Below are 55905 nucleotides of genomic sequence, written 5' to 3' on the forward strand. Positions count from 1 at the left end.
CAAACAAGGTGGTTTCGGCCTGCTTGCAGAGCTCCACACGGGGTATATCGCCGCACTGAACGGCGACTTTGAAACAGTCGACGCGGCTTTCAAAGCGGCGCTGAAAGGGATGGACCGTCCGCCGGCGCGCCTCCGGATAGGCGCAGCATTGCATTACGCTAAACTCGGCCGCATCGACATAGCACAGGAAATTCTTGCCGCTGGCGATCTCTCTGACCAGAACACGACCGCCCTGTCGGCGTCCCTGTTAGCCGCGGAAACAGGACAGGAGGCCAAGGGTCTTGTCTCAAATGTCAGCGATGGTGCCGCGGAAGCACTCTTCGATATTGCCAGCGCCCTGCAACGGGACCGTGGTAGCGAGATCGCGCTGATTTATGCCCGGCTCGCGCTCTATATGCGCCCTGACTTCCCACTGGCCCGGCTGCTTGTCGGAGAAATTCTCGATGATCGCGGCCGTCACAGCGATGCCTTGAAGATCTATGCGACTATCGGCGAGGATTCCATTTATCACATGATGGCCCGTCTTCGGTCGGCCTCCGCATACGACGCCGAGAGCGACCGGGACAGCGCCCTTTCTGTGCTCCAGGAGCTGGCAAAAACCTATCCGGACAACGGGACAGTCCTTGTCCGCCTGGCCGATACATTGCGGGCGGGAGAAAACTGGGAAGCGGCAATCAAAGCCTACGACGAGGCCTTCGACAAACTTGGAGGAGCCGCGACGGAAGACTGGACGCTCTATTACACACGGGGCATTGCGCTCGAGCGGGCAAAAAAATGGGAGCGCGCCGAATCTGATTTTCTGGCCGCCCTGGACCTCGCGCCAGAGCAGCCCTATGTCATGAATTACCTTGGCTATTCATGGGTAGAGCAGGGCCTCAACCTCAAAGAAGCGCAGACCTTGATCGAGCGGGCCGTCCAGCAGCGTCCTGATGACGGCTATATCGTGGACAGTCTCGGCTGGGTCCTCTACCGCACCGGCCAACACAAGGAAGCGGTCCCACATCTTGAACGCGCCGTTCAGCTCCGGCCGGGCGATGCGGTGATAAACGATCATCTCGGCGATGCCTATTGGAAGGTCGGTCGCCAGCGCGAAGCAGTTTATCAATGGCGCCGTTCTCTGGAAATGGGCCCGGATCCCGCATTGGCCGCAGAACTCGAGCGGAAACTCCGGGACGGCATGGTTTTGGAAACAGGCGAGCATTCGTCAGGCAATGGCTGAGGCAGGCTTTTCCGCCACCCTGATCGCGCCCGCCAAGCTCAATCTCAGCCTTACCGTTCTGGGCAAGCGCCGGGACGGCCTTCACGATCTGGTCAGTCTGGTCGCCTTCGCGGACCTTCATGACGTGCTGTCGGTCACCCTATCGGATACCACGACAGACCAGCTCACCTTAGCCGGTCCCTTTGCCGGGAGCCTTGACCGGGACAATCTCGTCCTGAAAGCGATCTCGACTTTCCGCAACGCCATCGGGCCGATTCCACCGCTTTCGATCACGCTGGAAAAGAAAATCCCCGTTGCCGCCGGGCTGGGCGGGGGTTCAGCAGACGCGGCAGCCATCCTGCGCCTACTGGCCCGGCAATATGGCCTGGCCGCCATGGATCCATCTGTTCAGGCGATTGCCGCCGGGCTCGGCGCGGATATACCCGTCTGTCTTGATTCCCGATGTCGATATATGCGTGGCACCGGAACGACCCTTGATCCGGAGGAAAGCGGGTTTGCCTACCATCCGGCTTTGCTGGTCAACCCAGGGATTGCGGTGCCCACCGGCTCCGTATTCAGCGCTCTGGCCGCTGAACAGAAAATAGTGACGGCTGCGTCGGGCCGACACAGCCTTGCAAACGGTATCGTGGATGGCAGGAACGATCTCGAAACTCCCGCCATCGCAGTGGCTCCAGAGATAGGCCCGGTATTGAGCGCATTGTCGGATCTGCCGGGCGCTCTCGGTGCACGCCTTTCCGGCAGTGGTGCTACCTGCTTCGCGCTTTTTGATAGCGATATGGAGCTGGACAAAGCGGCAGAACAGTTTCGGCAAATCTATCCTGCATATTGGATACATGCTGGGACACTCAGGAACTGGGACAAAGACTCTCTGTTTCCAAAGATACCAATGTGTTAACCGGCTTTTCCCGACTAGGGCTTGGCCGCTCTTAGCTTCTCGAGAAGAGCTTCCGTCGCCTCGCCGCTTTCATCCAATCCGACAGATTGCTCAAAACTCCGGATAGCCGCCCGGGTCTTCGGCCCCATCAGTCCATCAACGCTGCTTGAATAGAGTCCAATACGGGCGAGCTCGCGCTGAACATTGGCGACAATGGCAGCCGGCACATCGGTTGTCGAACGCACACCGTCCGCACTGTTCAAAGGAGACGCGCCTTGGCCAGCGGTCTCGCCGCTGCCCGAGAGCATTTCGATGGCCCGCTGGTCGCCAGCATCCGCAGCGGCGCTGAACAACGCGAGCGCTTTTTTCTTATCCTGCACCACGCCGAGACCCTCGTCAGTCATCACGGCAAGATTATAGAGTGCCCGCGCCATGCCCTGCTTGGCGGCGGCCTGAAACCAGCGGGCAGCTTCTCCGAAGTTCAAGGGGATGCCCCGGCCCTCGGCATACATCACACCAAGATTGTACTGGGCGTTCGGATGCCCCTGTTCGGCGGCGCTGTGATACCAGAGCAGTGCCCGGACATCGTCCTGCCGGACGCCCTGTCCAGTTTCATACAGCACGGCCAGATTATACTGCGCGCCCGGTAAACCTTGGATCGCGGCTTCCCGCAGAAGCTCCGCAGCCCGTTCCGGGCTTTCCGTACCGACTGCGCCAGTAAGATAGGCTAGGGCGAGATCATGCTGAGCCTTGGCGTCTCCGGCATCGGCACGCTGCTCAAGTGATTGCCGATCACTTTCCAGCAGCCCGCTTTCAGGCGAAGGGGACGTCTCCGTATCGACCTGTTCTTTCGCGCTTGGTGCTGGCAATGCTGGAGCAGGCGGCGGCAGTGCTTCCGAAACCTTGGGTGCAGGTGCTGCGTTCGGAACCGGTACCGGCGGATCGCTTGGCGCTGGAGCCGGAGCGATCTCGCCTACGGAGACAGGTGAGGTTTCTTCAACCGGTTCCTGTACCGCCGTATTTGGCTCCACCGGCGCGGGCTCTCCAGGCTCTATTGATGCCCGTTCCTCGATCCTTGGCGCATTTCCATCGTCGCCATACGGCACGGGGCTGCCGGGTTGATCAGGTTGCGGGCGCGGAGGCGCCTCCACCCGGTCGTCCATCGCTTTTTCAGGTGCATTTTCAGGCGAGAGAATCTCGGGGTTTTCTGCACCAGCCAATGCTGTCCTGGCCTGTTCGATCATCGGAACGACACGAACCGCCGCATTTTCCCAGAGGTGAGCCGCTCCTTTAACGATGTTATGTGCAACCGGCTTCAGACGGCTGTCCAGGTCCTGCCGCAGCGTTCCAAGCCCTAGCTGACCGGCAAAAACATAAAGCCCGACAGCCAGAGCAGTGGTGAGAACTGTTGTTCCCAGGAGAATTTTTCGAAGCCCGCGCTTGCGTTGACGTCGCCTGTCTCTTGCAACGTCATTGGCCGCTGCGTCGGGAGCAGATTCGAAAGCGCTCTGCTGTACACCTCGGAACGCCATCGGAAGCTCGAGAGGCGGCAACGGCTCGCTTTCCGGTGGTGGCGCGTCGATGATAAGTTCTGCCGGACCGAGATCCCCTGTCGGCGGCGACGGGTCTCCGTCGACGGCATTGGCGGCATTGACCTCTCCTGCAAGTGCCCTCAGACGGCGATCGATCTCCCGGGCACGATCCGTCTCCTCGACGGGAAGCATCGGCGCATCAAGACTGTCGATGTCAGGAGCCAGATCGTAAGACGGTGGCGGCGGCGCCTGCTCAAGGTCCAGCGCCACAACCGGCGCCGCACTGGCAGCCGGAGTATCGTACAATTCCGGTTCCAGCTCATCGGCAGGCTCGTCAAATGTCTCCAGCGGAAGTTCCGGGCCGAAATCATCGTCAACGGCTTCATCCGGCCCAACCATCCCGATTCGCGCCTGGCCGGACCGATCCTGGCCCAACCGGTCTTGTTCGACGGAAACCATCCGCTCCGCCAGATCGAGCAAAGCGAGACCCATGGGACGCAACGCGCGATCCAGCCGGTTTGTCGAGGCATCCAGTTCCCGGTCAATGATATCGAGCAGGGCCTGATCCGTCAGACCGGGCGCAGCCACTTTCTGCTTCTCCGTATCGGTCGGTGCCGGTACGGGCGCCTCTTTACCAGGATCATCATTCCCCGCATCGCGTGGACGCTGGCCGCCATGGACACGGATCGCGTGATCTATCCAGGAGCCGATGGTCTGTTCATCCCGTTCTGCCGCAGCACGAGCGATATCACGGACATCTTCCTCGATACCCTTGACACTCCATGTCGTCGGCTTTCGGGCCACCGGCACTCCTCACGATGCAGGTTGCGCGGGTTTACGGGAACAGTCGGAGTAGTGGTCCTTCCAAGCCCGCCTAACCTGTCGCTTTTGTTCAATTTATACAGTTCTGGAAAGTAGCGCTACCCACGACGAAAGAGGCGGGAGAAGAAACCGCGACCGCGCCTGGAACCAGGCTGAACAGTCTGTTCTACCCTGCCCAGCCGCTCGGAAAGACGCATCACCGCGCGCTCTATTGGTGCTGTCGAGAAAGAGGCATCGCCTTCAGCAATCAACGCAGGCTTGGAATCAACCCGGTCAATCTCAGCGGTGAGGCTCTCGATCTTGGCAAGAATGGGCTCAAAACGGGCAAGCGTCTTGTCTTCTAACGTGTTTATCCGCTGTTGCATGTCACGGAGCCGACCCTCAAGGGAGTTAACACGCTTTTCGATTTCGTCCGCTTCCTCGCGAGACAAGCCGGGCGGCTGAGGCGCGGGCACTGGCATATGTTGTGGCTGTGGTTGCTGCATCGGCGGCGGGTAGCCGACATTTGCAGGCACTGGCGCCGAGATTGAGGGTGCGGGTGCGGCTATTGCCGGGGATGGATGCTGGACGTTGCGGAACTGCCACGGATAAGCAGCGGACGCATTTCCGACCATCCCCTTGTCAACGGCCTCTTCAGCGACGCTCCATTGCCCGCGACCAAACGCAAATCGGGGATCAACCTGGCCGCTGCGCTGACGCTGCTGTGGTGGGTGCTCACGCAGACCCGGTTCTGGCGGATGTCGATGATCTTCCTCATCAGACATGTGGGGCCGTTCCACAACAGGCGATTCAGGTGGCGTCGGTTCTTCGGAGGCCTGGCGGATCTGTTCGCTCAGCCAGACACCAATCGGCACGCCCGCTTTACGGGCCGCAATCTTAGCGACCTCTCGGTCTTCTGCCGAGATGCCTTTTACACTCCAGGGGGATTTACCTGACAACCGACACCCTGCCTTTATGTTGTTTCGGAGGCCGGGCCACCGAATGGTCACCAAACGATCAGAAAAATACCAAAGGTTACCCGGTAAGGCAAGGTTTTCTCTACACTACACGCAAATCGAATGCCCAAATATGACCGGCCTTCCGGCCTGCCTATGACCCTACGGAGATGAGAGCTACCAGCCATCCAGACGGCGCGGATCGGCATCATCGTCGACGCGCTGTTCCGGCCACTCCTCTACCCTTTGATCCATCTCCTCGATCCGGGTCATCCGACGAGAAAGCCTTTCGATGATTTCCTGCAACGGGCCGACCATATGCGCAACACGCTCTTCAGACTCATAGATCCGGGTCCGGACAGCTTCACGCACCGTTTCTGCATCTGTCCCGGCGCCGCCGGACAGAAGAGCTTCGCCCTGCACCGGAACATTCCCGGTCGCAGCGGCCGGTGCCTCATCGGGGCCAACATCCCGGATTGCCCGGCTGACCCATTCTCCGATGGTCATGCCTTGCTGGGCCGCCGCCTTTTTCGCAATTTCCCGCGCTTCGGGCGACACGCCCTTCAGGCTCCATGGCAAGACAGGTTTGGACACGATGATCCTCATCCCCAAAAAGCAAAATAATCAGAGGAGTCTAGCTCTTCCGGATCACCTTGTTAAGGGAGCAGAGCCGAAGCAGTTGCATGGAATTGGGTTTCTGATTATGTTCGCGGCCGATTGGGGCGTAGCCAAGCGGTAAGGCAGCGGTTTTTGGTATCGCCATGCGCAGGTTCGAATCCTGCCGCCCCAGCCATCCTGCAAAACCATCTGCCTGACAGCAACTCGCGGCGTGACTAGAGCTTTTCGAGCCAAAGGCTTGTCTCAAGAGCGCCCTGCTGCAGAGGAAGCCAGTCGAGCGCAGGGACGCCGTCACGGCCGAGCAAGCGCGTGCGGGCAAAGTGGCTCGAGAAAACCGGCCGGAACCCGCCACCGCTCAGCAGAGCCGCCACCAGCAATTGTTCGTTATAGGTCCGCCAGGCCCAGGAATCCGGATAGGGGTCCGGCAAGACAATGTCATGGATGTGAACCAGCAAGCCTGCGGGCAGGGTCGGCAAAAGGTGGTTCAATACCAAGTCAACATCGGAGCCCGGCAGAGCCAGATGACTTGAATCCAAAAACAGCACGTCACCGGGACCAAGCTTCGGCAGGCTTTCTCGCGGAAGATCCTGGATCGTATGTTCGAGGAAGCGCACGCCGGTCCCGGCAAGACTGGCACGTGGTGCTGGATCGACACAGGTGATTTCGGTTTCGAGGCTGGCATCGCGGACAGCACGGGTTAGGAAGCGGGTGCTGTGACCCGAGCCGATTTCCAGAATGCGTGCCGGGCGATATTCCCGCACGAGAGTGTAAGCAGCAGCTCCATCAAGACCCGGAAACCAGTCCTGGCTCCAGCGTGGCTCCGGTGGCTCTTGGCCTCCTATCTCTTGTAGCGCGTCCCGGTAGCGGTCAATGTCGAAAAGGATCGCGCTAAATGCCGGTAGCGCATCCGAGGCAAAGCGCTCCTCGATCCAGTCATACCGACTACCTTGTGCTGGGACCTGTGACGCATACCGGTATGGAACAAAGTAACCCATTGGTTTTAAGCCAAGAATCGTACTTAGTCCGAGACGGAGCCGACGCCATGAATGGCCTCGGTTTGTCGAATTTGAGCTGGTCATATCAGGGGATAATCTTCATGCCTTCATAGGCAGCAACGGTGCCGGGACGACGTTCGGCGGCCTGGTCTTGGATCTCGTCCATTCTCTCGTCCGTGTGGCTCGGATCGTGGTGGAAAAGGACAAGCTGCTTGACCCTTGCCGCATCGGCAAGGCGGACTCCTTCCTGCCATGTTGAATGACCCCAGCCGACGAACTTGGGAAACTCCTCATCCGTGTAGCAAGCATCGTAGATCATCACATCGGCATCCCGCACCAGCTCCAGAATATTCTGGTCCGGCTCGCCAGGACGATGCTCTGTGTCAGTGATGTAGCAAATCGACTTATCGCCATAATCGAAGCGATATCCGACAGCTCCCTGCGGATGATTAAGTGGCGTCGTCCGTACGGAAACGTCCGGCCCGAAAGTCAACGTGTCGCCCGAGACGAAATCGTTGAATGCGAGCGCCGACTGAAAAACCTCCAGCGGTACCGGAAACAGTGGGGAAGACATCAGCCGCGCAATCACGTCGCGCATGCTTGCCCGACCGCCCAGATGCCCAGACCAGATTCGAAAGACATTGCCCTTCTTGAAAGCAGAAGTGAAGAAAGGCAAACCGCCCAGATGATCGAGATGAGAATGGGTGAAGAGGATATCCGCGTCGACCGGGCCGGACTTGTCCAGCATCAAGCCGAGATTGCGGAGGCCCGTGCCGGCATCGAGAATAAAGACCCGCCCCCCACAACGAATTTCAAGACAGGCGGTGTTTCCACCATAGCGCACGAATTCAGGCCCCGGGCATGCAATGCTTCCGCGGGCGCCCCAGATCCGGACAAAGAATTCGGCTCCCGGCGACACAACAACTCCCAACCCACAATCCACAGCCGGCTATTTTGGAGCGCCAAGTCTGCATGAGCCGGGCCAACGTGAAAAGATTAATTCAGGACAAGACTCTATTTGGCCCCGAGCGCAATCAGGGAACCAGTCTGTAACCGCCCGGATCCGTCACCAGAATTTGCGCATTGGACGGATCGATCTCGATCTTTTGCCGCAGTCGGTAAACGTGGGTTTCCAGCGTATGCGTGGTAACGCCCGCATTGTATCCCCAGACCTCGTTCAGCAGGGTCTCACGCTTCACCATGCGTCCGCCGGTCCGGTAGAGATACTTGAGGATCGCGGTTTCCTTTTCCGTCAGCCGGACCTTCTTGTTTCGGGCCTCGTCGAGCAGCAGCTTGGCGCTGGGACGAAAACTGTAGGGGCCAATCGTGAAAAGCGCGTCGTCACTCTGCTCGTGCTGCCGCAGATGCGCCCGCATGCGGGCCAGCAGCACGGCGATCTTGAAGGGCTTGGTGACATAGTCGTTGGCCCCGGCGTCGAGGCCGAGAATTGTGTCCGCGTCGCCGTCCTGAGCGGTCAGCATGACGACCGGCGATTTCACGCCGTTACGGCGGATCAGCCGGCAAACATCACGCCCGTCCATATCCGGCAGGCCGACATCAAGCAAGATCAGGTCAAAATGCGCCGACTTAACCGCTTCCAGTGCCGCGGCACCGTTTTCGACCGCGCTGACCACGAATTCCTCGTGCAGTTCCAGTTGCTCGCTGAGCGTCACCCGAAGAGCTTCGTCATCCTCGACCAGCAGGACTTTTTTACCGTTCACCATCACCAGCCACGACCCGTTGCGTATGTACCTGTCCACACTTAAGGAGAAAGAGAGCCGAATACCAGAGGCTTAAGCCGGGCTCGTCTCAACCTCTTTCCAGAAACTGACAAAGCCGACAATGCGCTTTGCCTTGCGGCCTGGCTGCGGATAGGACCAGGCCGCATCCGCGGAAATGCGCGTTCCGTCTACAACATCATAGTAGATTGCTTCCCCACGCCAAGGACACCTGGTCCGGGTTGCTGTTTCCCGCAGAAGCTCGAAACGCACGGAATCCAGCGGAAAATAGACACTTCCCTCAAGCGTCACAGTTTCTTGTTCCGGCGCCCGGGCTATTTCGGTATCGCCGAGACGAGCCACCAGAACCTGATCGAACATCGCCATCCACCCTTCAAAAAGACGGCGCCAGAATGAGCCGGAGCATGGCCAAGCATAGCGGATGATGCGGATCACCAAAGGCTTCAAGTGCAGTAAAATGATCGCGATCTGGCAAATCAATACATTCAACCGGCTGCCGTTTCTGCCTCAAAGCGCCACCGAGCTCATCCCGCTGGCGTAGATATTCCGGCCCTTCAAGACTGCCAACAGTGAGCAGATGGGGCGGCAATTGCAGCCCGGCAGCATCAACCTCGCGCACCAGCCGGATCGGAGACAATGCGCTCACATCGCTTTCCGTGAGGGACAACACGTCATTCAGATAACAGAGTCTGATCGGCTCCAGATCATGCAGACCGCTGACCGAGCAGATGCCCTTCAATGTTCCCGCCGGAACCCCGGCCGGGCCGCCCATCAAAGCCGAGAGATGGCCGCCTGCCGAGTGGCCCGCCAGGTAAAGGCGTCCCGGATTACCTCCAAAGCGGCTGGCATTCTCCTTGACCCAGGCAATCGCCGCCCGGATGTCATTTGCAATGTCCGCCACCGTAACCTCCCGGCAAAGCCGGTAGCCAACCGAGACGAAATTGATATCTGCAGCGACAAAAGTCGGCGCCAGAAAGTGCGCAATCGACTTGTCGCGCATGTGCCAATAGCCGCCGTGAATGAAAATCAGCACCGGCGCGTCCCGTTTCCCAGCAGGAAAAACATCGACGCGCTGGCGTGGATGATCTCCGTAAGGCTGGTCGAGGTCAGCCGAGAACTGTTTACGTACATCGGCGCCCGCCGCTTCCCAACGTGCTGAAGTTTCGGCGCTATTGGCAACTTTCGATCGATTGTCGTACTCGCGGTCGAGCCCTGCGCGATCATAGGAATTGAAAAGCATCGTGTCCCAGTCCATCTGTGCAAATCTCTGCTAACAGTGCGGGAGGCACAAAGCCGGTTCAAGGTGCTTGACCTCGGGCGCGGTCGGAAGATGATGCGATCCATGACAGATGCACTCCCAATTCAGGGTACCGGCGCGCCCACAGCCTCACCGACCCAGACCCATGTTGACAGGGCAATCTCCGAGCTGCGTCGTGGCGGGCTGATCCTGCTACACGGTTCAGCCGAGGAAAGCGTGTTGCTGGTGCTCGCGGCCGAAATGGCGAACGAGAGCGGTCTCGGCGCCATGATCCGGCTCGCCGGGAGCCTGCCCTCGGTCATTGTGCCAAAAAACCGGGCCCGCGATATAACCGGAAACCCCGAGCTGCCGCCCTATTCAAGCATGGCCCTCCCCAGAGGAGCAGATGCAGCCCTGATCCGGCAGATCGCCGATCCACTTTTCGAGCCAGAAAAACTCGGCGTGCTCGGGCGCGGCCTCACAGTGGTTCCGGTGCGCGCAGGCCGGCTTGGGCCCGCGGCGGTCCAGCTCTCCAAATGGGCGCGGTTGCTACCGTCTGTCGTTGTGTCCCGGCTGACAGATGTGAAAGTTGCCGACGCCGAATCCTGGGCACATGGACAGGGCCTCCTTTCGGTCAGCGTTTCGGATACCGAAGATTACGTCGAGGAAAGTGCGCGGCGCCTCACCCGGGTTGCATCCGCCCGCGTACCACTGGCGGATGCCGAAACATCCCGCATTGTTGCCTTTCGCCCGGCGGATGGCGGGGAGGAGCATCTGGCCATTGTTGTCGGCGAGCCGGATGTTAGTCAGCCGGTTCTGGTACGCTTGCATTCCGAATGCCTGACCGGCGACCTGCTTGGCAGCCTACGCTGCGACTGCGGTGACCAGCTGCGGGGGGCACTTCGGGAGATTGGGAAACACGGGTCTGGAATTTTGCTCTACCTGGCACAAGAAGGCCGGGATATAGGCCTGATCAACAAACTCCGCGCCTACCAGCTGCAGGATCTTGGCAGCGATACTGTCGACGCCAATGAGCAACTCGGGTTCGAAGCGGACGAGCGGGTCTATATGACCGCCGCGGAAATGCTGCATCAACTCGGCGTCAAAGCCGCCAGGCTGATGACGAACAATCCGGAAAAGATTGCCCAGCTTCGGAGTTCCGGGGTCAATGTCGTCGAACGGGTGGCTCATATTTTCCCGTCGAACACCCATAACGAAGGTTACCTCCGGACCAAAGCGACCCGCACAGGCCATCTTTTCTAGGAAAACCGGGTTTTTGCAGCGCCACCCGTCAGTGGTACGCGGCTTGCATCAAAGCGGGGCAAAGGAGCCTTCGCAATGGATGTCAGTCAAACGGCAGCACAACCAGCCTGGTGGTCACAATCCTCCCCGAGCGGAGAATTGGACGTCAAAGAGGATATGTACAAACCGTCTCAGGCCACGTCCGAAGCGGATGAAGGCGGCTGGGGTCCTGACGGTTTCGGTTTCGACGATTTCGTAGATATCGTAAATCCGCTGCAGCACTTACCATTTGTTTCCACCCTCTATCGGGAATTCACCGGCGATACGATTGCGCCGGCGGCCCGTGCGGCTGGAAGCGCACTTTATGGCGGTCCCGCAGGCCTGGTGGCTGGCGTCGCAAACGTGATGTTTGAGGCGGAGAGCGGCTCCGATATCGGCGCAACGATGATCGCAGAGTTTACGGGAAACGGAACGACACCAGCGAATTCCAATACCCTCCAGGCGGCAGAGGCCTTGCTGGCTGAAGCGCCACAAACTTCAGCGCCAAATCCCGCTGCCGCTCCAAACAATGGCACGATCACACAAGCTGCCGATCAGCGCAGTTTCGCTGTTGCAGGCGTGCAGACCGTGAGTACGGATGCCGCCATGACGCCCGAGGCAATGGCGGCCTATGCCCGGGCAAGCGCGCTCACAGCTCCGACGCCAGGCAACGGCTCCGTGGACTGGGCTGGCGGCGTGATCACGCAACCCGCCGCGAAATCCGGCACCGGCATTCAATCCGTTTCCGGAGGGGGGCTCGATGAACTCATCCGCAGCAGCCAGGCAAAGACAGCAACGCGGCGGCGTGGTCCGGCATTGCCGTCCCTGGTAGAACCTGGTCTGAAAACCCGAGGCGCCAAGGCACCTGCAAGCGAACCCGCTCTGCCGATCGACCCCTCTCAGCGGGCCGGGTTGGCGGATTGGATGATGAAGGCGCTCGATAAATATGGAACCATGAAGGTCAGCGGTAGCGGCGTCGGGTAAAACCAACCAAACGCTTCTTTCCGGCGTCTGGTCAGGAGTGCCTCTTGTACCATCCCTCTTTGGATCTCATTCTCCGCCGTGAGCAAAACGGCACCCATAGCATCGTTCTCGATGGACAAGCCGTGACCTGCGCTATTGGCAAAGGCGGCATCCGAAAAGACAAGCGCGAGGGCGATGGTGCAACGCCGATCGGACACTTTCCCTTTCGCCGGATTTTCTACAGGGCGGATCGTTTGGAACCTATTTCAGGGTGCCCGGACGCGATCCCGATTGAAGCGGATCATGGCTGGAGCGACGACCCGACCGATCCGGAGCATTACAATCAATTGGTCAAACTGCCCTATCCGCACTCTCACGAATGTCTGAAGCGCGAGGACACGGTCTATGATGTGGTCGTAGAGCTGGGATACAACGATTCGCCGCCGATTCCAGGCCACGGAAGTGCGATTTTCTTGCATGTAGCCCGGCCGGACTATTCCGGAACGGAAGGCTGCATCGCTTTGGCCCTTAGCGATTTGCTAAGGGTCCTGGAGCGGTCCGGGGGCTACGGCACCATTATTGTACCGCCTGAGCTTGAGAATAAGAGCGAGCCGTCTTAACCGGCGGGTTTTAGCCTGTCACCGAAGATCGCCGTGCCGACGCGGACATGGGTCGCACCGAACTCAATCGCGACCTCATAATCGCCGCTCATACCCATGCTGAGCTTTTCCAGCCCATGGCGCAGGGCAATTTCCCGCAGCAAGGCGAAATGAAGCGCCGGCTCGTCATCTGCCGGGGGAATACACATCAGGCCGACAACGTTCAGGCCATGCTCATCCCGGCAGGCCTCGATGAACGCATCCGCGTCACCCGGCAGAACGCCTGCTTTCTGGTCCTCTTCACCGGTATTGACCTGCACGAAACACTCCAGCACCCGGCCCTGCTTTTTCATCTCCACCGCCAGAACCCGTGCCAGCTTCGGCCGGTCGACCGTCTCGATCACATCAAAGAGCGCAACGGCATCTACCACCTTGTTGGTTTGCAACGGGCCGATCAGATGCAATGTCACATCGGGATAGCGAGCCTTAAGCTCCGGCCATTTTCCCTGCGCCTCCTGCACCCGGTTCTCGCCGAACACACGCTGCCCTTCCGCAAGAGCCGCTTCGACTTTCTCCACCGGCTGCACCTTGCCGACAGCGACCAGCGTGACGTCACCCGATACACGACCGGCCGTCTTCTCCGCGGCGACGATCTGTGCCTTCACAGCCCGGAGGTTAGCTCCGACATCAACGGTCGCACCCGCTTCAGGCATCTGCTGTTCCATTGCTATCGTCCTCATATCCAAACGCTTTGATCTCTGGCCCGAGCTCTCTTGCTGCCGCCTCCATTACGTGGCCGTAACGTTTCCACCGCGCGACGGCATGTCCATAGAGTGGCTGCGTCACCTGCGCATAACTAGGCGTCGAGATATTGCCACGCTGGCGCGCGTGCTCATGGAATTGCATCACCCGCTCATCCCAATCAAGGCCGAGAAAATCGAGAACCGGCTCCGCCGCCCCGCGTAGATCGCGTGTCATATCCTCGTATTTCACCGTAACGAAGGCGGGATTCAAGTGAGTCACATATCGTTGCCAGAGCGCGAAAACTTGACGATAAAAGCGGATCGTATCGGACAGCGAACAAAAAACCGACATGGAATGATTCAGACTGAAATTCTGCATCAGGCAACTGAGGCAGACATCACACGGGTGCCGCAGGGCCAGGATAAACCGGGCCTTCGGAAATATTCTCATAATCAGGCCTGCATGAACGATGTTCAGGGGCATCTTGTCGACATAAATCGCCCCGTCAGACGGCACAAGAAAGCGGTTCCGCTCCGAAAAATAGTCGGCACGCATTTCCGTCCGTAGCGCTTCCGGGACATCCTCCAGCACACTCGGATAACCAGCCAACCTTCCGAGCTGCGCCACCAGACTACTAATCAGCGGACGCTCTTCCAGCACCTCTACAGCGGGATGAGCATCCAGGACCTGATCGAGCAAGGTCGTTCCCGAGCGCGGGAATCCGATCAGGAATACGGGGTCAGCTTCACTGTTCTCCGGTTCCGGCGCGGGAGCAGCCCAGGCCGGAGTACGGTCGAAGGCGGTGCTGAGAGCAGCGACCTCGGCAAAGGCCCGCTTCGGATCGACAAGTCCCCCTCGGAACTCTGCGATCTGACTCCTGTTTGCGCTCTCGAACCATGTGAATGCATCAGCGTAGTACCCTTGAGAATCAAGGGTCTGTGCAAGCTCGAAACTGAGACGATGCGTATCCGGACCCTGCACAGCCCCCTCCAGGGCCTCACGCAGACAGGAAATTGCTTCATCAAAGCGCTTGAGACGCCGCAGCGCCCTTCCCTCAAGCGCCACGAGAAATTGTTTCCCCGGTTCCAGCCGCAATCCCCAACGGGCAACCGACAGCCCGTCTTCCATTGCCGACGTCCGGTCCAGATGCTCCGCCAGCATTGTATAAGACGCAACTTGAGACGGATCGAGGATCAGGGCACGTGTCGCCAGCCGGACTCCTCGGACCGCATGCCCCATATCGCGAGAAAAGACTGCGAGTGCCCGCAAGGCACGCGGGTCCAAAGCACCGCTCTCCGCCAGCTGGTCATACAGTGCTTGGGCCTCGTCAAAACGCCCGGTCACGACATAAATGCCAGCCAGGTTACCTTGAATCTCGATGCTGTCATCACCCCGCGCCGCCCGTTCCAAGGCAGCCGCCGCCCGATGTAAATCGCCCTGGCCGCGATAGATCAGGGCAAGATTGTTCAACACCGCTGGATCTTCCCCTTGACGGAGCGCGAACTCCAGAGCTGGAGCCGCTTCATCATGCAACCCCATCTCCAGCAAGGCGGTGCCATAAAGCTTCTGGACGGCAGGATTATCCGCGAAACGGCCCGCAAAAGGACCAAGCAATTCGAGCGCTTCCGCAGGCAATCCGCGATGAAGCTGAACCTGAGCAAGGTTGATGATTATCTGAGGCTCCGCCGGTGCTGCCGCTCGGGCTTTCTCCAGTGCCATGGCCGCCCGGTCGAAATCACCGCCAGAAGCCTCGATCATACCGGCCATATAATATGGCCGCCAATCGCTGCCGGCCTTTCGGAGAATCCTGGCATAACGCTCCCGCGCCTCGCGCCAGCGCCCGGCGGCCGCGAGCTTTCGAACCGGCTCGAAATCAGGTAATGAGGCAGACATGGGATTCAGGACCGCTAGGTTCAGACACGGGGCACTCCGGATTTGGTGATGTAGCCGAGCTCCAGGAGCAGATGATAGTGGCGTTCGGTAAGGCGCTTCACGTGATCCTCGCTTAGTATCTTGCGATATCCGCCAACACCGCCGGATCGGAAGAATTTCTGCGACTGGTGCACCCGCTCGCGAAAGCCTTTTTGGCTTTCCTGGCCGGAAACAACGGAAAAGCTGCTGTTCTTGATTGCCCGCTTCAACCGCTGGGGGCTTTTAGGCACCCCGAGATAACGCATAAAAGAGCCAAAGGCCTTCATCGGGCTCTTCACCATGTCCTCATATCTCAGCGTCAGCGGATTGAAGTTTTCCACCGCATGCCAGCTCCGGTAATGGTCTGTCCAGGTACCCAGGACCTGAAAAACCGCCGCCGGCGTGGTCCGCGTGGTCTGCAGCCCCGAGGTCATGGCTTCAACAGCATCGTCAAGCGTGAGCCGATAGTGGTCCGCATAGGAAACCGTTACATCGAACACATTACGCACGACATAGGCCGCGCCCGCCGTGCATTCGAGATAAATGAGCGGCCGCCCCTCGTGCATTACAAGCGCATTGTGGGTCTTCACAATGGTCGTCTGTGGTTCCTGCGCCCAGGATTTCTGCAAAGGCTCACGCAACGCATGCAGCTCGGCATCGGCCATTTCCTGCAGCGGTTTTCCCGCGATCTTCTCGTAGAGCGGCCCCATCATATCGCCATAGCGGACCACGCCGAGCTCATTGATCGAGACCGGCTCCGCACTGTTGCGGAACAGGTTCTCGATAAAGACCCGGAGCCAGGTGTTGCCGGACTTTGGAAAGGATGCGAGCCAGAGTATGCCGCTCATTGGATCATGCCGGTCCAGCTCATCCGCGCAGGCGCCAGATCACACGACTCTGGTCCAGCGCTTTGAGCAAAGGCTCGAGGTGCGCGGCCCGATCGGGGAACTTCGCACGCAGATCCGAAAGCCAGAACTCCTCTGACTTCACGATATAATCGGCAACCGCATAATCTTCCTTGGCGATATCGAGCGTAAAGCCTTCCCCGTTCAGCGTCGCAGCCTGACCGCGGCGGGCCAGCTTCAGCGGGCGGCGGGTCACCATGAAATTGATGTCGGGTGTGCGGTCAGGCAGCGTATGCCGGACAATTTTGTCAGCGACTTTGCTCATCAGGACGCTGCGAACATGGCTGTGAAACTCGGGACGGGCCATATGATTGGCAACCCGATTTCCAAGTTCAGTTATGTAGTCTTCCATGTCTGTTCCATCATCGAAATGTGGGATTCGCTTCCGGAAAAACTCATCCTGATGCAGGAAAGGCGCAAGCATAGAGAGCGAGGTGTGACCATCGACATAGGTCGCGCCAAAAGATAGATGCAGCGAGGCTGTGTCGGTGGTCATTGCATCGTGATAAAGACCGCGCGGAAGATAGAGTACATCGCCTGGGCGCATCACGATCTGCTGCATGATTTCACCCTTCTGCTGATCATGCTGTTCGCGGGAAAAGTCCCCCGGACGTACTTGCGGGACGTCAATTGCTTCGTTCACGCGGCCGCGATAGATGTTCCAGGTTTTCTCACCCTCGACCTGAACAGCAAACACACACATCGTGTCGAAATGTGAGTGATAGGCCTGAACGCTCTTCCAGGAACAGTACGCATTGCAGGAAACGTGTGTTCCCGTAAGGCGCTCAATGAAGCGCGTCGCGTCCTGGATAGAAGGATGAATGCCCTCGACATAGTCGAGAACAAGACTGGCGCCCTTGGACATGAGGAAGCGAACGCGCTCCGGGTCCGGCACCAGCACATTCATGCCCTTCCGGTCGAGGCCCGGGCGGCAATATTGCTCGGACGGCAGGACGTTTCCATCAACCGCCATCTCCATGTAGTTCGCGTGCCAGAGCTTGGAGCGGTTGACCAGATCGTTCATCTGATCCCAGTTGAACAGATCGCTGACGGGATCAAAGGCCCCTTGCTCGAAATAGTAGGCCTTGTCCCAGTAGTCTTTCAGGAACTGATCGCGTGTGATTTTCTTGAAGAAAGTCTCGAACTGCACCGTCTTGCCCCCAGATACCGGTTGGTCAGTGATCTGTATAACAAGGACGTTGTGAGTTCCAGAGGGCAAGCTGTTTACGGAAGCGATAGGCAAAAGAAAAGGGGCCGCCCGAGGCGACCCCTTCCCATAGTCCCTAACCCGTTTGGATTAGAAGGACACTTTCATGCCGACGACGAAATATGTGCCGTCGGTGTCGGCGTTACCGATCGATGCGGTGTTCGCCGTGCTGAGTTCGGTATAACCGAGCGTGGCAGCAGCGGTGACACCCGGGCCCAGAGCGTACTTGCCGTTCAGGGTGTAGGAGTCATGCTCGCCGTCGTTGGTGATCACGCCACCGGTGTTGATCGCATCGCTCTCGCCATGGAACCAGTTGAGGCTGACGCCCCACGGACCGGAAGCGTAAGCTGCACCGAGGGTGTAACCGGTTTCTTCGTCACCGGTTACAGTACCTTCACTGGCGGCATAAGCACCACCGATGGAGAAACCACCGAAGCCAGCGGTCGCACCAAAGGAATAGGCAGACGGGTCTTCATTCGCTGCCGGACCATCGGTGAACGCGCCGTAACCAGCGGACAGGCCGAGGTTAAAGCCGTCGAAGTCGCGCTTGAAGTTTGCAGCGATGGCGTAACCATCGGAAACTTCGGCGGTACGATCAACGGTGCCGTTGTCATCCTGGCCGGATTCCGGAATGTAGGAAACACCGAGCTGGAAGCCTTCGATACGCGGCGTGTAGTAGGTCAGCTTTTCGGAGTCGTTGGTCCGGTTCGGCTCAACGTTGGTGGAACCGAACGGGCTGCGGAAGAAGCCGCCGGAAGCGCCGATCGAGTTCGGAACCCAAGCGGTCTGGTCACCGGAGTTGATACCGATTCCGTAGTCAGACGGACCGTAGTTCATCTTGTACAGAGCGGAGTTTTCGGAACCCAGGTTGATCTCACCAAAGTTGCCTTTGACGATCAGGTAGGATTCATCAATCTGGTCGCCCGGATTGCTGTTGCCTTCGAGCTGGACATTAACGCCGACAGAGATGCCGTTATCGAGGGTCGTCATGCCCTTGAAGTGGATTTCCGTGTCAGAGACGTTAGCAAAGCCCTGATAGTCAGAAGAGCTCTGGTCTTCAGCAGTGGTGTAACCGAACCACTGTTCCATGTAACCACCGACAGAAATTTTCAGCTTTTCAGCAGCATCTGCAGACGGTGCAGCGATCATGCCAGCGGCAACAATCGCGGTCGTTCCGAGAAGAATCTTTTTCATCTTTTCCCCTACTCCCGAGAGTCATCGGTTAAGTAACGCGGCAAGTTGTTTACAGAAAATCTGCGTAACCCCCTAACCTCACGTCACAGCATCACTATTCTCTCCCCATATGACCGTCAAGAAAGACGGGCTGGGCATTTATGCAAATCTGTCTCAATGTGGCGAAAATGCCACAAATCGATGGCGGCGCTTGAATTCATCGGGATTCTTGCATGCGAAACCAGCGTGATCATATGTCAAGTTGTTCACGGACAAGAGAAACGGTAAAAGGCCTCTCGTCCGTATCGAAACGCGAGTGCGAGTCTTGGGTAATATGAAAATTCCGCGTCTTCTGGAGATGAATAAGAGCCTGCGCCTGCTGGCGCTGCTTGGAGTGGCATCCCTTACGGCATGTTCAGGTGCTGATATCGAATATGAATATCCGCGCACCGGTGCCGGAGGAAAACCTACCTACGAGAAAGAAGAGAAGGTCTTCGGCGAAGATGGCTTTACGTTGCTCGGGGGTGATACTGACAATCAGCAGGCTTCTGTTGGGTCCGGCATCGCCGTCAACAGCTACCTCTGGCGCGCGTCTCTCGATACGATCTCCTTTATGCCTCTTGCCTCCGCTGATCCTTTCGGCGGCGTCATAATCACCGATTGGTATTCGCCGCCGGACACGCCGAGCGAACGCTTCAAGATCAATATCTTCATCCTCGACCGCGCATTGCGGTCCGATGGCATAAGGGCAAAAGTCTTCAAACAGAAGCTCGCGGCATCCGGCCAGTGGCAGGATCTCGGCACAGAGGAAAAGCTGCACAGAGACCTCGAAGACGCAATTTTGACACGGGCGCGGCAACTGCGCATCGGTTCCACCAAGAACTGACTACCCTTGCCTAAATGAGTTTTGGCACCCGCCCATGCGCAGGCGAGTCAATTACGTAAGACCAGGCGCAGAGCGCCACCGACCAAGGCTAAAAGATGTCCCGTTACAATTTCCGCGAAACCGAAACTAAATGGCAGCGCGCCTGGGAAGAAAACCGCTGCTTCGAGGTTACGGAGGACCCGGACAAGCCGAAATATTATGTGCTTGAGATGTTCCCCTATCCATCCGGGCGCATCCATATGGGACATGTCCGGAATTACACGCTCGGCGACCTTGTTGCGCGATACAAGAAAGCCAAGGGCTTCAACGTTCTGCATCCAATGGGCTGGGATGCCTTTGGCCTGCCGGCGGAAAATGCCGCCTTTGAGCGTGGTGTTCATCCGGCAAAATGGACGCACGAAAACATCGCCTCGATGCGCGACCAGCTGAAGACCATGGGGCTTTCCTACGATTGGCGCCGCGAGATCGCGACCTGCGATCCGGACTATTATAAGCATGAGCAGAAGATGTTCATCGACTTCTATAAGGCGGGCCTCGCCTATAAGAAGGAAAGCTGGGTCAACTGGGATCCGGTCGAGAATACTGTATTGGCAAACGAGCAGGTCATTGACGGCATGGGCTGGCGCTCTGGCGCACCTGTCGAAAAGCGCCTTCTCTCCCAGTGGTTCCTGAAGATCACGGAGTATGCCGAGGACCTGCTGCAGGCCCTTGAGGGGCTGGACCGCTGGCCGGACCGGGTCACGCTGATGCAGCATAACTGGATCGGCAAGTCCGAGGGCGCCCGGGTGTTCTTCAAGTTGAAGGATGCGGACGACAGGCTCGAGGTCTTCACCACCCGGCCGGACACGCTCTACGGCGCCTCCTTCTGCGCGATCGCAGCGAACCACCCGATCGCGGCGAAGGTGGCCGAAAACAATCCCGCGCTGGCCGAATTCATCGCCGAATGCAACCGGATGGGCACCAGCGAGACCGAGATCGAAACCGCCGAGAAAAAGGGCTTCGATACCGGCCTCAAGGTCACTCACCCGTTGGACAGCAGCTGGGAGCTGCCGGTCTATGTCGCGAATTTCGTGCTCATGGAATACGGCACCGGCGCCATTTTTGGCTGCCCAGCGCATGATCAGCGCGATCTGGACTTCGCGCGTAAATACAATCTGCCAGTGACGCCCGTTGTACTTCCACCGGAAGCCGATGCAGATAGTTTCGAAGTTGGTACCGAGGCCTACACCGGTCCCGGCAAGATCTACAATTCGGACTTTCTGGACGGTCTGTCCGTCGACGACGCAAAGTCGAAAGTCTCAGAGACCCTTCAGGGCGCCGGACAGGGCGAGAAAACAACGACTTATCGTCTGCGCGACTGGGGCGTTTCCCGTCAGCGCTATTGGGGCTGCCCGGTTCCGTTCATCCACTGCCCGGATTGCGGCGAGGTTCCCGTTCCGGAAGCCGACCTGCCCGTTGAGCTGCCCGAGGATGTCGATTTCGAGGGCACCGGGAACCCACTTGACCGGCACCCGACCTGGAAACATGTCACCTGCCCGAGCTGCGGCGGCAAGGCAGAGCGCGAGACAGATACATTCGATACTTTCTTCGAATCCTCCTGGTACTTCGCCCGTTTCGCAGATGCCAAGGCCGAGAACGCGTTTTCTAAAGAAGCAGCCGAATACTGGCTCCCAGTGGATCAATATATCGGCGGCATCGAGCATGCGGTCCTGCATCTGCTCTATTCCCGCTTCTTCACCCGCGCTCTCAACAAGTGTGGCTACCTTGATCTCGACGAGCCCTTCGCAGGCCTGATGACCCAGGGCATGGTCTGCCACGAGACCTTCAAGGATCAGAACGGCGCCTGGCTGTTCCCGACCGAGGTCCGCAAGGAAGGCGACGGCTACGTTACGATCAAGGACGACGCACCGGTGAAGACCGGCCGCATCGAGAAAATGAGCAAGTCGAAACGCAACGTGGTCGATCCGGAGAACATCATCGGATCCTACGGCGCGGATACCGCACGCCTCTTCATGCTCTCGGACTCGCCGCCGGAACGGGACCTGGAATGGACGGAGTCCGGCGTTGATGGCGCCTGGCGTTATCTCAGCCGTCTCTGGCGTCTCATCACCGAACCCGCGAAACCGTTCGCACCGCATGGCACGGAGCGGCCGGCCGATATAGGCAAGGCAGCGGAATCAGCCGAGCGCGCCACGCACAAAGCGATCAAGGCGATTGAAGAGGCCGTGGAGCGGTTCCGCTTCAATACCGCCGTCGCTCAGGTGCGCGAACTCAGCAACTCCCTTGCAGAGCTCGATGGCGACGATGACGGCTCAGCCTGGGCCCGGCGTTTTGGATACGAAACACTGGTCAGGCTGATTGAGCCGATGGTGCCGCATATCGCAGAGGAACTCTGGCAGCAACTCGGTGGCGACGGCATGCTGACGGATCAGCCCTGGCCGGACTATGATAAAGCCCTTGTCACCGACGATACGCTGACTATCGGTGTTCAGGTGAACGGCAAGCTGCGGGGCACAATCGAAGTGGCTCGCGACGCCGACAAGGCTCTGGTTGAAGAAACCGCTCTGGCCGTCGAGAATGTGCAGAAGATCCTCGAAGGAAAGCCGCCGCGCCGTGTGATCGTGGTGCCGAACAAGATTGTGAATATCGTTGCCTAGATCACTCTCAGCCGTTGCCGTCCTTCTGATGCTAACGCTTGGCGCCTGCGGGTTTCAGCCGGTTTACGGCACACGGAGCGCTGGCGGAACAAGCAGCAGCGTCACAGTCGATCTGGCCGCGATCAAAATATCTCCGATCGCAAACCGCGGCGGCCAATTGCTGCGCAACAGCCTGCAGGACAAGCTGACACCGCGGGGCGTTCCCGCACGCGCTCGGTACCGGCTGGATGTCAGCCTGACCGAAAATCGCTCAGATCTTGTGATCCTGAAAGATTCCACCTCGACCTTTTCCAAGGTTCGGTTTGTCGCTGATTTCACTCTGGTGGATCTGACAAACGGGCAGCCGGTAAATAGCGGACAGGTCGAAACCACCACCACCTTCAACCGGGTGGATTCCGATTTCGCCATTCTCGCGGCGGAAAAGGATGCACGGCGTCGGGCCGCCGATGAAATCAGCGAGGATATCCGGCTTCGTCTCGGACTCTATTTCAATCGTATTCGCGGCAGCTGAACCGGACAGGCAATGAAGCTGAAATCGAACGAGATTGCAGGTTTCATCCGCCGCCCGCCGGAAAGCGTCGGAGCCGTTCTCATCTATGGAGCAGACGGCGGTCAGGTCCGCGAAGTATCAGATAAAATTGGCAAAACCGTCATCGAGGATCTGTCCGACCCATTTCAGGTCGCGGATCTTACGCCGGAAGTTCTGAAGGATGAACCAAGCCGGATTGCCGATGAGGCAGCCGCTATATCCCTGACCGGCGGACGACGTCTGGTCCGTTTGCGCGGCGCGACCGATACCGTAGCAGGTGCGGCGGAACTGGCACTGAATGCCGAAACCGGCGACAGCATGATCATAATTGAAGCCGGCGCCCTTGAAGCCCGCTCAAAGCTCCGCAAACTTTTCGAGACGAGCAAGAGCGCAGCGGCCATCCCCTGCTATCTCGATAGTGGAGCCGGACTGGATGCAGTGATCCGCGAGACGCTCAGCGCTTTCGATGTCAGAGCCACACCGGACGCCCATGCCTATATGATGGAGCATCTGGGCGGTGATCGGCGGGTCACGCGATCCGAACTGGAAAAGCTTGCGCTCTATGTCGGCAAAGGCGGCGAGGCTAGTCTTGAGGACACGCAGAGCATGGTCGGGGATAGTAGCGCCCTTGCCCTGGACCAGATCGCGATCGCGGTGGCAAGTGGGGATATAACGGCCGCCGACCGTCTGCTTCGGCGGGGCTATGCCGACGGATTGAACCCTGTCGGTGTTCTAAGAGCGGCGATCCGGCATTTTCAGCGCCTGCATCGTGCCGCGTCGCATATCGCTGCTGGCGACAATGCAGACCAGGCCGTACAGAAATTGAGGCCGCCAATATTCTTCGCCGTGAAGCCGGCTTTCATGGCGCAGCTCCGCTCCTGGCCCATTCAGCGGCTTCGCCTCGCTCTGACTAGGCTTTCCGAGGCTGAAACGCTCTGTAAGTCTACAGGAACGCCGGATCTCTCTGTTGCGGGGCAGACCCTGCTGGGACTTGCCTACAGTGCCGCCAGAGGGCGTCCTAGAGGGTCGCGATAAACAGGCTCAGGCCGGTTTTGCGGTGTCGCCCTCTTCCATCAGGTTGTTGAAGTCGATGGAACTGCCATCAGCACCGGCGACCTCGTTCGCCGTCTCCTGATCGTAGTCAGGAACGTCTGCCAGAAACCCGGACATTGCCGGCGCGCTCATATCGGCAGACACCGAACGCGGCGCGCTCATGATCGCCAAAAGAGAGTCCAGTTGCTCTAGAGATTCATACCGGATCATCACTGCACCCGACTGACCGTCGACACCTGCAGCGATTTCCACATGTAATCCGAGCTTGTCGGAAAGATCCTTTTCGAGCGCTTTGGTATCCGCGTCTTTCTCGACCGGAGTTTTTTGCCTGGCCTGACGTGGCGCAGGAGATGAGGCCGGCTGCTTCTCCTTTTGTACAAGACGCTCGGTCTCGCGCACATTGAGATGACGCCGCACAACCTCGGAAACCAGCGCCGCAGGATGCTCCGCCGTCAGCAGAGCCCGGGCATGACCGGCCGAAATATCCCCGTCTTCGAGATGCGCCCTGACCTCAGTCGGTAGTGCCAGAAGACGCATCATGTTTGCGACGTGACTCCGGCTCTTTCCAACAGCTTGCGCCACATCGGACTGGGAGTGGCCGTGTCCGTCCACAAGGCGCTGGTAGCCCTCCGCCTCTTCCAGTGGGCTGAGATCCTCACGCTGCACATTCTCGATGATCGCGATCTCGAGCGCTTCGCGATCATCGAACTCGCGGATCTGTGCCGGGATCTCGTGCAACTGCGCGCGCTGGGCAGCGCGCCAGCGGCGTTCACCGGCAATGATCTCGAACGTACCGTCACGGTCCGGATCCCGCCGCAGCAGGATTGGCTGGATGACGCCCTTCTCGCGAATGCTCTCGGCAAGCGCCTCGAGCTCGTCTTCATTGAAAATGCGGCGCGGCTGGAAACGGCCCGGATGAACATGCTCGATCGGCACCGTACGGCTTTGCTGCATCCGGTCGACCGAGCCGGTCTCCGAACCGTCCTCGCCAAGTAGTGAGGCAAGCCCCCGTCCGAGGCGGCGTTTCTTGGCGCTGCCCTCTTCCGTACTCACGCGGCAATGCTCCTCTCGCGCTTCATCACTTCGCTGGCCAGATGAATATAGGCCTGCGAGCCGATGCAGCGCATATCATAGACAATCACGGGCAGGCCGTGAGACGGCGCTTCCGAGATCCGCACATTGCGGGGAATAACCGTGCGGTAAACCTTGTCACCGAAATGCTCCCGCACATCTTCGGCAACCGCAAGGGAGAGATTGTTTCGGCGATCGAACATGGTCAGCACCACGCCCTGGATTTCAAGGTCCGGATTGAAAGCCTGACGGATCCGCTCAATGGTCCGCATCAGCTGGCTCAGACCCTCCAGCGCATAGAACTCGCATTGCAGCGGCACCAGTACCGCATCTGCCGCGACCAGCGCATTCAGGGTCAGCAAGCCAAGCGAAGGGGGACAATCGATCAAGATATAATCATATGTGTTCCGGCCGGCGGCGAGATGCCGGACCAGAGCTTCACGGAGACGGAACTCCCGGTCTTCCATGGTGACCAGTTCGATCTCCGCGCCAGAAAGATGGACGGAGGAAGGAACGATGGAGAGGCGAGGAACGTCAGTTGCGGTGATTGCTTCGGAAATCGGCGAGGCGCCGATCAGGACCGAGTACGAGTCATTCTCACGATTATTGCGCGGCACGCCTAAGCCGGTGCTCGCATTGCCCTGCGGATCGAGGTCGATCACCAGGACCTTTTTCTGACAGGCCGCAAGCGCAGTTGCGAGGTTGATGGCTGTTGTGGTCTTGCCGACACCGCCCTTTTGGTTGACGACAGCCAAAATCCGGGGCGCTACGGCGGCATCACCCCTCAGTACAATTGCTTCCGACATACGATATGCCCTCCAAGCGCAAGAGACATCCCTCGGGGTCCGACCAGCTCGGGGTGAGGGTTTCAGCCATATTCCACCTTTCCCGTGCAGTAGTCAATTCCTTCTGGACAGCCCTACCCTTCAGGAAGAGACAGCATCCGTCATTCTTGAGGTGTGGCTTGGAGTAGTCGAGTAATACATCGACAGTCGCAAGAGCACGCGCGGAGACTACATCTACATCTAGTGGTTCGAGTTCCTCAATTCGACAAGAGTGAACCGTCGCCTGAGCGCCACAGGCTCGCGCAACCTCCCGCAGAAAGACCGATTTCCGCTGATCGGATTCACAAAGATGCACATCCCGCACGCCCATGATCGCGAGGACCATGCCGGGGAAACCAGCACCGCTCCCAAGGTCGAGAAGACGCGTTTGATTTTGGAGCAACTCTGGAAAGACCTGCGCGGAATCCAGAAAATGTCGGCGCCAAATATCACTAAGTGTATTTTTGGAAACCAGATTGATGGCACGCTGATAGCGCTCAACCATCTCAGCATAGGTTTTCAGCCGCTCCAGCGTTTCACGTGAAACGCCGGTACGTGTGGCAAACTCTTCAGGGCTCACGTTGTCTCCGCCTTAGGGCTTAATCCTGGTGGCTTGTTCGTCTTGAGGATCATCTTTGAAGGCCCCGCCTTCAGGCAGCGTCCTGTTTGGCCAGACGCCGGACATAACGCAGCAGCAGGATCACAGCTGCAGGCGTTACCCCATCGATCCGGGCCGCCTGCCCAATGGTACGCGGGGCGACCTTGGTGAATTTCTCACGCACCTCGTTTGAAAGGCCGGAGATTGGCCCATAGTCGAGACCTGGCGGTATCTCGAGCGCTTCGTCCCGGCGATAGGCAGCGACGTCTGTTTCCTGACGCTCTATATAGCCGGCATATTGCGCATCGATCTGAACCTGCTCGGCCACAGCCGGTTCAAGAGCACCCAGATCAGGCCAAAGCGCTGAAAGCGCATCCCAACTGACTGTGCGATAACCAAGCAGATCGTATGCACTTCGCCAGACGCCATCCTGATTAACCTTGATCCCCGCTTTCTGAAGCGCGTTGGGTGTATCGCCAAGCGTTGCGGCAAGCGCCCGGCCTTGCTGGATCGCGGCAAGTTTTGTCTCGAACAGTCCTGCCCGCTCCGTATCAACGCAGCCTATTTCCATGCCTTTATGCGTAAGCCGCTGATCCGCGTTATCCGCCCGTAGCCGCAAACGATATTCGGCGCGGGAGGTCAGCATGCGATAAGGCTCGCTCACCCCTTTGGTGACCAGATCGTCGATTAGGACGCCTATATAGGCATCCGCACGATCCAGGACAAAATCCCTGTCCTGTCCGCCTGTTCTGAGCGCAGCATTCACACCAGCCATGAGTCCCTGGGCCGCAGCTTCTTCATATCCCGTCGTCCCGTTGATCTGCCCGGCGAAATAGAGCCCCGGGATTTTCTTGGTCGCCAGAGTGTGAGAGAGCTCACGCGGATCGATATAATCATATTCAATGGCATAGCCCGGCTGGATGATCCGGGCAGATTCCAGACCGGGTATGGTCTTGAACATTTCCACCTGTACATCGGCCGGTAGCGACGTCGAAATCCCGTTCGGATAGACTGTCGGATCGTCAAGCCCTTCAGGTTCAAGAAAGATCTGATGCTGAGAACGATCTTCGAACCGGACCACCTTGTCCTCGATAGAAGGACAGTAGCGCGGCCCGACTCCCTCGATCCGCCCGCCATACATCGCCGAGCGATGCAGGTTGTCGCGGATAACCTGATGCGTTTCTAGATTTGTATAAGTGATGTGGCAGCTGATCTGCGGTACCGTGATACGGCCTGTCAGATAAGAAAATGGCACAGGCGGATCATCCGCCTTCTGCTCCTGCAATTCAGACCAGTTGATTGTGGTTCCGTCCAGCCGCGCCGGAGTCCCCGTCTTAAGCCGTCCGAGCCGGAATCCAAAGCGCCCGAGCGTTTCAGCAAGCGCGACAGACGGCGCATCACCGGCCCGGCCGGCGGGGCGCCGCTCCTCCCCAAGATGGATCTCACCACGCAGAAACGTACCGGTCGTCAAAACAACGGCTCCGGCTTTGATCTCCCGGCCATCATCGACAACAATTCCAGCAATTGATCCGGACTTGTCCAGCAACAGGTCTTCAACGGACGCCGCTTCGATCTTCAGGTTTTCCTGATTTTCCAGCAGATCCCGGATTGCCGCGCGATAGAGCGCTCTGTCAGCTTGGGCGCGCGGGCCGCGAACAGCCGGACCCTTGCTCCGGTTTAGCATCCGAAACTGGATGCCCGCCCGGTCTATGGCACGGCCCATGATGCCGTCCAGCGCATCCACCTCGCGCACGAGGTGCCCCTTGCCGAGCCCCCCGATTGCCGGGTTACAGGACATCTCACCAATGGTCTCAATCTTATGGGTGGCGAGAAGCGTGCGAGCGCCCATCCGGGCTGCTGCTGCGGCTGCTTCGCAGCCTGCATGGCCGCCGCCAACGACTATCACGTCGTACATCGCGTCCGTCTCCGGATCAGTGCGGAAAATATGTAGCCCAAAATGCTGTGACGCCCAGCAAAAGGCAATCTCTGTTTCGCGATATCCGCTCTGCATGTTTCACGTGAAACAGAGCCTCTATTTGCCAATGCAGAACTCCGAGAACACAAGATCAAGGATTTCCTCGATATCAACCGCTCCCGTTACACGTCCCAGAGCCCGCGCCGCTAATCGCAAGTCCTCAGCGACGAGGCCATATTCCACATCAAACTCGTCCGCCTCGAACGCACATTGTCCGAGCGCGCGGCACAAATGCCCCAAGGATTCCGTCAGCCCTTCGCGGTGTCGGGCCCGGGTAATCGCCGGTGCTTCACCCAGATCCATCAGGATCGCCGCTTTATCGGCGATCATCGCCAGAAGTCCGTCCATGCCCTCGCCAGTCGCCACGGAAACCGCGATACGGTCTTTATCGAGCAGACCTCGCTCAGCATCTGAAAGCAAATCAGCTTTGGTCGCGATCAAGATCCGTTCGGAATTTCCAGAGACTGGTTCCGCCTCATCCTTCTCATTGATAGACCGCGCATCCGCCAGATCGAGGATCAGGTCAGCCGAATCCGCCCAGGCGCGCGCCCTGCGAATGCCTTCGGATTCGATAAAGTCTGCCCCCTCACGGAGTCCTGCCGTATCCGCTACCAGAATGGGATACCCCGATATGTCCAGATGGATCTCGATGATGTCACGTGTCGTGCCCGCTACGTCGGACACTATCGCTGCATCCCTTTTCGAGAGCCAGTTTAGAAGAGAAGACTTACCGGCATTCGGGGGGCCTATAATGGCCATACGTAGTCCGTCACGGAGACGCTCGCCCCGCCTGCCGTCGTCCAAATGGGCCGAAATCGACGCATCAAGGTCATACACTTGGCCTCGGATCCCGTCCCAGACCTCCGACGGCAGATCTTCATCCGGAAAATCGACCAACGCCTCGATATGGCCGAGCACCCGAAGCATCCGTTCGCGCCAATCCTGGTAGAGCGCGCCCAGCGCCCCCCGGCTCTGACGCCGGGCTTGAAGCCTTTGGGCCTCCGTTTCCGCATCTACCAGATCTGCGATACCTTCAGCCGCCGTCAGATCCAATTTGCCGTTGAGCACCGCACGGCGGGAAAACTCGCCCGGCTCCGCCATCCGGTATCCCGGCTGTGCGGCCAACACCCGCAGCATAGCGGACTGCACGGCGCGGCCGCCGTGCATCTGATACTCCACCACATCCTCGCCGGTAAAACTGGCCGGCCCCGGAAAAGCCAAAACCAGACCGTCATCAATCGCGCCGTCACCGTCGGAGACCGTCGCCCGCACAGCCATCCGCGGCTCGACCCCGATCAAGCCCGTCAGCCGCTGTAATCCGTCGAATGCCGTCGGGCCCGAAACCCGGAACATAGAGACACCTGCCCGCCCCGATGCCGTGGCAAGCGCGTAAATCGTCTCAGCCGTCGATCCGTTCATCCCGTTCCTGACTCCCGTGCCATACGCAGCGCTGGACCTCATGGATCCCAGCCCTCACCTTGAGTTTGAGAACACTCCAAACCCCGACCCCGGATGCTGCCCCATGCGCAACGAGCTCGACAAGGAAACCAGCCCCTATCTTCTGCAACACCGGGAAAATCCGGTGCATTGGCAGACCTGGTCGGAAAACACCATTGCCATGGCGCGCCGGGCGGACAAGCCCATCCTGCTTTCCGTCGGATATGCCGCCTGCCATTGGTGTCATGTCATGGCCCACGAAAGCTTCGAGGACTCCGATACCGCAGCGGTGATGAACGAGCTGTTCGTCAACGTCAAGGTGGATCGGGAGGAACGGCCGGATCTCGACATGATCTATCAGACCGCGCTCGCCATCACCGGCCAGCAGGGCGGCTGGCCGCTCACCATGTTCCTGACGCCGGAAGGCGCGCCCTTCTGGGGCGGCACCTATTTTCCTCCAGATCAGCGCTATGGCCGGCCGGCATTCCGGGATGTATTGCGCCAGATCGAAGGCGTCTACCGGGAGGATCCCGGACGCGTATCGAGCAATGTCACGGCCATCGCACAACGTCTGGAGACCGTCTTCGCCGGCAATCCCGGCACGCGTATCCCGCTGGAAGCCGCGCCGGACGTAGCCGCCCAGTTCCTCTCCCAGCATGACCCGGTCTATGGCGGGATCGGGGATGCACCGAAATTCCCCCAGCCCACCATCCTGAAATTTCTATGGCGGACAGGCCAGCGCACCCGGAACAGCCAGATGCTGCAAGCCGTGCGGACCTCCGTTACCGCCATGTGCGAAGGCGGGATTTACGATCATCTGGGCGGCGGTTTCGCCCGCTATTCGACCGATGCTGAATGGCTGGCTCCGCATTTCGAGAAGATGCTCTACGACAATGCCCAGCTCGTCGCCCTGATGACCGAGATACAGCGTCAGGAGCCGAATCCGCTCTATGAACAGCGCATCCGAGAGACGGTCGACTGGCTGTTCCGGGAAATGATTTCAGAAGGTGGTGGCTTCGCTTCCGCCCTCGACGCGGATAGCGAAGGCGAAGAAGGAAAGTTCTACGTCTGGAGCGCCGAAGAAATCTCCGAAAGTCTGACGGAAGCAGGTCATGATTCTGCGCTCTTCGCGGAACATTATGACGTCACGCCCGGCGGCAATTGGGAAGGCACGGTGATCCTGAACCGGCGCCACCGCAAAGGCCCCTTCCCCGGAGAGATCGAAGCAAAGCTCACTGCCGCCCGCCGGCATCTCCTGACCCTGCGCGATAATCGCATCCGCCCAAGCTGGGATGACAAGGTACTGGCCGACTGGAACGGCCTGATGATCGCCGCCCTCGCCGATACCGCCATCCTGCTCCAGGAGCCGGAATGGCTCGCCCGTGCCGAAATCGCATTCGCCTTCATCGTGAGCAGTATGGAGAAAGACGGTCGACTGCTGCATTCCTGCCGGAACGGACAGGCAAAACATGCGGCGACCCTGGACGATTATGCCAACATGATCCTCGCGGCCCTTGCGCTCGAATCCGCGACCGGAAAACCTGACTATCTGGCTAAAGCGGAGGCATGGGTTTCCGTCCTCGATCGGCATTTCCTCGATCCGAAGGACGGCTCTTACTTCTTCACGGCAGACGACCAGACAGACCTGATGCTCCGGACCAAAACGGCGATCGACAACGTGACCCCGGCCGGGAACAGCACAATGGTCGAATGCCTTGCCCGGCTGTGGCTGCTGACCGGAAAGGCCGCCTATGCGGAACGTGCCGACACTCTGACAAAAACATTTGCCGGATCTTTCCAGCAACAGCCGCAAGGTTTTCCCGGGCTGCTCAATGGCATGGAATGGCTCCTGCACGGCCGGCAGATTGTCATTGTTGGCGATCCGGACGCGGCCGAAACCAGCGCAATGGTCAACGCTGCCCGAACCGCCGGTCGAGCCCTTGCGACCGTGCAAATCATCCAGGACGCCACCGCACTTCCGGACAATCACCCTGCCCATGGCAAGGGAGCTGTTAACGGTGCACCCACCGCCTATCTCTGTGTCAACCAGGTCTGCTCAGCACCAGAAATTGATCCGCAAGCGTTCCAAACCGCGCTTGAGGCCCGACCATGAGCGACCCTCATCAACACAGCTTCAACAGTCCGATCGGCCGCATTCACCTGACCGAAGAGGATGGGGCCCTCACAGGCCTGACATGGGTTTCACGTGAAACATCCGCACTGCATTCCGATAACGCAATAACGGGTCTTCTCGCGGAAACAGAGCGTCAGATACATGCCTACTTCGCAAAGGCGCTTAAGGAATTCGAAGTTCCGCTTGCCTTTAACCGCGGCTCTGCCTTCGAGCACTCGGTCTGGCGCGCGATGCAGGAAATCCCCTTCGGAACAGTCTGGACCTACGGCGATATCGCGGACCATGTCGGCGGCGTCGCCCGGGCGGTGGGCGGAGCCTGCGGGTCCAATCCGATACCACTCATCATCCCGTGTCATCGGGTGGTTGGCAGCAATGGCAAACTGACCGGCTTTTCCGGCGATGGCGGCATCGCCACCAAGCAGCATCTGCTCGACCACGAGTCCGATCAGCTCTCTCTGTTTTGACGGACACCCATGCCGCAACGGAACGTGGACACGGCATCACCGGCACGCCTAGTCTTTCGCCAATGACAGCTTCGGAGGGAGGCATTCAATGGCAAATGTGACAATCAAAGCCACTGACGGTGGCTCTTTTCAAGCCCATCCCGCAGGCCCCAAAGCAATGAAAAAGCCCCAGGAACCATCCTGATCCAGGAGGTTTTCGACGCACCTTAAGGAGGCGCGCATTACGGGGCGGCAGCGGCCAAAACAGCCGATGACCGTACCGCTGACTTCTTCAAACCCCATCTCGACTAAAACAAGGGAACAGAAAAAATGGTCAAAGCAATCCAGTTTAAGGCACCGGGCGGTCCGGAAGTTCTTGAAATGGTGGACATAGAACTCGCTGCCCCAGCAGCGGGCGAAATCACCGTCCGGCACACCGCAATCGGGCTGAATTTCATCGACACTTACCACCGCAGCGGCCTTTATCCTCTACCACTTCCCTCTGGTATCGGCATGGAAGGCGCTGGCGTAATCGAAGCACTCGGCAGTGGCGTCACCGATCTCGCTGTGGGTGACCGCGTGGCTTACGCCTCCCCGCCCCCTGGCTCCTACGCTGAAGCCCGCAATATCGCCGCTGACCGCGTCGTCAAAATCCCGGCGGGGATCGAGGACCAGACCGCTGCTGCAATGATGCTGAAGGGCATGACGGCGCAATATCTGATCCGGCAGATTTACAAGGTGGGTAAGGGCGACACGATCCTGATCCATGCCGCGGCCGGCGGCGTCGGCCAGATTGTCTGCCAGTGGGCAAACCATCTCGGTGCAACTGTTATCGGCACTGTCGGTAGTAAGGAAAAGGCGGAAATCGCCAAAGCAAACGGTTGTCATCATCCCGTGCTGTATAACGACGAGGACTTCGTCGAGCGGGTGAAGGAGATCACAGACGGCAAGATGCTGCCGGTGATCTATGATTCAATCGGCGACTCCACTTTCGAGAAATCACTCGATTGCCTGCGTCCACGCGGCCTAATGGTCAGCTTCGGTCAGGCTGCCGGTCCGATCCCGCCAGTCAATCTAGGCATTTTCGCGCAGAAAGGCTCGCTCTTCTTCACCCGGCCGACCCTGTTCAACTACATCGCGACCGCTGAAGATCTGCGCGCGACGGCCGGAGATCTGTTCGATGCAGTCTCCTCAGGCGCGGTGAAGATACATATCGACCAGACGTTCCCCCTGGCGGAAGCCAAGGCCGCGCACGAGGCTCTCGAGGCCCGGAAGACAACGGGTTCAACGATCCTGATCCCATAAGATAGAAACGCGGAACAAACAAAAAGGGCGGAGCCATCAAGCTCCGCCCTTTTCTTTGATCTTTATGACTGATCAGGAATTCATAGCATCGAAGAAATCGTTGTTGTTCTTCGAGACCTTGAGCTTGTCGATCAGGAATTCCATGGCATCGACCGTACCCATCTGGGTCAGGATCCGACGCAGCACCCACATCTTGTTGAGGGTCGCACGATCCACCAGAAGTTCTTCCTTCCGGGTGCCCGAACGGGTTATGTCGATGGCAGGGAACGTCCGCTTGTCGGCCAGCTTGCGATCCAGGATGATCTCGGAGTTACCCGTGCCCTTGAATTCTTCGAAGATGACTTCATCCATGCGGGAGCCGGTATCGATCAGCGCAGTCGCGATGATTGTGAGCGAGCCGCCCTCCTCGATATTCCGGGCCGCACCGAAGAAGCGCTTCGGCCGCTGCAGAGCGTTTGCATCCACACCACCGGTCAGCACCTTGCCCGAGGACGGCACAACGGTGTTGTACGCGCGTGCCAGGCGGGTGATGGAATCCAGTAGAATGACAACATCGCGTTTGTGCTCGACAAGGCGCTTCGCCTTCTCGATGACCATTTCCGCGACCTGAACATGGCGGGATGCCGGCTCGTCGAAGGTTGAGCTGATAACCTCGCCCTTCACCGAACGGTCCATGTCCGTCACTTCTTCCGGCCGCTCGTCGATGAGCAACACCAGAAGATAAGCATCCGGATGGTTCTCGGCGATTGCATGCGCAATGTTCTGCAGCATCACTGTTTTACCGGTGCGCGGCGGCGCAACGATCAGACCACGCTGCCCCATGCCCAACGGCGAGATCAAGTCGATCACCCGCGTTGTAGCTCCCTGCTGCTTGTTCGTCGGATCTTCGAGCTCGAGATTGAGCCTTTGTTCCGGATACAGCGGGGTCAGATTATCGAAATTGATCCGGTGGCGAACCGCGTCCGGATCTTCGAAATTGATCTGATTGACCTTGAGCAGTGCAAAGTATCGCTCGCCGTCTTTCGGTGCCCGGATCTGCCCCTCGACCGTATCGCCGGTGCGCAGCCCAAAGCGCCGCACCTGGCTCGGAGAAATGTAGATATCATCCGGACCCGGTAGATAATTCGATTCTGGCGACCTCAAGAAACCGAAGCCATCCGGGAGCGTTTCAAGAACACCCGTGCCGTAGATCGGTAGATCGTTGTCAGCTAATTGTTTCAGAATGGCGAACATCATGTCCTGCTTCCGCAGCACACTTGCGTTCTCGATCTCCAAGTCTTCCGCAAATGCGAGAAGATCTTGGGGTGTCTTCGATTTCAGCTCTTGAAGATGCATCGTCCTGTGAATGACCAGGTATAACGAATGTTTTGAGAGATCGGTCTCATGATCAAGCCGCACGAGTGTGCTGGTTAGAGCAGACTTTTATTATTCGTTCTTGTGCGGGAAAGACCTGACGCAACGCCCAAAGGCGATCAGCGCTAAATTCGATTTACAGTGCTTCTGCGCTTAATGTCAAACCCGAATGTTTGACAAAAATGGAATTCATCCGGAAAACGGCTTCACGATCACCATGATTATGATCACGATCAGCAAAACCGTCGGAACCTCATTCGCTATGCGATAGAACCGTTCGCTATGCGGATTTGAATCTGCGGCGAATTGTCGTCTCCAGCGCGAGAGACTACCGTGAAAACCAGCCATGATAAAAATACAGGCCAGTTTGACGTGCATCCACGGTTCTGAGAGATAGTCCGGAACCAAAACCAGCATCCAGATACCGAATATGAACGTCGAAATCATCGCCGGGTTGATGATTGCCCGAAGCAACCGCCGTTCCATCACCTTCAAAGTTTCGGAAAGCTCGGAGCCGGCGGCTGCGCCCACGTGATAGACGTAGAGCCGCGGCAGATAAAACATCCCCGCCATCCAGGCGACCATGCTGATCACGTGAAGAGCCTTGATCCATTCGTAGCTCATGCCCGTGTCTCTCCCTGCGAATAACCGTCAGCGCCCCGCGCGAACCTGCCGGACAAGCTGTTCCACATGCTCAATCGGTGTGGTCGGCAAGATCCCGTGTCCGAGATTGAAGATAAACGGCTTCGAGGACGCCGTCGAAAGGATGCTCTCGACTTCCGCTTCAAGCCCGGGACCCCCGGCCAGCAAGGCAATTGGATCAAGATTTCCCTGGATTGGCATCCGGGTCTGGATCTTCTCGACCGCCCAGCGGAGCGGCATCGCCGTGTCCACCGCAACCGCATCAACACCGGTTTCCTCGATATAGTCGAGGTAATGAGCCCCGGCCGCCCGCGGAAATCCAATGATCGGTAGATCCGGATACTGGGCTTTTACCGCCGAGACGATCTTCTTCGTCGGCTCCAATACCGCCATGCGGAATAACCGCGATGACAACACACCGGCCCAGGAATCGAAGAGCTTGAGCACTTCAGCGCCTGCTTTCGCCTGACCGAGAAGATAGATGATCGTGCCTTCGACCACGATATCGATCAGCTCCTGAAAGCCTTCTGGATCCGAATAGGCCCAGCGCTTGGTCGCCACGTAATCCTTACTGCTCCCGCCTTCAACCATATAGGTGATCACGGTCCAGGGACTGCCCGAGAAGCCGATCAGAGTGGTTTCGGCAGGGAGGGACGCCCGAACCCGCGAGACGGTCTCATAGACGTTCCCTACGCGCGCTGAGAGGCCATTGATATCGAGGCTCTTCAGCGCCGCACGATCTTTCACCGGTTCGAGAACGGGACCCTTGCCCTCGACAAAACGCAGAGGCTGGCCGAGACCGTAAGGCACGATCAGGATATCGGAAAACAGGATGGCGCCGTCCATGCCAAACCGGCGGATCGGCTGCAATGTGACTTCCGCCGCCATCTCCGGATTGAGGCAGAGATCAACGAACGACCCGGTCTTGGCCCTGATCTCCCGATATTCCGGCAGATACCGTCCAGCTTGACGCATCAGCCAGATCGGAGGGGTTTCCGCTGTTTTTCCGGCAAGTACGTTCAGTAGAGCTTTGTCGGTCATCGATTGCCTGTCCGTTTGGTGATAAGCGCCACTCCTATCAAAGAATCTTATTATAAATAAGTAGGAAGTGGTTGTAGTGGTGCTGTGAGTCCTGTGGATTATCGTTTCAGCACAGGTCATCCACAGTTCTGTTCTGTCGGAAGCAGACAGGGTTGGATCGGGGACAAGGAGGGGTAAAAACGTCGTAAGGTCCCGGTAACTATCAAGCCCGGTTGGTGTGAATAGCGGGGATATCTTGTCGCCGCTCGACCGGATGGGAGTTGTCCAGCTGTCGGGAAAAGATTGTCCCTGGATTAACAACCAGCCTGCTAGCTATGGCATGAAGTGGTGCAGTTTTTCTTTCGGAAGAGATTCCGGATTCTGTAAACAGATCGTACACAGTTATCCCCAACCGGATGTGGAATGTGACCGATACGGATATTCATCTTCACCTTGTGTCGGACGCGACCGGTGAAACCAACCATCAGGTCGCCCGGGCCTGCCTCGTTCAATTTGAGGGTGTCCGTGCACGTGAGCATGTCTGGTCTCTGGTCCGCACATCCGGCCATATCGAGAAGGTCCTGGCCGCAGTCAGCGTCTATCCGGGGCCAGTGCTTTTCACCCTGGTCAATCCGGAGCTTCGCCAGCAGCTGGAAAAGGGCTGCCAGCAGCGCCGGGTTCCCTGCATTTCCGTGCTGGATACGGTGGTCAATGCTCTGGGCGGTTTCCTGGGTCAGGAGAGCCACGGTCGACCGGGACGGCAGCATGAGCTGGATGCAGCATACTTCAACCGAATCCGCGCCATGGACTACACGCTGGCGCATGATGACGGGCAGATGGTTCATGATCTGGAAGATGCCGACATTGTGATCGTCGGCGTCTCCCGCACTTCGAAGACTCCGACCTCCCTCTATCTTGCGAACAGAGGCTATGCGACGGCGAATATCCCGGTGGTTCCAGGGGTCGCGTTGCCGCAAGAACTCTACAGCTTGAAAAAACCCTTCGTGATTGCCCTGACAAACGATCCGAACCGGCTGACCCAGGTTCGGCGTAACCGCATGCTGATGCTTCAGCACAGTAACGAGACAGATTATGTCGATCCCGAAAAGGTCCGGGCGGAGGTGATTGAGGCACGCAAGCTTTTCACTAAGGGTGGCTGGCCGGTTATCGATGTGACCCGCCGTTCGATCGAGGAGACTGCTGCTGCAGTGCTTCAGAAATATGCAAAATTCCATGGTCTGGAATCCTGATGACCGAGTCTCTTAATCTGTCTCATCTCGCTGGCGCTGGTGAAAAGCCGGTTGTGCTGGCTTCCGGAAGCCGGACCCGTGCCGATATGCTCCGCTCGGCTGGCCTTACTGTAGAAATACGGAAGCCGGCCGTCGACGAGTCCGAGTTCAAGCGGAGCCTTCGGGCCGAAGGCGCGAGTGCGGCCGAGGTTGCGACTTTTCTTGCTGAAATGAAGGCCAACACCATCTCCCGCGCGGTTCCGGAAGCGTTGGTGATCGGCGCCGATCAGATGCTCGATATTGACGGGGAGTGGCTGGACAAACCGGAAGATCGGATTGGCGCCACCGCGCATCTTCGCCGTCTTTCCGGCAAGCGGCACAGTTTGATCAGCGCCGTGGTTGTTTCAGCCGGGGGGACCAGGATCTGGCATAACATCGCCACGGCCAGTCTGCTTGTCCGTCCCCTCTCCGACGAGTTCATAGACGCTTATCTCGATACTGTCGGTGATAAGGCGCTGGAGTCCGTTGGGGCCTATCAGCTTGAATCTGTCGGCGCCCAGCTTTTCACGGCGGTCGAGGGCGACTTCTTCACTGTTCTAGGGCTGCCTTTGCTTCCCTTGCTCGATTTCATGCGCACGCACAGCGCGCTCAGGACCTGAATTAATGCTGGTCCTCGGTCTGACCGGCTCTATCGGCATGGGGAAAAGCACCGCAGCCTCGATATTCCGGCGCCTGGGGCTTCCGGTGCATGATGCCGACGCTTCAGTGCATGCTCTTTTCCGTGCTGGCGGCCCGGCTGTGGCACCGATTTCCCGCCGGTACCCCGAGGCCGTCGTAAACGGGGCGGTCGACCGGGAGCGGCTCGGCAAAATTGTTTTCGGCGATGCGGATGCACTGCGTGATCTGGAAGCTATCGTCCACCCGCTGGTGCGCCACGAGCGGGACCGGTTTCTTGCCCTGCAGCGCCGGGCCCGGCGCCGGGCGGCCGTGCTTGATGTGCCTCTTCTCTTCGAGACTGGTGGAGAGGGGGTCTGTGACTATGTCTTCGTCGTATCGGCGCCCGCTTTTTTGCAGCGCCAGCGGGTTTTGGCCCGTCCCGGCATGACAGCAGAGCGGCTCTCTTCTATCCTGAAAAAGCAGATGCCGGATCATGAAAAGCGCCGTCGCGCTGATTACGTTCTGCCGACCGGCCTTGGTCTGGCTGTTACCACCAGGGCGATCAAGAAGATCCTCCGACAACTGGGAATTAGACATGCGTGAACTGGTTCTTGATACGGAAACGACAGGTATCGATCCGAAACAGGGGCACCGGATTATCGAAATCGGCGCCATCGAGCTGGTCAATCATGTGCCGACCGGCGAGAGCTATCACGTCTACATCAATCCGGAACGCGAGGTCGAACAGGGCGCATTCGAGGTGCATGGCCTTTCTACAGAGTTCCTTGCCGACTATCCGAATTTCGCCGGGGTTGTGGAGGGTTTTCTGGAATTCGTCGGGGATGCCACTTTGGTCATCCATAATGCCAAGTTCGACATGGGTTTCATCAATGCCGAGCTGAAGCGGCTCGGCCACCCGGAAATGCCGATGGAGCGATCAATCGATACGCTGACGATGGCACGGCGCAAATATCCGGGAGCCCAGGCCAGTCTGGATGCGCTCTGCCGGCGGTTCGAGATTGATAACGGGCATCGCGATCTGCACGGTGCCCTCGTTGACGCGGATCTGCTGGCTTCGGTTTATCTGGAACTGATCGGCGGACGGCAGCCAGGTTTTGAGCTCGCGGGACAGGAAAAGGCCGGAGCAGCCGCGCCGGAAATCCGCGAGGCAGTTATCCGGCCCCCGCGCCCGCATGCAGCGAGCGCGGATGAGCTTTCGGCGCATGCAATACTAATGGAAAAGGTGAAGGACCCGATCTGGAACCGGGCTGTGGACCCTGTCGAATAATCAGGCGTTGCCTTCGGTCTCGACCGCGCCAACGTCGATGCCGCCGGTTTCCTGACGCTTCAGCTCGTTCTCTTGAAACACGCCCAGGAAATCGATCGGCTGGATATGCAGCGGCGGATAGCCGCCGTCGGACGTTATCTGTCCTATGATCTGGCGGGCGAACGGGAACAGCAGCCGGGCGCATTCGACCATCAGCACATATTCCGTCTGGTCGGGCCGGACGTTTTCGAACTGAAAAACACCGGCATATGCCAACTCGACGATGAAGACCTTCTCGCCTTCGTGAACGCCATTGACGTTCAGCAGCAGGACAACCTCGAAGACATTGTCCGCCATCCGCTCGGCGCGGACATCGACACCGATTTCGATTTCGGGGCGAATATCGGCACGCAGGCTCCAGGGCGCCTTCGGATTCTCGAAGGACAGGTCCTTGATGTATTGTGCCTTCACGGTCATCGAGAAGGTGTTGATCGCTTCACCCTGCTGGGCGGGCGCGGTACCGGTATCTGTGTCGGTCATCGGTTCGATCTTGTCTCTGCCGGGTCAATTTGAAGGCGCGTGGGTATCATGGATCGGGGGTGTGAACAACCTCTCCGGCGCCGTCCCGCTGGACCTTTACGACCGTCCCATTGCCGACCGGCAGGCCGGTGAGACGGTTGATGAAACCCCAGTGGCTGACACAAACAACGCGATCCCAGTCTGTCCGCTGATGGTTGGCATCAAGGAATGCGTTCACCCTGGCATGAACCTCATGCTCTTCCTCGTGATGGTCCGTCCACCATTGCTCGTCGATATGATCGAAAGCCAGGTGAGGCCAGTCAGCCTGCAGCTTTGTGCGGGTGCATCCTATATCGCAGATGAAATGCCGATGCTCGCGGATCAAGGGCTCGATACGGATCTCCCGGTTGATGGTGTCAGCGATGATGTGCGCCGTCTCAAGAGCCCGGCGATAGGGACTTGATACGATGTGATCGACATCATGCCCGCGTAAAGCCTCTGCGCTGTGCCGGATTTGTGCCTTTCCGAGGTCGGTCAGTGCTGGGTCTTCGATACCGGGATCGCGTCCGGTAGCGCCATAGACGACGTTGAATTCGGACTGGCCATGACGGACGAACAGCATGCGGTGGAAATCCTTCGATTGTGGGACGGATGGATCAGCGCGGGGGTAATTCGCGGTCGGTGCCGGTTGTGTTTTCACCGTTTTTGGATCTGTCTTCAGCGTCAGTCAGATCCTCGAATTCCGCATCGATAACCGTTCTGGAGGTGGAGGAGGTTTTATTCGACCGGCCCCGGACAATCCAGACATGTGAGTCGGCGGCCCGCGCGGCGCCCTGGAACAACTTGCCGATCAGCACCACGCGTAGCGGCGGTATGAAAAGTAAAAAGCCGGCCACATCTGTCACGAAGCCGGGCAGAAAAAGGAAGGCGGCTGCCAGCAGAAGGCCAAGCCCATCGATAATCTCGGCCAGTGGAGTTTCTTCCCGCTGAAGCTGCTCCTGGGCCCGTTGCAAAACGGCTATGCCCTGGCTCCTGAATAATATCGCGCCTAGCGCTGCGGTCAGCAGGGTCAAGCCGACGGTTGCCCAGCCTCCGATGATCCCGCCGACTTCGGCGAAGACGTAAATCTCAATGGCCGGGATGCCGATCAAGATGAAAAGGATTAGCAGAGCCATAGTTGTTCTTTCAAAAGTGACAGCCTATGTATGCTGTAGTACGGTCGCCTTAAGGTCAAAGCGGCAGGTCAGTGGCTCCAGCGGAGCCAATCTGTTGTGCAAGCCGATGGCAGTTTCTTCATCAATGGATAAGGGTTTTTATACCCGCAGTTAAGGACGATATGGGCGACGGTGCCGCTTTGTTCGAGATAATTCTATTCGCAATACTTGCTGGCTTTCTGGTTTTCAAGCTGCGCAGCGTGCTTGGAAAACGTACCGGACATGAAGAGCGTCACAGCGATCCGTTTTCGCAGGCACCCGAGCAAGGCAACAAGTCGGACAATGTGATCCAGCTTCCGGGCCGTGACGGGGAATTCGACAGCGCCGAACAGCAGGATGGCGAATTGTCGGAAGCCATGCGCCTGAAAATGGCCGATCCGTCCTTTGACGAGATCGAGTTCCTGAAAGGTGCGCGGACCGCGTTTGAATGGGTTGTCGAATCTTTTGCCAAGGGCGATCAGGACAGCCTTCGCCCACTGCTGGCAGAGGATCTCATGACTGCCTTCGCTGGCGCGATAGACGCGCGTGAGCAAGCAGGCGAGACCCAGGAAACAACGATTTCCTCCATGCGATCAGCCCAGCTTCACGAAGTTCATCTAGACGGTTCGGTTGCCCGGGTGACGGTCGAATTCATCACCGATCAGGTCAAGGTAACGCGCGCCGAAGACGGATCGGTTGTCGATGGTGATCCGGACAAGATCGAAACTGTTACAGATCTCTGGACATTCGAACGCGATATTTCCGGACGAGACCCCAATTGGCACCTCGTCGCGACACGTGTGCCTGAAGAGTAAAGCATCGATCACTATGGTCCGAACTGGACTGGAGAATATTTTGGCGTGGCGCGGCTTGTGGCTGCTGACAGTTTTGCTTCTGGCCGCATGTACTCCGGACCAGGATCCGGATCGCGCTGACTCGCATCCAGTCAGTTATAAGAGGACCGAGCTTGCTGGTCTGCCGGCATGGAACAGCGACCGGGTCAGCGAGGCGCTTCCGGCCTTGAAACGTTCTTGCGGAAAACTCAGGCGTCAATCCGATACTGCGAGCATCGCACCGGCTGAAATAGGCGGAACGGTCGCGGATTGGCGCAGCGCTTGTGACGCTCTTTCCCGATTGTCCGATGGTAGCGGCGACGGCGCAGTGCGTGACTTTCTCTCGACCTGGTTTGATGCGTACGAGGTCTGGGCTGGCAAGAGCGAGGGGCTCTTTACGGGATATTACGAGCCTGAGCTGAACGGCTCTCTTGAGCGGCGCGAAGGTTTCGAGACCCCCTTGCTGGCAAAGCCGTCCGATCTTGTCTTGGTCAATCTCGGGGACTGGCGAACGGGCCTGCGCGGAGAGCGGATTGCCGGCCGGCTGCGCAGCGGTCGCTTGATCCCGTATGAAAGCCGTTCGGAAATCGAGTCCGGCGCGCTTGGCAGTAATGCGGAAACCCTGGTCTGGCTTGATGATCCGGTTGACGCTTTCTTCCTGCACATTCAGGGGTCGGGCCGGATACGGCTTGATGACGGCCGGGTGTTGCGGGTCGGCTATGACGGCCATAACGGACACATCTATTATCCGATCGGACGTTATCTCGTAGAAAGCGGCGAGATAGAACGCGAAGCAGTATCGCTACAGACCATCCGTGACTGGCTACACCGTCATCCTGACCAGATGCGCGGAGTGATGGACCGGAACCCCTCTTACATTTTCTTCCGCACGATAAATGGGGAGGGTCCAATCGGGGCCCAGGGCGTAGCTCTAACGGCCGGCCGGTCACTTGCCGTTGACCGGCGTTATATCCCGCTCGGCGCACCTGTCTGGCTTGATGTCGACTATCCCGACGAAAGCGGGAAACCGTTGCAGCGTCTTGTTGTTGCCCAGGATACGGGCGGCGCCATAAAAGGTGGCGTACGTGGTGATGTATTCTGGGGTCACGGCCCGGTGGCCGCTGAGAAAGCTGGACCGATGGCTGCGACGGGTCGATATTTCGTGCTTCTGCCCAAAAATCTCGATATTGCCTTAAAGCAATAGGATACGGCGTGCCGGTCCAAGGGCCCCGCATCCTCAAAAAAAGAGATGTGAGTGGGAGCCTGCTGTGTCTGCGTCCGAGAATGCCCGTCCACGCGTTGGCCTGTTCGTGACATGCCTTGTCGATTTGTTCCGCCCTTCGGTCGGTTTCGCGACCTTGTCCCTGCTTGAAAAGGCGGGGTGCGAGGTGGTTGTTCCGGAAACGCAGACCTGTTGCGGTCAGCCGACTTTCAATTCCGGTGACTTCAAGGACAGCCGCGACATTGCGGCCAATGTGATCGAGACTTTTGAAGGTTTCGATTACGTGGTTGCGCCGTCCGGCTCCTGTGCGGCGATGCTCCGGGAGCATTACCCGGAGCTGTTCGAGAATGATCCGGCGATGGCTATGCGGGCCCAGCATCTGGCCAAGCGCACTTATGAGCTGACCTCTTTTCTTGTGGATATTATGGGTGTGAAGAGCACCGGCGCGGCGTTCGACGGCACGGTGACCTACCATGATTCCTGCTCCGGCCTGCGTGAGCTTGAGGTTAAAACTCAACCCCGCAAGCTGCTGGCAGCGGTGGACGGCACCTCGATGAAAGAAATGCCGGGCGCCGAGATCTGCTGCGGCTTCGGCGGCACCTTCTGCGTCAAATACCCGGAAATCTCCGACAAGATGGTGACGCAGAAAGCAGCCGAAATCGTTGAGAGCGGCGCTGATTACCTGCTGGCGGGCGATCTTGGCTGTCTGCTGAATATGGGTGGCAAGCTAAAGCGGCTCGGCGCCAGGACGGAGGTCCGGCATGTTGCCGAACTGCTGGCCGGCATGACAGATCAGCCCTCCATCGGTGAGGGAGAGCGCTGATGCAAACCACCTCGCACAATTTCAAACAGAATGCGCGTGATGCACTGACCGATGTCCAGTTGCAGAAGGCTCTTTCCAAGATGCGCCCGGGCTTCCAGCAGAAACGGGCGGATGCAGTCGCCAACCTGCCTGAATTCGAGGATCTCCGCGACCGGGGCCGGGACATCAAGAATCATGTGCTGGAGAATCTCGATTTCTATCTCGAGCGCTTCGAACGCAATGTGATTGCCAATGGTGGGCAGGTTCACTGGTGCCGGAATTCCGAGGAAGCCCGGCAGACCATCATGGAGATCTGCCGCTCCGTCGATGCCAAGACTGTGACCAAGGGCAAGAGCATGGTGGCCGAGGAAATCGGCCTCAACGAGTATCTGGAAGAGCACGGTGTCGAGCCGATCGAGACGGATCTCGGCGAGTACATCATCCAGCTCCGGGATGAGCCGCCGAGCCATATCATCGCGCCGGCGATCCATGTGAACAAGGAACAGGTCGTGGAGGCCTTCCGCAAGAAACACACGGATTTGCCGCCGGACCGCCCGCTGGAGGAAGTCGGCGACATTACTGACGAGGCGCGTACGCAGCTCCGCCCCAAGTTCTTTGCCGCCGATGTCGGTATCACCGGCGCCAATTTCCTGATTGCCGAGACCGGCCAGACGGTCATCGTCACGAATGAAGGCAATGGCGACCTCACCCAGACACTGGGCAAGGCTCATGTCGTGGTGGCAAGCCTGGAGAAGATCGTGCCGACACTGGAGGATGCGAGCTGCATCCTGCGCCTGCTCGCGCGTTCGGCGACCGGCCAGGAATTCTCCGTCTACACCACTTTCTCCAGCGGTCCGCGCCGGGAAACCGATCTGGATGGTCCGGCCTCCTTCCATGTGGTGCTGATCGACAATGGCCGCTCCGCCATGCTCGGCACCGAATATCAGGACATGCTGCGTTGTATCCGCTGCTCGGCCTGCATGAACCATTGCCCGGTCTATGCGGCCGTCGGCGGGCATGCTTACGGCTGGGTCTATCCGGGGCCGATGGGCGCAGTGCTCACACCTAGCCTGATCGGGATCGACGAGGCGGGTCATTTGCCCAATGCATCGACCTTTTGCGGGCGTTGCGAGCAGGTATGCCCGATGCGCATCCCGTTGCCGAAGATGATGCGTCACTACCGGGCAAAAGAGTTCACTGAAAATAAGACTACCTCGCAGGCTCGCGCGGGTTTGGGGCTTTGGTCGTACTTTGCCAAAAGACCCTGGCTGTATCGCCAGTCGGCCAAGCTGGGGGCTGCGCTACTGCGCGCCATGGGAGGAAACAGCGGCCGGATCGCTGCGTTGCCGCTGGCATCTGGCTGGACTTCCGTGCGAGACATGCCTGCGCCTGAAGGACGCACCTTTCAGCAGCTTTACAAGATGAGCGGACGTGGCAAGAAGGGGAATGCGGGATGAGCGCGGCGCGGGAACAGATCCTGGCGGGCATCCGTAAGTCCCTTGGACGCGGCAAGCTCGAAGGCGCGGATGCCGAGGCTGTCGAGGCGCGCCTGAAAGGGCACGAACGCATTCTGGTGCCAAAGCGCTCCGACGGGGATCAGGCCCACAAGATCGGTCTCTTCGTCGAGATGGCGGAGGCTGTCTCCTGCACTGTCGACAGGCTGGAGTCCCTTGAATCCGTGCCGGAGCGGCTCGCGGACTATCTGCGCCGGGAGAACCTGCCGGCCCGGATCAAGCAATCACCGGCCCTGGAAGACACGGTGATCCCGTGGGACAAGGCGCCGGCGCTTGAAATCACCAGCGGTGCCGCCGTCAATGAGGATGCCGTCGGGCTGACGCCGTCCCATGCGGGGATCGCGGAGACAGGCACATTGATGCTGCATTCCTCCGCCGAAACCCCGACAAGCCTGCATTTCGTGCCGGACACGCACGTGGTATTGCTGCGAGAGAGCCAGATTGTTGGCGCCTACGAGGATGCCTGGGACATGTTGCGGCAGAAGCTGGGGCTGGAGCCGGGAGCAAGTGTGCCGCGCACGGTCAACCTCGTCACCGGTCCGTCGCGGACCGGTGATGTGGAACAGATCATCCAGCTCGGCGCGCACGGTCCCCGGCGTTTGCATATCATGCTGGTCAAGGACTGAGCCCGAGAGCGGAACGGATTTCATGGCACGGCGACCGACAGCGGATGAGCTTGATCTGTGGCGCAAGGTGGTCGCCGACACGGTACCCCTGACGCCTGAGCGCCGTGCCGCCCTGGCCGAGGCTGAGGAGGTTCCAAAAGTCCCGGAACTCAGCACGAAACAGCCAAAAAAGAGCGGCAAGGGGCAGCAGGCGACGCGCCATCACAGCCGTCCTCAGAACGATCCCGGCTTTGCCGCCATCAAGGTGCCGAGCGCGCTGGCGGAGTACGCTCCGGGCAAGGTTCCGGGAATAGACCGGCGCACGGCGCTCAAGATCAAACGCGGCAAGCAACAGATAGATGGCCGCATCGACCTGCATGGCATGCGGCAGGAGGAGGCCCACCGGGCTCTCAACGGTTTCATCGCGTCTGCCTACCGGCGCGGCCAGCGTTGCGTGCTGGTGATTACGGGCAAGGGCAGCCGCTCGGCCGATGACGGTGAGCGGGAGGTGGGTGTGTTACGCCGGATGACGCCGCGCTGGCTAGCCGATGGGGCGAACAAGGACAAGGTGCTGACCTATTCCCCCGCTCAGCCACAGCACGGGGGCAGTGGCGCGCTTTATGTCATGCTGCGCCGGCAGAAGAGCTGATGACGAGGCAAGTCAACGCATGACCCCGTTCGGCGCAAAGATCCGCGAGCTGAGAGCCGCCCGTGGGGTCACCCTGAAGCAGATGGCAACCGCCCTGCAGGTTTCCTCCGCCTATCTCTCGGCCCTGGAGCACGGCAAGAAGGGGCGTCCGACCGTCGGTCTGATCCACCAGATCTGCCAGTATTTCGGCCTGATCTGGGACGATGCTGAGGATCTGAAGAAGCTCGCGAAACACTCGAACCCGCGTGTCGTCATCGACACGGCCGGACTCAGTCCGAAAGCGACGGAACTCGCAAACACGCTCGCCGTCCGCATCCGCGATCTGGATGACCCACGGATCGATACCCTGCTCGCCGAACTCGCGCCGCCGGGCAAGGGGCCACGTCACTAAGAAAACAGGCGCCCTGAGAGGCGCCTGTTTTTACCTTTTGTGTTGTCGTCTTATGCGGCGTTTTGGCAGTACCATGGATAGGTATCGCCTTTACGGCGATTGTTCTCCCAGTAGAGAGGCTGGAGGTTCTCCAGCGTTGTTCTTCCTCCTTCAGCTCGCGGCAAAATGTGGTCAATTTCCCATCCATAAGGAGAGGCGGTGTTACCGTGATCGCTGTACCTCATGCGATGGCCACACGCGTCCTTTCTCCAAATGTTGGGATCCAGACCAGGGATAGGTTTTCCCTTATTCCAGACCGCGCTCTTGTTTGCATTGTCTGCATTGAAAAATGGGTATCGATAGCTCATGCTGGTATTCCTTTCCGCTTGGATTGGACGGTGCCCGTCGCGATTCTTTCCGGAGGACCGGCGGGCACCATATATTGCGATCAAAAGTGATCGCGTATACAAGGTCTCATAAAATTTCCACAAAATCTAGTATTCGGGCTTTCTACAAGCGCAAAATATGGCGCGAATACTAAGAACTCGCTATTAGTCTTTGTTTGTATTAAAGTAATATTTAGAGTTTTATATAAGACTATATTTAAAGGCGTTCTTAAAATGGCCGTCGAAGCTTACTTCACGACTAAGCAGGTGCAGAGAATCGTCGGATTCGGGTCGGCATCAATGGTGGATTATCTTCATCGAACCGGAGTCGTTGAGGCATCAATCAAAGGAAGTCGAGGTCGTGGTCGGCCACGGTTGTACAACTACACAGATTTATTGCTTCTTAAAGCTCTTAAGCAAATTCTTGATAAGGGCATCGCCGTTGCCCGTCTAAAAAAAGCCCAAGAACAGTTCCGACAAATTCATTCGGAGCACGCTGATGCCACAGAGAGTATTGCGCGATTTTTGATCACTGACGGTACTAAGGTATTTTACAAGGCCAGTCCTGATGCGATAATCGAGCTATCTGACAACAACCAACTTTCGTTCGCGTTTGTAGTTGATATGAATCGCGAGAGCAGAGAGATACGTCAGAAGATCATCGATCTTGGATACGATAGCTCTCAAACCGCTACAGGATGAACTTGCTGAGATCGGTGTTTTTCGCCAGCTCGCCCACCCGCTCATTCACGTAAGCCGCATCGATCTTCAGCGTCTCGCCGCTCTTGTCGGAAGCGGTGAAGCTGATTTCGTCGAGCAGCTTTTCCATCACCGTGTGCAGCCGGCGGGCGCCGATATTTTCGACATTCTTGTTGATGTCCACCGTGAGGTCGGCGAGCGCGTCGATGGCATCGTCGGTGAATTCTAGCGTGACTTCTTCGGTTGCCATCAGGGCCGTGTACTGGCGCAGCAGGCTGTTTTCCGGCTCCGTCAGGATACGGCGGAAATCGTCCCGCTCCAGTGCCCGCAGCTCGACCCGGTTGGGCAGTCGGCCCTGTAGTTCCGGAAGCAGGTCCGAGGGTTTCGCCAGATGGAAGGCGCCGCTGGCGATGAACAGCACGAAGTCGGTTTTTACCGAGCCGTACTTGGTCGCCACCGTGGTGCCCTCGATCAACGGCAGCAGGTCGCGCTGCACGCCCTCGCGGCTGACGTCGCCGCCGCGCTCCGCACGGCTGGTGATCTTGTCGATCTCGTCCAGGAAGACGATGCCGTTCTGTTCTGCCGTCTCAATGGCCTGGCGCACGACCTTTTCCTCGTCGAGCAGCTTGTCCGCCTCTTCCTCGACCAGAACCTTGTAGGATTCCGCCACCGCCATGCGGCGTTTCTTGGTGCGTCCGCCGAAGGCCTTGCCGAACATGTCGTTCAGATTGAGCATGCCCATCTGCGCGCCTGGCATGCCGGGGATCTCGAAGGTCGGCATCCCGCCGCCGCCGGAATCTTCGGTCTCGATCTCGATTTCTTTTTCGTCAAGCTGGCCCTCGCGCAGCATGATGCGGAATTTCTGCTTGGTGTCGGGGCTCGCGTTTTCGCCGACCAGGGCTTCGACCACCCGGTCCTCGGCTGCCAATTCCGCCTTGGCATGCACATCTTTGCGCATTTTCTCGCGGACCTGGCTGATCGCGATCTCCACGAGGTCACGGATGATCTGCTCTACATCCCGGCCGACATAGCCGACTTCTGTGAATTTTGTCGCCTCGACCTTGATGAACGGCGCTTCCGCGAGTTTGGCGAGGCGCCGCGCGATTTCCGTCTTGCCGACGCCGGTCGGTCCGATCATCAGGATGTTCTTCGGCTGCACTTCCTCGCGGATATCGTCGGCCAACTGCTGACGGCGCCAGCGATTGCGCAGGGCAATGGCAACTGCGCGCTTTGCATCGGTCTGGCCGATGATGAAGCGGTCGAGCTCGGAGACAATTTCACGCGGGCTGAAGGAGGTCATGCGCTGATCTACCAATCATCAGGGAAGCTAAGGCTGATCCGGGGATCAGTGCGTTATTCGGTATCGAGCATCTCGATGGTGAGATTCTCGTTCGTATATATGCAGATATCGGCGGCAATTTTCATCGCCTTCCGGGCGATTGCCTCGGCATCCATATCGTCAAGATCGATCAAGGCGCGGGCGGCGGAGAGAGCGAAAGTACCGCCGGAGCCGATCCCGATAAGACCGTCTTCCGGCTCCAGCACATCGCCGTTTCCGGTCAGGACCAGGGAGGCAGATTTATCCGCCACGGCCATCATCGCTTCGAGGCGGCGCAGATAACGGTCCGTGCGCCAGTCCTTGGCCAGCTCGACCGCGGCCCGGGTGAGCTGGCCCGGATGTTTTTCCAGCTTCTCCTCCAGCCGTTCGAACAGGGTGAAAGCGTCCGCGGTGGCGCCAGCGAACCCGGCGATCACATCACCATTGCCGATCCGGCGCACCTTGCGGGCTTCCGCTTTCATCACCGTGTTGCCGAAACTGACCTGTCCGTCGCCAGCAACAACAACCCGTCCGTTCTTGCGGACCGAGAGGATGGTGGTGCCATGCCACTGGATAGGGTCTGTGGCCTGATTGCTCATGAGAACTCCATGGATAACGTGCCCGTTCAATTTGGGCATCGGCTGGATAACGTCAAGTGAGCGCATCTGGCAAGGCTGGTGGCAAGAGGGCTCTTCCGCAGTCCGGTGGATTGGCATTCTGGCGCACTTCCTGCTACATAGCCGCCGTATATTGCCCCGGAGCAGAACCCATGTCGGACAACCGTAGCGCTACCGTCAAGCGCGTGACCAACGAAACCAGCATTTCCGTCGAGCTTTCCCTGGACGGTACCGGAAAATATGATGTCGAGACCGGGATAGGTTTCCTCGACCATATGCTGGATCAATTGTCCCGACATTCCCTGATTGACTTAAAGGTGCGGGCCGAAGGGGATCTGCATATTGATGCACACCACACAACCGAGGATTGCGGCTGGGCCATCGGCGACGCGTTGTCGAAGGCGCTGAAGGACCGCAAGGGCATCAATCGGTACGGCTCTTCCTATCTGCCGATGGATGAGGCTTTGAGCCGGGTTGCGCTCGATTGCTCGAACCGTCCCTTTCTGGTCTGGCGAGCCACCATGCCGACACAGAAGCTCGGAGATTTGGACACGGAGCTGTTCCGCGAGTTTTTCCAGGCCTTCAGCCAGGCAGCGGGGCTGACGTTGCATATCGAAAATCTCTATGGCGACAACACGCACCATATCGTCGAGTCCATCTTCAAGGGCGTCGGCCGGGCGTTGCGGGTCGCCATTGAAATAGATCCGCGCCGCGCCGATGCCGTGCCCTCGACCAAGGGCACCCTCGGGGGGAGCCTGTGACCGCCCCTGGCGGCCGGACCACAGTCGCAGTTGTTGATTACGGGTCCGGTAACCTCCGGTCGGTGGCGAAAGCCTTCGAGCGCGTGGCTTCCGAGCATGGCAAAGGTACCGAGATTGTTGTGACGTCCGATCCGGCGGCGGTGCGGGCTGCCAGCCGCATCGTACTTCCCGGTGTTGGCGCTTTCGCCGATTGCCGGAGTGGCCTCTATGGCCTTCCAGGCATGGTCGAGGCGCTGACTGACGCGGTGCTCGGGAACGGTACGCCGTTTCTCGGGATCTGTGTTGGTATGCAGCTTATGGCGGAGCGTGGCCTCGAACATGTAACGTCGGAGGGGCTGGGCTGGATCGGTGGCGAGGTGCGCCTGATCGAACCCACCCCGGCAGCGGACGGTCTTGCCCTCAAAGTTCCGCATATGGGCTGGAACCCACTGAATTTGGTTCAGCCGGATCATCCGTTGCTGAAAGGCATCGAAGACGGAGCTTATGTCTACTATGTCCATTCTTACCTGCTCGATGTTGCAAACCGTTCTGACCTGATTGCATCAAGCGATTACGGCGGCGAGATCGCAGCGCTGGTCGGACGAGAAAACTATTTCGGGACTCAGTTTCACCCGGAGAAGAGTCAGGCCAACGGCCTTGCTTTCATCCGAAATTTTCTCGATTGGACCCCGTGATGGCGGGTGACAAGGACAATAGCAGCACGGGTACGGCATTTCCGCCGGTTCCAACTGTTGAAATGCTCACTGAGTTCGGCCCGAATGATCTGCAAGACCTTGCAGATGCGGCGGAAGCAGCAATCAAGGATGGTGGCGGTTTCGGCTGGATTTCCCCTCCGCAACGGGAAACGCTGGAGGCTTTCTGGCGCGGTGTCCTTTTGATCCCTGAGCGTGATCTCTTCGTCGGCCGGCTTGACGGTGTTATTGCGGGCTCGTGCCAGATCCAGAAGCCGGCACGGAACAATGAAGCGCAGCGCCATACCTGTAGCCTGACGACGACCTTTGTCGCACCCTGGGGCCGAGGACATGGGCTGTCCCGGGATCTTGTCGAGATCGCGGAAAAACACGCGCGGGACGAAGGCTTCAAAGTGTTGACGCTGGATGTGCGTGAGACTCAGCATGCGGCGATCAGGCTTTATGAAAGGCTTGGTTATGTTCGTTTCGGCAGCTTGCCGCATTATGCGTATGTGCGGGACGGTTTCGTGTCCGGGCACTTCTATTACAAGGAATTGGACGCGGCATGATCCTGTTTCCCGCGATCGATCTGAAGGGCGGCCAGTGTGTGCGGCTGCTCAAGGGCGAAATGGATACGGCAACGGTCTTCAATGACGACCCGGGCGCCCAGGCGCGGCTGTTTCAAGATGCCAGGTGCGGCTGGGTGCATGTGGTCGATCTGGACGGCGCCTTTGCCGGCGAGACCCGGAACGGCGAAGCTGTCGACCGAATTCTCGCGGCTGTCGATGTGCCAGTGCAGCTTGGCGGCGGTATTCGGGACATGGCGGCGATCGATACCTGGCTCGAAAAGGGTGTGGCCCGCGTCATTCTTGGCACCGTGGCCCTGCGCGACCCCGCGTTGGTGAAAGCGGCCTGTGCGCGCCATCCGGGCCGTATCGCGGTCGGCATTGATGCGCGCGACGGTATGGTCGCTGTTGAGGGCTGGGCCGAGACTTCGACCCTGTCGGCCGTCGATCTTGCCCGGCAGTTCGAAGGCTGCGGTGTTGCCGCGATCATCTTCACCGATATCGACAGGGACGGCGCGCTCGGCGGTGTCAATGTGGCGGCGACAGCCGCTTTGGCAAATGCGATCTCGACGCCCGTGATCGCCAGCGGCGGTGTCGCCTCGCTGGAGGACCTGGCGGCGCTGAAGGCCGCCGGAGCGCCCGGCATTGCCGGTGCGATTTCAGGCCGCGCGCTCTACGATGGCCGCATCAATCTGGCGGAGGCAGTCGCTGTTCTCGCCGCGCCTGAAGCGGAGGCCATCTGATGCTGACAGCGCGCGTTATCCCCTGTCTCGACGTCAAGGACGGCCGTGTCGTCAAGGGCGTCAACTTTCTCGATCTGGTTGATGCCGGCGATCCGGTGGAGCAGGCCAAGATTTATGATCGCGAAGGCGCGGACGAGCTCTGCTTCCTCGATATCACCGCCAGTCACGAGGAACGGGACACCCTGTTCGATGTTGTCGGCCGAACGGCGGAACAGTGCTTCATGCCGCTGACGGTTGGCGGTGGCGTTCGCACGCTTGAGGACATCCGCAAGCTGTTGCTTGCAGGTGCCGACAAGGTTTCGATCAATACGGCAGCGGTGAAGGATCCAGATTTCGTCCGTCGCGCGGCAGAGAAATTCGGCAGTCAGTGCATCGTCGTGGCGGTGGATGCGAAAAGTGTCGGTCCGGACAAGTACGAGATCTTCACGCACGGTGGCCGTGAAGAAACTGGTATCGATGCCGTTGAATGGTCACGTCGCATGACCGAATACGGTGCGGGAGAGATCCTGCTGACCTCGATGGACCGGGACGGCACCAAGCAGGGTTTCAACCTGCCACTGACACGGGCAATTTCAGATGCGGTGAGCATCCCGGTGATTGCCAGCGGCGGCGTTGGCACGCTGGAGCATTTCGCAGAAGGTGTTCTCGAAGGCCATGCCTCGGCGGTTCTGGCCGCCTCTGTGTTCCATTTTGGTACGTTCCGCATCGCTGAAGCCAAAGCGGCGATGGCGAAGGCCGGTATCCCCGTGAGGCCGCAATGAGTGAACATATTCTGGACCGGCTGCACGCGGTTATCGACTCCCGCAAGGGCACCGACCCGGATAGCTCCTACACTGCGAAGCTGTTCGGCAAGGGTCCGAAAAAGATTGGTCAGAAGGTCGGCGAGGAAGCCGTCGAGGCTGTGATCGAAGCCGTTGCCGGGGACCGTGACGGGCTGACATCGGAGAGCGCCGACCTGCTCTACCATCTGCTCGTGCTTTGGAGTGCAACCGGGGTGAAGCCGGAGGATGTCTGGGCCGAGCTGGCGCGCCGCGAGGGCCTGTCCGGGATTGAGGAAAAGGCAAGCCGCTCTGAGTGAGCGCCGCCGATTGGGAATGATGGGAAGTTCGATGTCCTATGATGAGCAGAATATATTCGCCAGGATCCTGCGCGGCGAAATCCCCAACAAGACCGTCTATGAAGATGATCATGTTCTCGCCTTCGAGGATATCCAGCCCCAGGCGCCGGTCCATGTGCTGGTGATCCCTAAGGGCCCCTACAAGACCATGAATGAATTCTCCGAGCAGGCGAGCGATGCCGAAATCGTTGCCTGGGTCCGGGCGATTGGCAAAGTGGCGAAGATCATGGAGGCCCGCGAGGATGGATATCGTCTGATCGTCAATACGGGAGAGAATGGTGTACAGGAAGTTCCGCATCTCCATGTCCACCTGCTTGGCGGCCGCCGTATCGGCCGGATGTTGCAGAAGCAGGATTGACGCTGGGCAGGGTGGTGAGGGTTCAGGAGGTTATTCTCCCTCCACGATCCGCATTTTATCGCCCCAGAATGAGAAGAACCCGTCGAGCACTGCGGCAAAGTCTAGGCTGCGATAGGCCCAGGCGATTGCCTGTCCTTCCAGTGAGAAATAAGCCGCGTCCCCTTTCAAAGGGCAGTGCGTGACCTTGTCCAATTGTGTCAGCGGTACAGTCAGAGCTTCCCGCGGCAAATAGAGCCGCGGCTCATAGGCATGACGTCCGATCTCGATCACCCGAACCGCATCCATACTGTCCGCGACGAGACGATCGCCGAAAAAGATGCGAATTCTGCGTCCAGCGGGTTGTACCACCATGTAATGATGGGGGTTAGCGGGGTTTCGAATGGCTCCCTCGACCGGGGCAATAGTGTCGGGCAAATCATTCTCTGCCACATGTATTCTCCCTCTATGACCAAGACTGAAGATCTTGGGTGTGGTTATCCAATCTGCAAGGACACGGCTGTGCGGACCCGTGCCCGGTCGAATTGAAAATAAGCGTTTAGGAAGAGATAATTTAAGGATCAGCTTCTAACCTACACCATAGTGTGTTGATTTTATTGATTGATATGAGATCCAGGATTGATTAAAGTAAAACTCTAAATAGGAACCAATATATAGACAAAACAGTATCCATTTTTTCTATATGTTGATGTCTACCTGATCAGATGTTCGAATATTGGCGTGGAACTGCACAATGGTTGTCGATGAACTTCAGCAGGAGCTCGACAAAACCGTCTCCAAACACGAGGCGTTTTTGCGGCGCTATCCGGGTGGTGAAATTGCCGATCTAAGGCAGCGGGATCTGCGAGGCGTGCGTTTGCCGGGTGCGGATTTGCGTCAGGCTTTGCTCGCGGGTGCCAACCTGCAAAACAGCATCTTTGCCGGAGCCAATCTTTCCGACGCCCAGATGCTGACGGCGCGTCTCAGCAATTCTGATCTGTCCGGCAGCCGCCTTGTCGGTGCCAATCTGCGTGGCGCATCTCTCGCCGGTGCGAAGCTCATGGCAGCGGATATGACCAATGCCGATCTGCGGCCAATGAAGCTACGCGATGTGCATCACGCGATCGAGCAGGTTGCTGATCTTCAGAACAG

At 58.6% G+C, this 55905-nt stretch carries 59 protein-coding genes and 1 tRNA gene (2 of these 60 only partly in view); 33 read left to right on the forward strand and 27 right to left on the reverse strand.

Annotation, left to right across the window (positions count from 1 at the left end):
- On the forward strand, positions 1–1219 hold the 3' portion of the coding sequence (locus ABJ076_RS03125; protein ID WP_348186430.1) for a tetratricopeptide repeat protein. Its footprint begins 518 nt before the window's first position; only the last 1219 of its 1737 coding nucleotides appear in the window; its start codon lies beyond the left edge, outside the window; its stop codon occupies positions 1217–1219.
- Complete coding sequence (locus ABJ076_RS03130; protein WP_348186428.1) at positions 1212–2114, forward strand: 4-(cytidine 5'-diphospho)-2-C-methyl-D-erythritol kinase; 903 nt, start codon at positions 1212–1214, stop codon at positions 2112–2114. Before ABJ076_RS03125 ends, ABJ076_RS03130 begins: the two co-directional genes overlap by 8 nt.
- Before the next feature lie 14 nt (positions 2115–2128).
- On the opposite strand, the gene ABJ076_RS03135 is transcribed toward ABJ076_RS03130, so the two are convergent.
- The 3 genes from ABJ076_RS03135 to ABJ076_RS03145 form a co-directional block, all read right to left on the reverse strand.
- On the reverse strand, positions 2129–4429 hold the full coding sequence (locus tag ABJ076_RS03135; protein WP_348186426.1) for an SEL1-like repeat protein: 2301 nt from the start codon (positions 4427–4429) through the stop codon (positions 2129–2131).
- A gap of 116 nt (positions 4430–4545) precedes the next feature.
- Positions 4546–5211, reverse strand: a complete 666-nt coding sequence (locus ABJ076_RS03140; protein WP_348202583.1) for a hypothetical protein — start codon at positions 5209–5211, stop codon at positions 4546–4548.
- Positions 5212–5559: 348 nt separating this feature from the next.
- Positions 5560–5976: a hypothetical protein gene (locus ABJ076_RS03145; RefSeq protein ID WP_348186422.1), complete on the reverse strand. Its 417-nt coding sequence runs from the start codon at positions 5974–5976 to the stop codon at positions 5560–5562.
- A gap of 124 nt (positions 5977–6100) precedes the next feature.
- Between ABJ076_RS03145 and ABJ076_RS03150 the strand changes: the two genes are divergently transcribed.
- A tRNA-Gln gene (locus ABJ076_RS03150) sits at positions 6101–6175 on the forward strand.
- A 40-nt stretch (positions 6176–6215) separates the two neighbouring features.
- On the opposite strand, the gene ABJ076_RS03155 is transcribed toward ABJ076_RS03150, so the two are convergent.
- From ABJ076_RS03155 to ABJ076_RS03175, 5 genes are all read right to left on the reverse strand, one after another.
- Positions 6216–6995, reverse strand: a complete 780-nt coding sequence (locus tag ABJ076_RS03155) for a class I SAM-dependent methyltransferase (RefSeq protein ID WP_348186420.1) — start codon at positions 6993–6995, stop codon at positions 6216–6218.
- Positions 6996–7080: 85 nt separating this feature from the next.
- The gene (locus ABJ076_RS03160) at positions 7081–7914 is read right to left on the reverse strand and encodes an MBL fold metallo-hydrolase (RefSeq protein ID WP_348186418.1); all 834 of its coding nucleotides are present in this window, start codon (positions 7912–7914) and stop codon (positions 7081–7083) included.
- A 115-nt stretch (positions 7915–8029) separates the two neighbouring features.
- Positions 8030–8719 carry a response regulator transcription factor gene (locus ABJ076_RS03165; RefSeq protein WP_028466194.1) on the reverse strand — a complete coding sequence of 230 codons (690 nt, stop codon included), beginning with the start codon at positions 8717–8719 and terminating at the stop codon, positions 8030–8032.
- Positions 8720–8788: 69 nt separating this feature from the next.
- The gene (locus ABJ076_RS03170) at positions 8789–9100 is read right to left on the reverse strand and encodes a DUF427 domain-containing protein (protein ID WP_348202584.1); all 312 of its coding nucleotides are present in this window, start codon (positions 9098–9100) and stop codon (positions 8789–8791) included.
- Between the two features lie 7 nt (positions 9101–9107).
- Positions 9108–9989 carry an alpha/beta hydrolase gene (locus ABJ076_RS03175; protein ID WP_348186414.1) on the reverse strand — a complete coding sequence of 294 codons (882 nt, stop codon included), beginning with the start codon at positions 9987–9989 and terminating at the stop codon, positions 9108–9110.
- An 87-nt stretch (positions 9990–10076) separates the two neighbouring features.
- On the opposite strand from ABJ076_RS03175, the gene ribA reads away from it, so the two are divergent.
- The 3 genes from ribA (at position 10077) to ABJ076_RS03190 (ending at position 12835) form a co-directional block, all read left to right on the forward strand.
- Positions 10077–11234, forward strand: a complete 1158-nt coding sequence (gene ribA, locus ABJ076_RS03180) for a GTP cyclohydrolase II (RefSeq protein ID WP_348186412.1) — start codon at positions 10077–10079, stop codon at positions 11232–11234.
- 75 nt (positions 11235–11309) lie between these two features.
- The gene (locus ABJ076_RS03185) at positions 11310–12236 is read left to right on the forward strand and encodes a hypothetical protein (RefSeq protein ID WP_348186410.1); all 927 of its coding nucleotides are present in this window, start codon (positions 11310–11312) and stop codon (positions 12234–12236) included.
- Between the two features lie 44 nt (positions 12237–12280).
- Positions 12281–12835 (forward strand): L,D-transpeptidase family protein, encoded by a 555-nt coding sequence (locus tag ABJ076_RS03190; protein ID WP_348186408.1) that lies wholly within the window; start codon positions 12281–12283, stop codon positions 12833–12835.
- On the opposite strand, the gene ABJ076_RS03195 is transcribed toward ABJ076_RS03190, so the two are convergent.
- The 5 genes from ABJ076_RS03195 to ABJ076_RS03215 all read right to left on the reverse strand — a co-directional run bounded on the left by ABJ076_RS03195 (position 12832) and on the right by ABJ076_RS03215 (position 18775).
- Positions 12832–13539 carry a YggS family pyridoxal phosphate-dependent enzyme gene (locus ABJ076_RS03195; RefSeq protein WP_348186406.1) on the reverse strand — a complete coding sequence of 236 codons (708 nt, stop codon included), beginning with the start codon at positions 13537–13539 and terminating at the stop codon, positions 12832–12834. The two genes, ABJ076_RS03190 and ABJ076_RS03195, sit on opposite strands and share 4 nt — an antisense overlap.
- Positions 13520–15451 carry a sulfotransferase gene (locus ABJ076_RS03200; protein ID WP_348186404.1) on the reverse strand — a complete coding sequence of 644 codons (1932 nt, stop codon included), beginning with the start codon at positions 15449–15451 and terminating at the stop codon, positions 13520–13522. The genes ABJ076_RS03195 and ABJ076_RS03200 overlap by 20 nt, the downstream gene beginning before the upstream one ends.
- A gap of 20 nt (positions 15452–15471) precedes the next feature.
- Positions 15472–16317, reverse strand: coding sequence for a sulfotransferase domain-containing protein (locus tag ABJ076_RS03205; RefSeq protein ID WP_348186402.1), 846 nt, complete (start codon positions 16315–16317; stop codon positions 15472–15474).
- A 19-nt stretch (positions 16318–16336) separates the two neighbouring features.
- A complete protein-coding gene (locus ABJ076_RS03210) occupies positions 16337–17524 on the reverse strand; it encodes a cupin domain-containing protein (protein WP_348186400.1) in 1188 nt (395 codons plus the stop codon).
- Positions 17525–17671: 147 nt separating this feature from the next.
- Positions 17672–18775, reverse strand: coding sequence for a porin (locus ABJ076_RS03215; RefSeq protein ID WP_348186398.1), 1104 nt, complete (start codon positions 18773–18775; stop codon positions 17672–17674).
- 313 nt (positions 18776–19088) lie between these two features.
- Here ABJ076_RS03215 and ABJ076_RS03220 point away from each other — a divergent pair, with 313 nt between their 5' ends.
- The 4 genes from ABJ076_RS03220 (at position 19089) to holA (ending at position 23861) form a co-directional block, all read left to right on the forward strand.
- Positions 19089–19640 (forward strand): DUF3576 domain-containing protein, encoded by a 552-nt coding sequence (locus tag ABJ076_RS03220; protein ID WP_348186396.1) that lies wholly within the window; start codon positions 19089–19091, stop codon positions 19638–19640.
- A gap of 95 nt (positions 19641–19735) precedes the next feature.
- Positions 19736–22297, forward strand: coding sequence for a leucine--tRNA ligase (gene leuS / locus ABJ076_RS03225; protein ID WP_348186394.1), 2562 nt, complete (start codon positions 19736–19738; stop codon positions 22295–22297).
- Positions 22290–22808 carry an LPS assembly lipoprotein LptE gene (gene lptE, locus ABJ076_RS03230; RefSeq protein WP_348186392.1) on the forward strand — a complete coding sequence of 173 codons (519 nt, stop codon included), beginning with the start codon at positions 22290–22292 and terminating at the stop codon, positions 22806–22808. The genes leuS and lptE overlap by 8 nt, the downstream gene beginning before the upstream one ends.
- A gap of 12 nt (positions 22809–22820) precedes the next feature.
- Positions 22821–23861, forward strand: a complete 1041-nt coding sequence (holA, locus tag ABJ076_RS03235) for a DNA polymerase III subunit delta (RefSeq protein WP_348186390.1) — start codon at positions 22821–22823, stop codon at positions 23859–23861.
- 6 nt (positions 23862–23867) lie between these two features.
- On the opposite strand, the gene ABJ076_RS03240 is transcribed toward holA, so the two are convergent.
- The 5 genes from ABJ076_RS03240 to mnmE all read right to left on the reverse strand — a co-directional run bounded on the left by ABJ076_RS03240 (position 23868) and on the right by mnmE (position 29766).
- Positions 23868–24932 carry a ParB/RepB/Spo0J family partition protein gene (locus ABJ076_RS03240; protein WP_348186388.1) on the reverse strand — a complete coding sequence of 355 codons (1065 nt, stop codon included), beginning with the start codon at positions 24930–24932 and terminating at the stop codon, positions 23868–23870.
- Positions 24929–25756 carry an AAA family ATPase gene (locus ABJ076_RS03245; RefSeq protein WP_348186386.1) on the reverse strand — a complete coding sequence of 276 codons (828 nt, stop codon included), beginning with the start codon at positions 25754–25756 and terminating at the stop codon, positions 24929–24931. Before ABJ076_RS03245 ends, ABJ076_RS03240 begins: the two co-directional genes overlap by 4 nt.
- Positions 25728–26354, reverse strand: a complete 627-nt coding sequence (gene rsmG, locus ABJ076_RS03250; protein ID WP_348186384.1) for a 16S rRNA (guanine(527)-N(7))-methyltransferase RsmG — start codon at positions 26352–26354, stop codon at positions 25728–25730. The genes ABJ076_RS03245 and rsmG overlap by 29 nt, the downstream gene beginning before the upstream one ends.
- A 70-nt stretch (positions 26355–26424) precedes the next feature.
- Entirely contained in the window at positions 26425–28287 is a 1863-nt protein-coding gene (gene mnmG / locus ABJ076_RS03255) for a tRNA uridine-5-carboxymethylaminomethyl(34) synthesis enzyme MnmG (protein ID WP_348186382.1), read from the reverse strand.
- Between the two features lie 117 nt (positions 28288–28404).
- Positions 28405–29766: a tRNA uridine-5-carboxymethylaminomethyl(34) synthesis GTPase MnmE gene (gene mnmE / locus ABJ076_RS03260; RefSeq protein WP_348186380.1), complete on the reverse strand. Its 1362-nt coding sequence runs from the start codon at positions 29764–29766 to the stop codon at positions 28405–28407.
- A 103-nt stretch (positions 29767–29869) separates the two neighbouring features.
- Here mnmE and ABJ076_RS03265 point away from each other — a divergent pair, with 103 nt between their 5' ends.
- The 3 genes from ABJ076_RS03265 (at position 29870) to ABJ076_RS03275 (ending at position 33666) form a co-directional block, all read left to right on the forward strand.
- Positions 29870–31897, forward strand: a complete 2028-nt coding sequence (locus tag ABJ076_RS03265; protein WP_348186378.1) for a thioredoxin domain-containing protein — start codon at positions 29870–29872, stop codon at positions 31895–31897.
- Entirely contained in the window at positions 31894–32382 is a 489-nt protein-coding gene (locus ABJ076_RS03270) for a methylated-DNA--[protein]-cysteine S-methyltransferase (protein ID WP_348186377.1), read from the forward strand. Before ABJ076_RS03265 ends, ABJ076_RS03270 begins: the two co-directional genes overlap by 4 nt.
- A 309-nt stretch (positions 32383–32691) precedes the next feature.
- Complete coding sequence (locus ABJ076_RS03275; RefSeq protein ID WP_348186375.1) at positions 32692–33666, forward strand: quinone oxidoreductase; 975 nt, start codon at positions 32692–32694, stop codon at positions 33664–33666.
- 72 nt (positions 33667–33738) lie between these two features.
- On the opposite strand, the gene rho is transcribed toward ABJ076_RS03275, so the two are convergent.
- From rho to hemE, 3 genes are all read right to left on the reverse strand, one after another.
- Positions 33739–35001, reverse strand: a complete 1263-nt coding sequence (gene rho / locus ABJ076_RS03280; RefSeq protein ID WP_348186373.1) for a transcription termination factor Rho — start codon at positions 34999–35001, stop codon at positions 33739–33741.
- A 207-nt stretch (positions 35002–35208) separates the two neighbouring features.
- Positions 35209–35643 (reverse strand): protoporphyrinogen oxidase HemJ, encoded by a 435-nt coding sequence (gene hemJ / locus ABJ076_RS03285; RefSeq protein ID WP_348186371.1) that lies wholly within the window; start codon positions 35641–35643, stop codon positions 35209–35211.
- Between the two features lie 27 nt (positions 35644–35670).
- Positions 35671–36702: a uroporphyrinogen decarboxylase gene (gene hemE, locus ABJ076_RS03290; RefSeq protein WP_348186370.1), complete on the reverse strand. Its 1032-nt coding sequence runs from the start codon at positions 36700–36702 to the stop codon at positions 35671–35673.
- A gap of 404 nt (positions 36703–37106) precedes the next feature.
- Here hemE and ABJ076_RS03295 point away from each other — a divergent pair, with 404 nt between their 5' ends.
- The 4 genes from ABJ076_RS03295 to dnaQ are packed head-to-tail and all read left to right on the forward strand — an operon-like array spanning position 37107 to position 39855.
- Positions 37107–37931: a pyruvate, water dikinase regulatory protein gene (locus ABJ076_RS03295; RefSeq protein ID WP_348186368.1), complete on the forward strand. Its 825-nt coding sequence runs from the start codon at positions 37107–37109 to the stop codon at positions 37929–37931.
- Positions 37931–38569 (forward strand): Maf family protein, encoded by a 639-nt coding sequence (locus tag ABJ076_RS03300; protein ID WP_348186366.1) that lies wholly within the window; start codon positions 37931–37933, stop codon positions 38567–38569. The genes ABJ076_RS03295 and ABJ076_RS03300 overlap by 1 nt, the downstream gene beginning before the upstream one ends.
- Positions 38570–38573: 4 nt before the next feature.
- A complete protein-coding gene (coaE, locus tag ABJ076_RS03305) occupies positions 38574–39170 on the forward strand; it encodes a dephospho-CoA kinase (protein WP_348186364.1) in 597 nt (198 codons plus the stop codon).
- Positions 39163–39855: a DNA polymerase III subunit epsilon gene (gene dnaQ / locus ABJ076_RS03310; RefSeq protein ID WP_348186362.1), complete on the forward strand. Its 693-nt coding sequence runs from the start codon at positions 39163–39165 to the stop codon at positions 39853–39855. The genes coaE and dnaQ overlap by 8 nt, the downstream gene beginning before the upstream one ends.
- Here dnaQ and secB read toward each other — a convergent pair whose 3' ends face one another.
- Genes secB through ABJ076_RS03325 form a run of 3 tightly spaced genes read right to left on the reverse strand, consistent with a single transcriptional unit; the run spans position 39856 to position 41528 of the window.
- The gene (secB, locus tag ABJ076_RS03315; RefSeq protein ID WP_348186360.1) at positions 39856–40374 is read right to left on the reverse strand and encodes a protein-export chaperone SecB; all 519 of its coding nucleotides are present in this window, start codon (positions 40372–40374) and stop codon (positions 39856–39858) included.
- Positions 40375–40420: 46 nt separating this feature from the next.
- Positions 40421–40975: a histidine phosphatase family protein gene (locus tag ABJ076_RS03320; protein ID WP_348186358.1), complete on the reverse strand. Its 555-nt coding sequence runs from the start codon at positions 40973–40975 to the stop codon at positions 40421–40423.
- 34 nt (positions 40976–41009) lie between these two features.
- Complete coding sequence (locus ABJ076_RS03325) at positions 41010–41528, reverse strand: FxsA family protein (RefSeq protein ID WP_348186356.1); 519 nt, start codon at positions 41526–41528, stop codon at positions 41010–41012.
- 161 nt (positions 41529–41689) lie between these two features.
- On the opposite strand from ABJ076_RS03325, the gene ABJ076_RS03330 reads away from it, so the two are divergent.
- The 8 genes from ABJ076_RS03330 (at position 41690) to ABJ076_RS03365 (ending at position 48629) form a co-directional block, all read left to right on the forward strand.
- Entirely contained in the window at positions 41690–42361 is a 672-nt protein-coding gene (locus ABJ076_RS03330; protein ID WP_348186354.1) for a Tim44/TimA family putative adaptor protein, read from the forward strand.
- A 40-nt stretch (positions 42362–42401) separates the two neighbouring features.
- Positions 42402–43583: a murein transglycosylase A gene (locus ABJ076_RS03335; protein ID WP_348186352.1), complete on the forward strand. Its 1182-nt coding sequence runs from the start codon at positions 42402–42404 to the stop codon at positions 43581–43583.
- Positions 43584–43647: 64 nt separating this feature from the next.
- Positions 43648–44424 carry a (Fe-S)-binding protein gene (locus ABJ076_RS03340; protein WP_348186350.1) on the forward strand — a complete coding sequence of 259 codons (777 nt, stop codon included), beginning with the start codon at positions 43648–43650 and terminating at the stop codon, positions 44422–44424.
- Positions 44424–45860 carry a LutB/LldF family L-lactate oxidation iron-sulfur protein gene (locus tag ABJ076_RS03345; RefSeq protein WP_348186348.1) on the forward strand — a complete coding sequence of 479 codons (1437 nt, stop codon included), beginning with the start codon at positions 44424–44426 and terminating at the stop codon, positions 45858–45860. Before ABJ076_RS03340 ends, ABJ076_RS03345 begins: the two co-directional genes overlap by 1 nt.
- Positions 45857–46543 (forward strand): lactate utilization protein, encoded by a 687-nt coding sequence (locus ABJ076_RS03350; protein WP_348186346.1) that lies wholly within the window; start codon positions 45857–45859, stop codon positions 46541–46543. The genes ABJ076_RS03345 and ABJ076_RS03350 overlap by 4 nt, the downstream gene beginning before the upstream one ends.
- A 22-nt stretch (positions 46544–46565) precedes the next feature.
- The gene (locus ABJ076_RS03355) at positions 46566–47171 is read left to right on the forward strand and encodes a Smr/MutS family protein (RefSeq protein WP_348186344.1); all 606 of its coding nucleotides are present in this window, start codon (positions 46566–46568) and stop codon (positions 47169–47171) included.
- A gap of 19 nt (positions 47172–47190) precedes the next feature.
- Positions 47191–47562: a helix-turn-helix transcriptional regulator gene (locus ABJ076_RS03360; protein WP_348199019.1), complete on the forward strand. Its 372-nt coding sequence runs from the start codon at positions 47191–47193 to the stop codon at positions 47560–47562.
- A gap of 599 nt (positions 47563–48161) precedes the next feature.
- Positions 48162–48629 (forward strand): MerR family transcriptional regulator, encoded by a 468-nt coding sequence (locus ABJ076_RS03365; RefSeq protein WP_348186340.1) that lies wholly within the window; start codon positions 48162–48164, stop codon positions 48627–48629.
- Here ABJ076_RS03365 and hslU read toward each other — a convergent pair.
- The gene (gene hslU / locus ABJ076_RS03370) at positions 48619–49926 is read right to left on the reverse strand and encodes an ATP-dependent protease ATPase subunit HslU (protein WP_348199020.1); all 1308 of its coding nucleotides are present in this window, start codon (positions 49924–49926) and stop codon (positions 48619–48621) included. The genes ABJ076_RS03365 and hslU overlap by 11 nt on opposite strands.
- A 53-nt stretch (positions 49927–49979) precedes the next feature.
- Complete coding sequence (gene hslV / locus ABJ076_RS03375) at positions 49980–50543, reverse strand: ATP-dependent protease subunit HslV (protein ID WP_348186336.1); 564 nt, start codon at positions 50541–50543, stop codon at positions 49980–49982.
- Between the two features lie 170 nt (positions 50544–50713).
- Between hslV and hisB the strand changes: the two genes are divergently transcribed.
- The 7 genes from hisB to ABJ076_RS03410 are packed head-to-tail and all read left to right on the forward strand — an operon-like array spanning position 50714 to position 54777.
- Positions 50714–51322, forward strand: coding sequence for an imidazoleglycerol-phosphate dehydratase HisB (hisB, locus tag ABJ076_RS03380; protein ID WP_348186334.1), 609 nt, complete (start codon positions 50714–50716; stop codon positions 51320–51322).
- Positions 51319–51996, forward strand: coding sequence for an imidazole glycerol phosphate synthase subunit HisH (gene hisH, locus ABJ076_RS03385; protein ID WP_348186332.1), 678 nt, complete (start codon positions 51319–51321; stop codon positions 51994–51996). Before hisB ends, hisH begins: the two co-directional genes overlap by 4 nt.
- Positions 51996–52562: a GNAT family N-acetyltransferase gene (locus tag ABJ076_RS03390; RefSeq protein ID WP_348186330.1), complete on the forward strand. Its 567-nt coding sequence runs from the start codon at positions 51996–51998 to the stop codon at positions 52560–52562. The genes hisH and ABJ076_RS03390 overlap by 1 nt, the downstream gene beginning before the upstream one ends.
- Positions 52559–53302, forward strand: coding sequence for a 1-(5-phosphoribosyl)-5-[(5-phosphoribosylamino)methylideneamino]imidazole-4-carboxamide isomerase (gene hisA, locus ABJ076_RS03395; protein ID WP_348186328.1), 744 nt, complete (start codon positions 52559–52561; stop codon positions 53300–53302). Before ABJ076_RS03390 ends, hisA begins: the two co-directional genes overlap by 4 nt.
- On the forward strand, positions 53302–54063 hold the full coding sequence (gene hisF / locus ABJ076_RS03400; protein ID WP_348186326.1) for an imidazole glycerol phosphate synthase subunit HisF: 762 nt from the start codon (positions 53302–53304) through the stop codon (positions 54061–54063). Before hisA ends, hisF begins: the two co-directional genes overlap by 1 nt.
- Positions 54060–54380 (forward strand): phosphoribosyl-ATP diphosphatase, encoded by a 321-nt coding sequence (locus tag ABJ076_RS03405; RefSeq protein WP_348186324.1) that lies wholly within the window; start codon positions 54060–54062, stop codon positions 54378–54380. Before hisF ends, ABJ076_RS03405 begins: the two co-directional genes overlap by 4 nt.
- Before the next feature lie 31 nt (positions 54381–54411).
- Positions 54412–54777 (forward strand): histidine triad nucleotide-binding protein, encoded by a 366-nt coding sequence (locus ABJ076_RS03410; protein ID WP_348186322.1) that lies wholly within the window; start codon positions 54412–54414, stop codon positions 54775–54777.
- A 30-nt stretch (positions 54778–54807) separates the two neighbouring features.
- Here the strand turns inward: ABJ076_RS03410 and ABJ076_RS03415 are convergent, their stop codons facing one another.
- Positions 54808–55206, reverse strand: a complete 399-nt coding sequence (locus tag ABJ076_RS03415) for a DUF427 domain-containing protein (RefSeq protein WP_348186320.1) — start codon at positions 55204–55206, stop codon at positions 54808–54810.
- Between the two features lie 301 nt (positions 55207–55507).
- Here ABJ076_RS03415 and ABJ076_RS03420 point away from each other — a divergent pair, with 301 nt between their 5' ends.
- Positions 55508–55905, forward strand: partial view of a pentapeptide repeat-containing protein gene (locus tag ABJ076_RS03420; protein WP_348186318.1) — the start only. It continues 865 nt past the right edge of the window; only the first 398 of its 1263 coding nucleotides appear in the window; the start codon lies at positions 55508–55510; the stop codon falls past the right edge of the window.

Source organism: Nisaea sp. (assembly GCF_039990255.1).
GTDB lineage: Bacteria > Pseudomonadota > Alphaproteobacteria > Thalassobaculales > Thalassobaculaceae > Nisaea.

What these genes read in the sequence shown, in the direction of transcription:
- ABJ076_RS03130 (WP_348186428.1), top strand. Translation starts at nt 1,212, where the DNA reads ATGGCTGAGGCAGGCTTTTCCGCCACCCTGATCGCGCCCGCCAAGCTC.
- ABJ076_RS03140 (WP_348202583.1), bottom strand. Translation starts at nt 5,211, where the DNA reads ATGTCTGATGAGGAAGATCATCGACATCCGCCAGAACCGGGTCTGCGT.
- ABJ076_RS03155 (WP_348186420.1), bottom strand. Translation starts at nt 6,995, where the DNA reads ATGGGTTACTTTGTTCCATACCGGTATGCGTCACAGGTCCCAGCACAA.
- ABJ076_RS03165 (WP_028466194.1), bottom strand. Translation starts at nt 8,719, where the DNA reads ATGGTGAACGGTAAAAAAGTCCTGCTGGTCGAGGATGACGAAGCTCTT.
- ABJ076_RS03170 (WP_348202584.1), bottom strand. Translation starts at nt 9,100, where the DNA reads ATGGCGATGTTCGATCAGGTTCTGGTGGCTCGTCTCGGCGATACCGAA.
- ABJ076_RS03175 (WP_348186414.1), bottom strand. Translation starts at nt 9,989, where the DNA reads ATGGACTGGGACACGATGCTTTTCAATTCCTATGATCGCGCAGGGCTC.
- ribA (WP_348186412.1), top strand. Translation starts at nt 10,077, where the DNA reads ATGACAGATGCACTCCCAATTCAGGGTACCGGCGCGCCCACAGCCTCA.
- ABJ076_RS03185 (WP_348186410.1), top strand. Translation starts at nt 11,310, where the DNA reads ATGGATGTCAGTCAAACGGCAGCACAACCAGCCTGGTGGTCACAATCC.
- ABJ076_RS03195 (WP_348186406.1), bottom strand. Translation starts at nt 13,539, where the DNA reads ATGGAACAGCAGATGCCTGAAGCGGGTGCGACCGTTGATGTCGGAGCT.
- ABJ076_RS03200 (WP_348186404.1), bottom strand. Translation starts at nt 15,451, where the DNA reads ATGTCTGCCTCATTACCTGATTTCGAGCCGGTTCGAAAGCTCGCGGCC.
- ABJ076_RS03205 (WP_348186402.1), bottom strand. Translation starts at nt 16,317, where the DNA reads ATGAGCGGCATACTCTGGCTCGCATCCTTTCCAAAGTCCGGCAACACC.
- ABJ076_RS03215 (WP_348186398.1), bottom strand. Translation starts at nt 18,775, where the DNA reads ATGAAAAAGATTCTTCTCGGAACGACCGCGATTGTTGCCGCTGGCATG.
- ABJ076_RS03220 (WP_348186396.1), top strand. Translation starts at nt 19,089, where the DNA reads ATGAAAATTCCGCGTCTTCTGGAGATGAATAAGAGCCTGCGCCTGCTG.
- leuS (WP_348186394.1), top strand. Translation starts at nt 19,736, where the DNA reads ATGTCCCGTTACAATTTCCGCGAAACCGAAACTAAATGGCAGCGCGCC.
- holA (WP_348186390.1), top strand. Translation starts at nt 22,821, where the DNA reads ATGAAGCTGAAATCGAACGAGATTGCAGGTTTCATCCGCCGCCCGCCG.
- ABJ076_RS03245 (WP_348186386.1), bottom strand. Translation starts at nt 25,756, where the DNA reads ATGTCGGAAGCAATTGTACTGAGGGGTGATGCCGCCGTAGCGCCCCGG.
- mnmG (WP_348186382.1), bottom strand. Translation starts at nt 28,287, where the DNA reads ATGTACGACGTGATAGTCGTTGGCGGCGGCCATGCAGGCTGCGAAGCA.
- mnmE (WP_348186380.1), bottom strand. Translation starts at nt 29,766, where the DNA reads ATGAACGGATCGACGGCTGAGACGATTTACGCGCTTGCCACGGCATCG.
- ABJ076_RS03265 (WP_348186378.1), top strand. Translation starts at nt 29,870, where the DNA reads ATGCGCAACGAGCTCGACAAGGAAACCAGCCCCTATCTTCTGCAACAC.
- ABJ076_RS03270 (WP_348186377.1), top strand. Translation starts at nt 31,894, where the DNA reads ATGAGCGACCCTCATCAACACAGCTTCAACAGTCCGATCGGCCGCATT.
- ABJ076_RS03275 (WP_348186375.1), top strand. Translation starts at nt 32,692, where the DNA reads ATGGTCAAAGCAATCCAGTTTAAGGCACCGGGCGGTCCGGAAGTTCTT.
- rho (WP_348186373.1), bottom strand. Translation starts at nt 35,001, where the DNA reads ATGCATCTTCAAGAGCTGAAATCGAAGACACCCCAAGATCTTCTCGCA.
- hemJ (WP_348186371.1), bottom strand. Translation starts at nt 35,643, where the DNA reads ATGAGCTACGAATGGATCAAGGCTCTTCACGTGATCAGCATGGTCGCC.
- hemE (WP_348186370.1), bottom strand. Translation starts at nt 36,702, where the DNA reads ATGACCGACAAAGCTCTACTGAACGTACTTGCCGGAAAAACAGCGGAA.
- ABJ076_RS03300 (WP_348186366.1), top strand. Translation starts at nt 37,931, where the DNA reads ATGACCGAGTCTCTTAATCTGTCTCATCTCGCTGGCGCTGGTGAAAAG.
- coaE (WP_348186364.1), top strand. Translation starts at nt 38,574, where the DNA reads ATGCTGGTCCTCGGTCTGACCGGCTCTATCGGCATGGGGAAAAGCACC.
- dnaQ (WP_348186362.1), top strand. Translation starts at nt 39,163, where the DNA reads ATGCGTGAACTGGTTCTTGATACGGAAACGACAGGTATCGATCCGAAA.
- secB (WP_348186360.1), bottom strand. Translation starts at nt 40,374, where the DNA reads ATGACCGACACAGATACCGGTACCGCGCCCGCCCAGCAGGGTGAAGCG.
- ABJ076_RS03320 (WP_348186358.1), bottom strand. Translation starts at nt 40,975, where the DNA reads ATGCTGTTCGTCCGTCATGGCCAGTCCGAATTCAACGTCGTCTATGGC.
- ABJ076_RS03325 (WP_348186356.1), bottom strand. Translation starts at nt 41,528, where the DNA reads ATGGCTCTGCTAATCCTTTTCATCTTGATCGGCATCCCGGCCATTGAG.
- ABJ076_RS03330 (WP_348186354.1), top strand. Translation starts at nt 41,690, where the DNA reads ATGGGCGACGGTGCCGCTTTGTTCGAGATAATTCTATTCGCAATACTT.
- ABJ076_RS03345 (WP_348186348.1), top strand. Translation starts at nt 44,424, where the DNA reads ATGCAAACCACCTCGCACAATTTCAAACAGAATGCGCGTGATGCACTG.
- ABJ076_RS03350 (WP_348186346.1), top strand. Translation starts at nt 45,857, where the DNA reads ATGAGCGCGGCGCGGGAACAGATCCTGGCGGGCATCCGTAAGTCCCTT.
- ABJ076_RS03355 (WP_348186344.1), top strand. Translation starts at nt 46,566, where the DNA reads ATGGCACGGCGACCGACAGCGGATGAGCTTGATCTGTGGCGCAAGGTG.
- ABJ076_RS03360 (WP_348199019.1), top strand. Translation starts at nt 47,191, where the DNA reads ATGACCCCGTTCGGCGCAAAGATCCGCGAGCTGAGAGCCGCCCGTGGG.
- ABJ076_RS03365 (WP_348186340.1), top strand. Translation starts at nt 48,162, where the DNA reads ATGGCCGTCGAAGCTTACTTCACGACTAAGCAGGTGCAGAGAATCGTC.
- hslU (WP_348199020.1), bottom strand. Translation starts at nt 49,926, where the DNA reads ATGACCTCCTTCAGCCCGCGTGAAATTGTCTCCGAGCTCGACCGCTTC.
- hslV (WP_348186336.1), bottom strand. Translation starts at nt 50,543, where the DNA reads ATGAGCAATCAGGCCACAGACCCTATCCAGTGGCATGGCACCACCATC.
- hisB (WP_348186334.1), top strand. Translation starts at nt 50,714, where the DNA reads ATGTCGGACAACCGTAGCGCTACCGTCAAGCGCGTGACCAACGAAACC.
- ABJ076_RS03390 (WP_348186330.1), top strand. Translation starts at nt 51,996, where the DNA reads ATGGCGGGTGACAAGGACAATAGCAGCACGGGTACGGCATTTCCGCCG.
- hisA (WP_348186328.1), top strand. Translation starts at nt 52,559, where the DNA reads ATGATCCTGTTTCCCGCGATCGATCTGAAGGGCGGCCAGTGTGTGCGG.
- hisF (WP_348186326.1), top strand. Translation starts at nt 53,302, where the DNA reads ATGCTGACAGCGCGCGTTATCCCCTGTCTCGACGTCAAGGACGGCCGT.
- ABJ076_RS03405 (WP_348186324.1), top strand. Translation starts at nt 54,060, where the DNA reads ATGAGTGAACATATTCTGGACCGGCTGCACGCGGTTATCGACTCCCGC.
- ABJ076_RS03410 (WP_348186322.1), top strand. Translation starts at nt 54,412, where the DNA reads ATGTCCTATGATGAGCAGAATATATTCGCCAGGATCCTGCGCGGCGAA.